46 protein-coding genes, 1 tRNA gene and 3 pseudogenes (1 of these 50 running past the window's edge) are annotated in these 57,671 nt (G+C 37.2%); 42 read left to right on the forward strand and 8 right to left on the reverse strand.

Annotation, left to right across the window (positions count from 1 at the left end; all coding sequences use genetic code 11):
• From M0P98_00005 to M0P98_00105, 21 genes and pseudogenes are all read left to right on the forward strand, one after another.
• The coding region (locus M0P98_00005) for a hypothetical protein (GenBank protein MCK9265267.1) at positions 1-310 on the forward strand (310 nt) is incomplete at its 5' end.
• Between the two features lie 95 nt (positions 311-405).
• Positions 406-687, forward strand: a complete 282-nt coding sequence (locus tag M0P98_00010) for a transposase (GenBank protein ID MCK9265268.1) — start codon at positions 406-408, stop codon at positions 685-687.
• A gap of 594 nt (positions 688-1,281) precedes the next feature.
• Positions 1,282-1,917 (forward strand): NYN domain-containing protein, encoded by a 636-nt coding sequence (locus M0P98_00015; protein MCK9265269.1) that lies wholly within the window; start codon positions 1,282-1,284, stop codon positions 1,915-1,917.
• Between the two features lie 322 nt (positions 1,918-2,239).
• On the forward strand, positions 2,240-2,632 hold the full coding sequence (locus tag M0P98_00020) for a GntR family transcriptional regulator (protein ID MCK9265270.1): 393 nt from the start codon (positions 2,240-2,242) through the stop codon (positions 2,630-2,632).
• Positions 2,629-3,021 carry an ABC transporter permease gene (locus tag M0P98_00025; GenBank protein ID MCK9265271.1) on the forward strand — a complete coding sequence of 131 codons (393 nt, stop codon included), beginning with the start codon at positions 2,629-2,631 and terminating at the stop codon, positions 3,019-3,021. The genes M0P98_00020 and M0P98_00025 overlap by 4 nt, the downstream gene beginning before the upstream one ends.
• Positions 3,022-3,023: 2 nt before the next feature.
• Positions 3,024-4,583, forward strand: a complete 1,560-nt coding sequence (locus M0P98_00030; GenBank protein MCK9265272.1) for a hypothetical protein — start codon at positions 3,024-3,026, stop codon at positions 4,581-4,583.
• 148 nt (positions 4,584-4,731) lie between these two features.
• Positions 4,732-5,628 (forward strand): ABC transporter ATP-binding protein, encoded by an 897-nt coding sequence (locus M0P98_00035; protein MCK9265273.1) that lies wholly within the window; start codon positions 4,732-4,734, stop codon positions 5,626-5,628.
• A 101-nt stretch (positions 5,629-5,729) separates the two neighbouring features.
• The gene (locus tag M0P98_00040) at positions 5,730-5,936 is read left to right on the forward strand and encodes a hypothetical protein (protein ID MCK9265274.1); all 207 of its coding nucleotides are present in this window, start codon (positions 5,730-5,732) and stop codon (positions 5,934-5,936) included.
• A 57-nt stretch (positions 5,937-5,993) separates the two neighbouring features.
• The gene (locus tag M0P98_00045; protein ID MCK9265275.1) at positions 5,994-6,176 is read left to right on the forward strand and encodes a hypothetical protein; all 183 of its coding nucleotides are present in this window, start codon (positions 5,994-5,996) and stop codon (positions 6,174-6,176) included.
• A 123-nt stretch (positions 6,177-6,299) separates the two neighbouring features.
• Entirely contained in the window at positions 6,300-9,785 is a 3,486-nt protein-coding gene (locus M0P98_00050; GenBank protein ID MCK9265276.1) for a PQQ-binding-like beta-propeller repeat protein, read from the forward strand.
• A 13-nt stretch (positions 9,786-9,798) separates the two neighbouring features.
• Positions 9,799-10,890 (forward strand): hypothetical protein, encoded by a 1,092-nt coding sequence (locus M0P98_00055; GenBank protein MCK9265277.1) that lies wholly within the window; start codon positions 9,799-9,801, stop codon positions 10,888-10,890.
• Between the two features lie 303 nt (positions 10,891-11,193).
• On the forward strand, positions 11,194-12,291 hold the full coding sequence (locus tag M0P98_00060) for a hypothetical protein (protein ID MCK9265278.1): 1,098 nt from the start codon (positions 11,194-11,196) through the stop codon (positions 12,289-12,291).
• Positions 12,282-13,511 carry a hypothetical protein gene (locus tag M0P98_00065; GenBank protein ID MCK9265279.1) on the forward strand — a complete coding sequence of 410 codons (1,230 nt, stop codon included), beginning with the start codon at positions 12,282-12,284 and terminating at the stop codon, positions 13,509-13,511. The genes M0P98_00060 and M0P98_00065 overlap by 10 nt, the downstream gene beginning before the upstream one ends.
• A gap of 12 nt (positions 13,512-13,523) precedes the next feature.
• Complete coding sequence (locus M0P98_00070) at positions 13,524-14,831, forward strand: FtsX-like permease family protein (protein MCK9265280.1); 1,308 nt, start codon at positions 13,524-13,526, stop codon at positions 14,829-14,831.
• A complete protein-coding gene (locus M0P98_00075; GenBank protein MCK9265281.1) occupies positions 14,832-15,491 on the forward strand; it encodes an ABC transporter ATP-binding protein in 660 nt (219 codons plus the stop codon).
• Between the two features lie 39 nt (positions 15,492-15,530).
• Positions 15,531-16,226, forward strand: a complete 696-nt coding sequence (locus M0P98_00080; GenBank protein ID MCK9265282.1) for a DUF1559 domain-containing protein — start codon at positions 15,531-15,533, stop codon at positions 16,224-16,226.
• 245 nt (positions 16,227-16,471) lie between these two features.
• Positions 16,472-17,299: a type II secretion system GspH family protein gene (locus M0P98_00085; protein MCK9265283.1), complete on the forward strand. Its 828-nt coding sequence runs from the start codon at positions 16,472-16,474 to the stop codon at positions 17,297-17,299.
• Positions 17,300-17,372: 73 nt separating this feature from the next.
• Positions 17,373-17,459, forward strand: a pseudogene (locus M0P98_00090) (prepilin-type N-terminal cleavage/methylation domain-containing protein).
• Positions 17,445-18,059 (forward strand): DUF1559 domain-containing protein, encoded by a 615-nt coding sequence (locus M0P98_00095; GenBank protein ID MCK9265284.1) that lies wholly within the window; start codon positions 17,445-17,447, stop codon positions 18,057-18,059. The pseudogene M0P98_00090 and the gene M0P98_00095 overlap by 15 nt, the downstream one beginning before the upstream one ends.
• 46 nt (positions 18,060-18,105) lie before the next feature.
• Complete coding sequence (locus M0P98_00100; GenBank protein MCK9265285.1) at positions 18,106-20,742, forward strand: heparinase II/III-family protein; 2,637 nt, start codon at positions 18,106-18,108, stop codon at positions 20,740-20,742.
• 61 nt (positions 20,743-20,803) lie between these two features.
• On the forward strand, positions 20,804-21,739 hold the full coding sequence (locus tag M0P98_00105; GenBank protein MCK9265286.1) for a carbon-nitrogen hydrolase family protein: 936 nt from the start codon (positions 20,804-20,806) through the stop codon (positions 21,737-21,739).
• 76 nt (positions 21,740-21,815) lie between these two features.
• Here M0P98_00105 and M0P98_00110 read toward each other — a convergent pair whose 3' ends face one another.
• Complete coding sequence (locus M0P98_00110; protein MCK9265287.1) at positions 21,816-22,310, reverse strand: OmpH family outer membrane protein; 495 nt, start codon at positions 22,308-22,310, stop codon at positions 21,816-21,818.
• Between the two features lie 219 nt (positions 22,311-22,529).
• Here M0P98_00110 and M0P98_00115 point away from each other — a divergent pair, with 219 nt between their 5' ends.
• From M0P98_00115 to M0P98_00135, 5 genes are all read left to right on the forward strand, one after another.
• On the forward strand, positions 22,530-25,190 hold the full coding sequence (locus M0P98_00115) for an FAD-dependent oxidoreductase (GenBank protein ID MCK9265288.1): 2,661 nt from the start codon (positions 22,530-22,532) through the stop codon (positions 25,188-25,190).
• Positions 25,191-25,209: 19 nt separating this feature from the next.
• Complete coding sequence (locus M0P98_00120; GenBank protein ID MCK9265289.1) at positions 25,210-26,274, forward strand: Gfo/Idh/MocA family oxidoreductase; 1,065 nt, start codon at positions 25,210-25,212, stop codon at positions 26,272-26,274.
• Positions 26,275-26,293: 19 nt separating this feature from the next.
• Entirely contained in the window at positions 26,294-27,139 is an 846-nt protein-coding gene (locus tag M0P98_00125; GenBank protein ID MCK9265290.1) for an SDR family NAD(P)-dependent oxidoreductase, read from the forward strand.
• A gap of 22 nt (positions 27,140-27,161) precedes the next feature.
• Positions 27,162-28,127 (forward strand): C-terminal binding protein, encoded by a 966-nt coding sequence (locus M0P98_00130; GenBank protein MCK9265291.1) that lies wholly within the window; start codon positions 27,162-27,164, stop codon positions 28,125-28,127.
• A 921-nt stretch (positions 28,128-29,048) separates the two neighbouring features.
• Positions 29,049-30,014, forward strand: a complete 966-nt coding sequence (locus M0P98_00135) for a bifunctional 4-hydroxy-2-oxoglutarate aldolase/2-dehydro-3-deoxy-phosphogluconate aldolase (protein MCK9265292.1) — start codon at positions 29,049-29,051, stop codon at positions 30,012-30,014.
• 236 nt (positions 30,015-30,250) lie between these two features.
• On the opposite strand, the gene M0P98_00140 is transcribed toward M0P98_00135, so the two are convergent.
• The 7 genes from M0P98_00140 to M0P98_00170 all read right to left on the reverse strand — a co-directional run bounded on the left by M0P98_00140 (position 30,251) and on the right by M0P98_00170 (position 37,328).
• Positions 30,251-31,108: a 6-phosphogluconolactonase gene (locus M0P98_00140; protein ID MCK9265293.1), complete on the reverse strand. Its 858-nt coding sequence runs from the start codon at positions 31,106-31,108 to the stop codon at positions 30,251-30,253.
• 134 nt (positions 31,109-31,242) lie between these two features.
• A complete protein-coding gene (locus M0P98_00145; GenBank protein MCK9265294.1) occupies positions 31,243-32,277 on the reverse strand; it encodes a sugar kinase in 1,035 nt (344 codons plus the stop codon).
• Positions 32,278-32,576: 299 nt separating this feature from the next.
• The gene (locus tag M0P98_00150; protein MCK9265295.1) at positions 32,577-33,569 is read right to left on the reverse strand and encodes a succinylglutamate desuccinylase/aspartoacylase family protein; all 993 of its coding nucleotides are present in this window, start codon (positions 33,567-33,569) and stop codon (positions 32,577-32,579) included.
• A gap of 107 nt (positions 33,570-33,676) precedes the next feature.
• Positions 33,677-34,666, reverse strand: coding sequence for a succinylglutamate desuccinylase/aspartoacylase family protein (locus M0P98_00155; protein ID MCK9265296.1), 990 nt, complete (start codon positions 34,664-34,666; stop codon positions 33,677-33,679).
• Between the two features lie 619 nt (positions 34,667-35,285).
• A complete protein-coding gene (locus M0P98_00160) occupies positions 35,286-36,083 on the reverse strand; it encodes a PIG-L family deacetylase (protein MCK9265297.1) in 798 nt (265 codons plus the stop codon).
• 1 nt (position 36,084) lies between these two features.
• A complete protein-coding gene (locus M0P98_00165; protein MCK9265298.1) occupies positions 36,085-37,041 on the reverse strand; it encodes a hypothetical protein in 957 nt (318 codons plus the stop codon).
• Positions 37,042-37,106: 65 nt separating this feature from the next.
• Positions 37,107-37,328, reverse strand: coding sequence for a hypothetical protein (locus M0P98_00170; protein MCK9265299.1), 222 nt, complete (start codon positions 37,326-37,328; stop codon positions 37,107-37,109).
• A gap of 134 nt (positions 37,329-37,462) precedes the next feature.
• Between M0P98_00170 and M0P98_00175 the strand changes: the two genes are divergently transcribed.
• From M0P98_00175 to M0P98_00250, 16 genes and pseudogenes are all read left to right on the forward strand, one after another.
• Positions 37,463-38,227, forward strand: coding sequence for a sugar phosphate isomerase/epimerase (locus M0P98_00175; protein MCK9265300.1), 765 nt, complete (start codon positions 37,463-37,465; stop codon positions 38,225-38,227).
• Between the two features lie 187 nt (positions 38,228-38,414).
• Positions 38,415-38,486: transfer RNA gene (locus M0P98_00180), tRNA-Phe, on the forward strand.
• Between the two features lie 301 nt (positions 38,487-38,787).
• A pseudogene (secA, locus tag M0P98_00185) lies at positions 38,788-42,183 on the forward strand (preprotein translocase subunit SecA).
• Between the two features lie 12 nt (positions 42,184-42,195).
• Positions 42,196-42,516: an SEC-C domain-containing protein gene (locus tag M0P98_00190; protein ID MCK9265301.1), complete on the forward strand. Its 321-nt coding sequence runs from the start codon at positions 42,196-42,198 to the stop codon at positions 42,514-42,516.
• Positions 42,517-42,530: 14 nt separating this feature from the next.
• On the forward strand, positions 42,531-43,841 hold the full coding sequence (gene dnaA / locus M0P98_00195; GenBank protein MCK9265302.1) for a chromosomal replication initiator protein DnaA: 1,311 nt from the start codon (positions 42,531-42,533) through the stop codon (positions 43,839-43,841).
• A 100-nt stretch (positions 43,842-43,941) separates the two neighbouring features.
• Positions 43,942-45,045, forward strand: a complete 1,104-nt coding sequence (gene dnaN, locus M0P98_00200) for a DNA polymerase III subunit beta (GenBank protein ID MCK9265303.1) — start codon at positions 43,942-43,944, stop codon at positions 45,043-45,045.
• Positions 45,042-45,383, forward strand: a complete 342-nt coding sequence (locus M0P98_00205; GenBank protein ID MCK9265304.1) for a DUF721 domain-containing protein — start codon at positions 45,042-45,044, stop codon at positions 45,381-45,383. Before dnaN ends, M0P98_00205 begins: the two co-directional genes overlap by 4 nt.
• 93 nt (positions 45,384-45,476) lie before the next feature.
• Positions 45,477-46,352, forward strand: a complete 876-nt coding sequence (gene dapA, locus M0P98_00210) for a 4-hydroxy-tetrahydrodipicolinate synthase (GenBank protein MCK9265305.1) — start codon at positions 45,477-45,479, stop codon at positions 46,350-46,352.
• Positions 46,349-47,191, forward strand: a complete 843-nt coding sequence (gene accD / locus M0P98_00215; protein ID MCK9265306.1) for an acetyl-CoA carboxylase, carboxyltransferase subunit beta — start codon at positions 46,349-46,351, stop codon at positions 47,189-47,191. Before dapA ends, accD begins: the two co-directional genes overlap by 4 nt.
• Positions 47,188-48,483, forward strand: a complete 1,296-nt coding sequence (locus M0P98_00220) for a bifunctional folylpolyglutamate synthase/dihydrofolate synthase (GenBank protein ID MCK9265307.1) — start codon at positions 47,188-47,190, stop codon at positions 48,481-48,483. The genes accD and M0P98_00220 overlap by 4 nt, the downstream gene beginning before the upstream one ends.
• A gap of 244 nt (positions 48,484-48,727) precedes the next feature.
• A pseudogene (locus M0P98_00225) lies at positions 48,728-48,814 on the forward strand (prepilin-type N-terminal cleavage/methylation domain-containing protein).
• Between the two features lie 39 nt (positions 48,815-48,853).
• A complete protein-coding gene (locus M0P98_00230; GenBank protein ID MCK9265308.1) occupies positions 48,854-49,486 on the forward strand; it encodes a hypothetical protein in 633 nt (210 codons plus the stop codon).
• Between the two features lie 38 nt (positions 49,487-49,524).
• On the forward strand, positions 49,525-50,322 hold the full coding sequence (locus M0P98_00235; protein ID MCK9265309.1) for a prepilin-type N-terminal cleavage/methylation domain-containing protein: 798 nt from the start codon (positions 49,525-49,527) through the stop codon (positions 50,320-50,322).
• 185 nt (positions 50,323-50,507) lie between these two features.
• Positions 50,508-54,515, forward strand: coding sequence for a LamG domain-containing protein (locus M0P98_00240; protein MCK9265310.1), 4,008 nt, complete (start codon positions 50,508-50,510; stop codon positions 54,513-54,515).
• A 97-nt stretch (positions 54,516-54,612) separates the two neighbouring features.
• A complete protein-coding gene (locus M0P98_00245; GenBank protein ID MCK9265311.1) occupies positions 54,613-55,887 on the forward strand; it encodes a dihydroorotase in 1,275 nt (424 codons plus the stop codon).
• Positions 55,888-56,892: 1,005 nt separating this feature from the next.
• Positions 56,893-57,671, forward strand: the 5' portion of a protein-coding gene (locus M0P98_00250) for a hypothetical protein (protein MCK9265312.1). Its footprint extends 187 nt past the window's final position; only the first 779 of its 966 coding nucleotides appear in the window; its start codon is at positions 56,893-56,895; its stop codon lies off the right edge, out of view.

The raw sequence follows: 57,671 nt of genomic DNA on the forward strand, positions 1-57,671 counted from the left end.
AACCGCATTTGTGCTGCGCAATGTCTTCGGACTACAGGCTTCCTATCAAACAGTACTCAATTACTCCGAGATGGCCGCTTATCACTGCCACAAGTTTAATATGGCCCATAAAGGAGAAGCCGATACTCTGCAAGTAGGCGACGAGGTCTATGCTAAAGTCGCTGGCCGCAATTGGTACGCATTCCTGTTTCTTTCGCCTTTGCGGCGCAAACTTACTTCTTATCACTGCTCTCCTGAACGTGATGAACGGGCCGCTACTACTGCTTTGAAAGAAGTATCAGAACCATCCCGAAAAACACCCAGGAAGTAACCGCGGTAACAGACGGCTTATCTTCCTATGTGCCTGCAGTTCAGTATATCAACCGCACAGAAAATATAAAACTCTTACATAAGCAAGTTATCGGATTGCAGAACCTTGATACGGAATCTGAAACCTACCGACCATTCAAACAAATGATTGAAAGGCTTAACCGTACTTTCAGGTTTCACACAAATCCTGCCTCAGGGTTTAAGGAAGCAAACGGACTGATTTCTATTACAACTCTTTTTGCTACACACTACAACTTCCTGCGTCCACACGAAGCTTTAAACTTTGAGGTACCATGTCCGTTAGACCAGTTGAAGAACATTACCACTTTGCAAGGCAAATGGGCTAAAATTCTGCATATAGCAGCGTCTTTAACCTAAAATCAATACCAGTGCATTCCGGTTGCTTATTTAACCCCTTAAAATCGTATGTTCTCAATCGCTTCCTCCGACCTTTCTCCTTCGTCTTTCCTGCCTCTTTAACTTTTCAATGAACATTGAATTCCGTTTTTCTGTAAGAAAAACCTGTCTTTATATTTTCATCTATTTTTCATCTGTTTTTTGACACAACCAAGTAACTCTGTTAAGGTTATAGTGAAAAGATTATAACCTTGTCCCATAGAACTACAAAATCATAAGGTATAAAAGACTGTAGTTGTAAAGATTTGATGTTGTTTAACAGTTATACTCCCATTCCTTTTCGCCTTCGGCGAGATTGCCACGTTACGAAACACTCGCAAAGACGGAATGGGAGCAAAGGCGTAAAGCCCCCCTCACCCTTAATCCCTCTCCCTCAAGGGTAGAGGGCAAAAAGGGTGGAAAAAAGAGGATTTCTTTCCGTATAGATTTTTAATGAGGCAATTCGTAAACTTGACAAAATAAAATAGAGTGGTATAATGTTTATAGACTAACAAATCATCCCCAGTGAGGCAACTCACTGGCCCCCCCCAGGTTACGATCTGGGGGTTTTTTTTTATGAGAAAAATTATTTATATAATCGACGGTTTTAATCTCTATCATTCTGTAAGAGACCTAAAAACATATACGGGTTCTTCTGCAAAATGGTTAGATATTTCCTCTCTATGCAAATCTTACATTTATCTATTTGGCAAGGATGTTCTATTAGAAAAGATATTTTACTTTTCAGCCATTCCCTATTATCTTAAAGATAAGAGTCCTGATAAAATTAAACGACAAAAAGATTATCAATTATGTCTTGAATCAACTGGAATTCAAATTGAGCTCGCTCGCTTTAAGAGTAAAAATGTTTACTGTGATAGATGCAATAGTACAATTTTAAAGCATGAAGAAAAAGAAACAGATGTGGCAATGGCTGTAAAAATTTTTGAACTCTTTTTCAACAATGCCTGTGATGATATTATTATTGTTTCTGGTGATACAGATTTAGCTCCCGCAGTTAGAACATGCAAAATGCTTTTTCCAAGCAAAAATATTATTTTTGCTTTTCCCTACCATAGAAAGAATAAAGAATTAGCAACATTGGCTCCTGGATCATTTTCTATAAATAAAAAGCAGTATTTACGCTATCAATTGCCTAATCCCGTACTTTTAAAAAATGGCGAAAAAATTTACAAACCTTCGAAGTGGTAAAACATAAATTGATAGTTTAATAATTACATATTAGGTTTAATTTTTTTAATCGTCAGGTACAAAAGAATGGTGTTTAACAGTTATACTCCCATTCCTTTTCGCCTTCGGCGAAATTGCCACGCCAAAAGACACCCTCCTACGCTAAAGCTTCGGCGGATAAAGTTCGCAAGACAAACTATAAAAGACGGAATGGGATAGAAAGCAAAAAAAAGGGGGGGATTTTTATTTAAATTTATTTTGTTTTGGTATTGACAGGGGGGAAATTTTCAGGTAATATGTATTAAAGAGTTAATACAATAAGGCGGAAAAGGCGAGGAAAACAATGAATATAAAAATAGATACTGAAAGCGGTCTGGCTCCATACCTGCAGATTATCAAACAGATAAAATATCTTGTTGCTTGTGGCGCTTTGAAACCGGGTGACCAACTGCCTGCAATAAGAGACCTTGCTATGACATTAAGAATAAATCCTAATACTGTTGCACGTGCGTATAGGGAGTTGGGCTACGAAAAAATTATTACAAGTAGTTGGGGTGCTGGAACTTTTATTTCGGAAGGGATAAAAGAGATTGCTGAATCTGAAAAAAAGAAGGTTGTTGCAGAAACCTTAAAGCAGGCAATACATCAGGCAGGCGGTTTGGGACTTGCTAAGGAAGAAATTGTTCAACTTTTTGATAATCTGTTAAATAACTACAAAGGAGATACAAAAAAATGAGACCTCTTATTCAGAAAGAATTGCGTGAACATCAACTATTTTTCTTCCTATCTCTTGCTTTTGTTTTGTTAAGTGTTACAATTTTGATAATATTTAAACATAAGATAAACAAGAATAATATTGAATGGATTCAAATGTTATTCTATATAGCAGTACCTTTTATTTTTGCAGTTTTGTTTGGAACTCTTCCGTTTACAAAAGAGTTTACTCAAAACACAAAACCATTTCTTTTAACTCATCCCGTCAGTTCAACTAAAATATTCTGGATAAAAATTTTTACTGCCCTGGCGTCTCTTTTGATTCTACTTGTTTCTTATATCTTGCGGGTGCGATTTTTTTTAAATATTTTTACGGTCTTAAAGATAATGTTAGTTTACCAAGAACTATAGATTTGTTCTATTTTTTTCTGTCGGCAATTCTTATCTACTCTGCATCTCTGCTTGGCTCATTACTATTTAAAAACTTTTTCCCATCAATACTTGGTGTTCCGTTTTTCCTTCTTTTAATTGGGCTGGTTTTTTCACCTTTTTTTGTATTCTTGTTTTTACTTGCGCCTTCTTTACATATATTCTTTATTCTTCTTTTTTCTTCTACAATAGGTCTATTTCTAACTTTAAGTTTTGTTATATGGCAAAAAGAATCAGTTTCTGATACAGGGGCTGTTAAGAAAAGTTTGAAGATTTTGGTTTCAATATTTGTTATCTCTCTATTTATGCACGGGATATGCAATCTTGTATCAGAGGTAGAACTGAGGAAATCGATAGAGCAAGCAAAATCGCTTGGTCTAAAGTTAAGAATTGAAGAGATAATCCCCCCTGCTGTCCCTGATGAAAAGAATGGTGCAGTAGTATATGAAGAAGCATTTACATTGGTTGACAGTTTACAGAAGAGATATAAAGAAGAGTGGGAATATGTTTTTCCAACATCAAAATATATTCCCATATCAAATGTTGGGCAACTTCTGGAGGAATCAACGTTAGAAGAAAAAAACAGGTTGAGTAGAATTGTGGAAGACCCTGAATTTATCCTATTATACAAATTGGTAGAAAAAGCAGTTAAAATGCCTGAGTGTCGTTTTGATGTGGAATATCAAGCAGGTGTAGATATGTCCCACACTCAAATTGTTAAAATGGGGGAGGCGGCAAAGATAGTTGCAGTAAAAACAGGGCTTCTTGTTAGTGAAGGTAGGTTTCAAGAATCTTTAGATTCTGCTATTCTATTGTGGAAAATGGGGGATTCTTTTGCTAATGAACCGTTACTTATCTCTCAAGCATCTCGTACGCAGATCAAGCAAGTATCTATATATAATATTAAAAAAATCTTTGAGACCACAACATTAGTAAAAATTCCTCAAGAACAGATGGATGAGTTAATAAAAATATCAAAAGATAAGGAGATGGAACTTTTTTTAAATGGGTTTATTAAAGGAGACACTACCGTATATTTATCTCTTTTTAGCTCGACAAAAGATAGGTTGGATGGCTACTACTTTGAAGATGTGTTACCATTTCCATTTTACGGTTCTTACTTGTTGCGTCCTATTTTTAAGAAAGACCAGAGTTGTTATCTGAAATTTTTTGTTAAACGTATGGAACTCTTTTCAGAGCCATATTTTGTATCCATAAACAAAAGCAAAAAGCTGGATGAACAATTTGCTGATTATAAGAGTTTCAAAACAAAAAAACTATTGTTCAGTAGCATGTTGTTAACTTCTAATAGGTTTTTTCTAAAAAGACAGGCAGAACATATTGTAAATCTTGATACCCTTAAACTTATTCTTGCTCTTAAAATTTATCACGATAAACACCATAATTACCCTAATTCTTTGGCTCTTCTTGCTCCAAATATAATTCCAGAGGTGCCTATAGACCCGTTTACAGGGAAAGATTATATCTATCGGTTAGAAGGAAAAGGATTTGTATTAGATAGTGCAGGTGCAAAAAAAGAATAAAAGGTAAAAAACCCCCTCACCTTTTATTCCTCTCCCCCAGGAGGAGAGAAAAATGGGGGGCTTGTCCCATAGTTTTTCTGAGGGATGGAGGGCGAAAGCAGAGAAAAGTGCCAAATTAGATAAAACGATACATAAGACGGGAGGAAAAATGTCTGATTTAGTTATATCAACTCAGAATTTAACAAAAAAGTATTCTCAGCATAAAACAGCGGTCAATTCTCTTGATTTAGAAGTACCAAAAGGGGCTGTATATGTGTTTCTGGGTAAAAACGGTGCAGGCAAGACCACAACTATACGTATGCTTATGGGGCTTTTGAAACAGACCTACGGTAGAACGGAAGTTTTAGGGTTCAACCCTATTTTCCAACCTATCTCTATAAAAGAACGGGTTGGTTATGTGGCTGATAATCAGAAGATGTATGACTGGATGAGTGTTGAAGAGACAATCAATTTTTGTAGTTCTTTTTATTCTACCTGGAACAAAACTTTCTCAGAACATCTTTTAAAACAGCTCGACCTACCTAAAGTTGCTAAAGTAAAAGACCTATCGAGAGGTATGAACGGAAAACTTGCTCTTCTGCTTGCACTCTCTCATCAGCCGGAACTTCTTATTCTTGATGACCCTACTTCTGGGCTTGACCTAATTGTTAGACGTGAATTTTTAAAAGGTATTATAGATATAATACATCAGGAAGGAAAAACTGTCTTCTTCTCTACTCACATCATAGCAGAAGCGGAACAGATAGCCGATTATGTAGGAGTACTGGAAGAGGGACGTCTTCTGCTTTCTCAACCTATAGAAGAACTTAAAAGTTCAGTTAAACGTCTACGTCTTATATTTGAGGACAGAGTGCCAGAAAATATATCTTTGCCAAATATTTTAAGCAGAGAAGTTTTGGGGCATACATTGTCGCTTGTAGTAAAAGATTACAACCCAACCACTCTTCACTCTTTATCTCCATATAACCCAAAAAATATTGAAGTTTTTGACCTTAATCTTGAGGAAATCTTTATTTCGCTTGTTGATAAAGAGGAAAAACCATAAAACTCTCAGGTATATAAAAGTTGCCAAAACCCTTTCTTTTATGTAAAATAAAGATAGTTTCTTATTAAAGAACAATCAATTCAAATCTTTAGGAATTTTTTATGAGCATTATTGTTAGGAAAGGTAAAGTTATTACAAGGGAAGAACTTTGTAAGGCGAAAGAAAAATGTCATAAAAATCAGGCCAAACTATCTTTTGAAGAAAAAATCTGTATTCTTGTTGAGTTGCAAAAAACATCAAAGAGTGCTCGCTTCCATAAAAAAAGGTTGTCTGAAAAATCTAACCAATTGACTTTTAGTAAGCCATAAATTATAATCGAATATACACTTAAAAGCATTTTAAAATCAATTAAGGGGAGAAAAGATATGAGTGCAAAAAAATATTCTGCTTTACTTCTTTTTGTTTTGACAATTCTTTTCTGCAATAGTGTTGTCTGTTTTGCTGACTGGCCTATGTGGGGTGCAGATTCACAAAGAAGTTTTTCTGTTGACGCTACTATTCCAGAAAACCTTCAACTTCGCTGGGTAAAAGAACTTGGTAAACCATAGTTTGCTTGGCCGTTTCAGTTTGAAGAATATTTTACTGCTGGCAACCCTGCAAGAATTGGGAAAACGGCTTTTGACCTTTCTTATGAACCGGTAGCCGCTGAAGGAAAACTCTTTGTACCTTCAATGAAAGCAGACAAAGTTACTGCCTACTTAGCAGATACAGGTGAGGAATTATGGCGTTATTATGCAAATGGTCCAGTAAGGCTTGCTCCTGCATATTCTAAAGGTAGGTTATACTTTGTTTCAGATGATGGTTATTTATATTGTTTAAATGCTAATTCAGGTACTCTGGTATGGAAGTTTAAAGGATTCTTTTCTGAAGGGAGAAACCTTATAGGAAATGAACGGTTGATAAGTATGTGGCCTGCCAGAGGCGGACCTGTGTTGGCAGACGGGATTGTCTATTTTGCCTCAGGAATTCTTCCTTTTGAAGGTGTCTTTATACATGCTGTTGATGCAGAGACAGGAAAATCGGTTTGGACAAACAGTACAAGCGGTTCAATGTGGAGTCATCACCAACATGGAGGCGCTTGGGCTTATGGGGGTATATCACCTCAGGGTTATCTTGTTGTTGCAGGCGATAGACTTATTGTTTCAGGTGGCAGAACAACCCCTGCTGTTTATGACAGAACAACAGGCGAGTTTCAATATTACAGGCAAGAAAACGCAATAATAGGTAAAGGCGCTGGCGGCTATATGGTTTCTGCTTGGGATGGGTGGTTTGCTAACCACGGGATGTTATATTCTCTTGAAAACGGTGCTCAATATGGGGCTGTACCTATTTCTGTTATAACCAAAAATGCTATTATAGGAGTTGACAATGGCACTTTAATTGCTCACAAATCACAATTAAAAAGAAAAGAAGTCAAAATTAAGGACAGACTTGGCAGAGGAGCTGTTAAAGCTGAATATTCTATTGAAAAATTATGGAATGATACCAATATTAAAAACATTAAAAGACTCCATTTTAGAGCAGGTCAATATTTGGCTGTAAATATTGATGGACAAAAAGCTGGACTGATTAAGCTTAGCAATGACGGCAAACCAGATAAACTTGTTTGGCAGTATGATATTAAAGACAACATTTGGGATATGCTTACAGCAGAAGGAAAATTATATATTATTACAGAAAGCGGTAAAATATATTGTTTTGGAGAAACAACAGGTAGCCAACCTCGTTCTTTTGTTGAAGGACAAACTGCTTATAAGCCCGCAGAAGAGTATATGACACAAGCCGACAATATCATTTCACAAACAGGAGTAACCGGTGGGTATGCTCTCTGCGTAGATGCTGGAAACGGAGATTTGATAAAAGCTTTAATTGATAAAACTTCTCTCCATATAATATCACTTGAAAAGAACGAAAAACAACTTGAGAGTTTGAGACGCCGTTTCGATGGCTCAGGAGATTACGGTAAACGGGTAACTTTTCTTAACAATGATATCCTGAACCTTCCTTTACCTCCCTATATGTCTGAGTTGATTATTTTAACAAACGACACTTGTTCAGAAGAGCATCTAAACAAAGCGTTCTATTCGTTAAGGCCTTATAACGGCAAGATTTATATTGATAATCCAAGCACAGATTTGCAAGTACTTTTCACAAAACTTAACCTTGAAAATGGAAAACTAACATCAGGTGAAGGTTTTGCAATCATCTCTCGTGAAGGTGCTCTAAAAGGAGCCGGTCAATGGACACACCAATACTCAGGTGCTTCTAACAGAGCATATTCGGATGATGAACTTGTAAAACCGCCTCTTGGAGTGTTATGGTTTGGAGGTACTTCCAACCTTAATGCTTTGCCACGACACCAAAATGGTCCTATCCCACAGGTAGCAGGTGGTAGATTGGTGATACTTGGAATTAATACAATAAGCGCAAGGTGCGTATATACAGGTAGAGAGTTGTGGGTTAAAGAAATCCCAGGTATAGGACATCCTTTTACTTCACTTGAACATGAAGAAATATTTTTTGATAGCAGAGAAGTGTATATGCCGAGTGCTCCCGGGGCAAACTTTATAGGAAGCCCTTATGTTACATTACCTGATACAATATATGTAATAGATAAAGAAAAAATACTGCTTCTTGACCCTGATACTGGTAAAACAAAAAAAGAGTTCCGTCTACCTTTTGTTGAGAGAATGAACAGGTACGAATGGGGACACATCCTTGTTTGGGAAGATTTACTTGTTGCAACAGTTGACCCTCAGTACTTTGATGATGCACTTGCAGGAGATATAGGCAACTGGAACGCTACTTCCAGCACTATGCTTCTTGTTATGAATAGATATAATGGGAAAGTATTATGGGCTAAAAAAGCTGATAAGATAGGGTTTAGGCATAACGCTATTATTGCTGGTAACGGTAAATTGTTTGTTGTTGATGGGTTGTCCAGCAGACTTGTTGACAATATTAGAAGAAGAGGGTTTGAAGGGCAGACAGAATCTATGCTTATCTCTTTTGATATAAGAACAGGTAAAGAAATCTGGAAGAACGAAAAAGATATATTTGGAACTTGGTTAAGTTATTATGATGATAGAGATATACTTATTCAAGGAGGTAGGCACGGTCAAAGAGGTGTTCCTGTTGACGAGCCAAGCAACAAAATGATAGCTTTTAAAGGAGAGACAGGAGAAGAGTTGTGGGAACAAAAATATAGATATTCAGGACCTGTTAGTTTACATGAAAAAATGATAGTCCCCGGCAGACCCGGAGAAAAAGTTGTAGATCCGGTAACTGGAGGTTTTTTCCAAGTTGACAACCCGTTTACGGGAGATAAGTACGACTGGAGTTATTTTAGAACTTATGGATGCGGAACTATGAACTCAAGCAAATATTTTGTTATGTTCCGTTCAGGAGCTGCAGGGTTTAACGATCTGTACAATTTTGGAGGTACAGGTAATTTCGGAGGGTTTAAAGCAAGTTGTACAAATAACCTTGTAGCAGCAGACGGAGTTTTCAATGCGCCTGATGTTACAAGAACCTGTACCTGTGCTTACCAGTTACAAACATCTTTAGCGATGGTTCATAACCCTGCAACAGAGATGTGGACACATAACCATAGGTTGACAGTTGGAACAGGATTTATTAAATCTCTCGGCATCAACTTTGGAGCTCCCGGCAATAGGAGAGAAAACGGTGTTCTTTGGGTTGAATACCCCAAAGTTTATCCGTCAGGTCCAGATGTAGGTGTTGAACTGCAAACAAACAATCCTGAGTGGTTCCGTAACCACGCTTCATGGATAAAGAACCCTCAAGATGGATATGCTTGGGTTGCGTCTTATGGAATTAAGGGTATAGAAAATGTTAATGTAAATCTTGCTCCTGGAGGAAAGACTACGTTGTATGATGTTGTGCTATACTTTGCTGAACCCGAAGAGATAGGGGTTGGTAAAAGGGTTTTTGATGTTTATGTTCAAGGAGAAAAGACGCTTAGAGATTTTGATGTAGTCAAACAAGCAGGAGGAGAACGAAGGGTTGTAACAGTTCAACTTAAAAATGTCATTGTAAAAGACGTCTTGGAAATATCTTTTAAAACGGTAAACAGTTCTTTGCCTCCTATAATATCTGGTATAGAAATTGTAGCAAGCGCTCAGCAAAATCAATAAAGAGAGGTTCAAAATGTTTAAAGTTACTGCAAATTGGTTCTGGAAAGTTTTGTTTTTACTTATATTGTGTATCTCTTTCAAACTCACAGCAGACCAAACTGAGGTAATACATATAGACCGTGCGATTATAGAGAAAAATCTTGGCAAAGGCTCAACGCCCACTCTTCCTTTTTATCCTGCTGGCATAACAGAAATAAAGATATGTAACGCAAACGAAGTAGAGACAATCGTTAAGAGTCTTCACACTGAAAGACACTTTCAAGGAATAGTAAAACTTTTGGTTGACGGCAAACATATCGAAGAAAAGAAGGTTGATTTACCTCCAGGAAGAACGGTGCCCGTAACATTTAAGTTGCCGTTTATTTTGGAATCAAAACACGAAATCAAGATACTCTTAAGTTATAATAAACCAGACGACCTGCTTGAATGGGAGAAATCTCTCAATTTTAATGAAAGAGAAGCGGTTAACCAGATTGATATAGGCGTGTACAACAAGATCTATTTTGTTCCCTCTTTGGTTAAGGTTGATGGAAATCTTTCCGAGTGGAAAGATACAAAACCTCTGATACTAAACAGCAAAGGAGATGTTTTTTTAGCCAAAGATAGAGACAAATGGAAAGGTCCTGATGATTTAAGCGCAAAGATATATCTTGGGTGGGATAATGAACACATTTATATTGCGGCTGAAGTAAAAGATGATAAACATTGCAACCTTCAACCTGCCAATACTCTTTGGGATGGGGATGCCATTCAGTTTGCTTTTGCACCTTTATCAATTGTAACTATAACTCCAATAAATTTAGGAGTAGCCTTATCAAAAGGGCAATCTATTTCTAAACGTTGGAGAGGTGGAGTAAGCGGACTATTTAACAGAAGTGAATATATAGTTAAACGAGATGAAGAGAAAAAAGTTACTTATTACGAAATAAAGATACCTTGTAGTTCTCTTAATATAGAAGGTAGGAAAGGTCAAATGTTTGGTTTTAACATTGTGGTTTTTGACGATGATGACGAAAAAGGACATAAATACTGGATGCAACTTGCACCTGGGCTTGCGCCCAGTTTAAGAGCAGGACAATTTAAAAATTATGTTTTATGGAAATAGATTTGTATAAGTTGAGGGATTTGGTTTTAAATAGGGTTAACATAATGGAATCATTCGTTGAAACATCATATCAGAATTAAGGTTGTGTCAAAAAATAGATGTAAAACAAATGCTCATAAAGATAAAGGCGGGGATAAAAGAAGAGATTGTCGCAGTCACATAAAACGTTTCAACCTACGCCAAGGTATACCTGCCGAAGTTTGTAGTTTAGCATAGGTTGGCTTCAGCAGATATGCCTTCGCAACTATTGCTTAAAGCATAGCCAAGTTTAGCAGAAGCAGAATTAACAAAGAGAGGTATAAAATGGTTAAAGTTACTGAGAATCTTTGCTGGAAGATTATATTTTTAGTTATAGTGTGTATCTCTTTTCAAGTTAAAGCAGACCAAACTGAGGTAATACATATAGACCGCAAGATTATAGAACAAAATATTGGCGAAACTTCACCTCCAACCCTTCCTTTTTATCCTGCAGGCGTAACAAACATAAAGATATGTAACGCAAACGAGGTAGATACACTAATTAGAAGCCTTCACACCGAAAGAGAGTTTAAAGTAAACGCATCACTGTTAATTGATGGTAAAAAGATTGGTGAAAAAAAGGTTACTTTACCTCCAGGAAGAACAGTACCGGTAACATTTAAACTACCGTTTATTTTAAACTCAAAACACGAAATAAAAGTGCTCCTAAACTACGAAAAACCAGATAACTTACTTGAATGGGAGAAGGCTCTCAACTTTAGTAAGAGAGAAGCAGTTACAAATATTGATATAGACACATACAACAAAATTGCTTTTGTTCCGTTTAAGGTTAAAATTGATGGAGATATCTCTGAGTGGAAAGGTATTGAACCTATTGTGTTTCATAATAAAAAAGATGTTTTTCCAGTAAAAGAGAGGGATAAATGGAAAGGACCTGATGATTTAAGCGCTAAAATATATCTTGGATGGGACGATAAAAATATGTATATTGCCGCTGAGGTAAAAGATGATAAACATTTTAACCTTCAATCAGCTAAAAACCTCTGGGATGGGGATGCTATTCAGTTTGCGTTTGTACCTTTTTCGGTTAAAGTAAGAGAATTGGTAACAAATGTGGGAGTATCTTTATCAAAAGGGCGCTCTCTTGCTTACAGATGGGGTTCAGGTGGAAGCAGTAGGTTAATTGCAAGAAGCGTATACGCAGTTAAACGGGACGAAGAGAAAAAAGTTACCTATTACGAAATACAAATGCCTACTACTTCTATTAGGTTTCCAGCTAAAAACGGTCAAATGTTTAGTTTTAATATTGTAGTGTTTGATGATGATAATGGCAAAGGACATAAATACTGGATGGAACTTACCCCTGGGCTTGCTAACAAAGTTAAAGCCGAACAATTTAAAAACTATATCTTATGGAAATAAAATTTAAAGTTTATATATTTTTTCTTATAATATTTTTAAACTGGTGTAGTTTTGCTTGTGAGGTACCTGTTTTCAAGTATGCGATGGAATTTTGGAGTTCCGATAAATATGATATATATATTTTTAATAGCGGTGAGTTAAAAAACCAAAAAGATAAAAATACCTTTAATATTATTAATGAAGCAAGTCTCGCTGACTATAAAAGTTCTCAAGCAAATGTTAACCTCCATTTTGTAGATTTAACCTCAAATAAAGTTACAGCTCAAGAGCGCAAGTTATGGGAAGAACAGAAAGCAGATAAACAACCCTGGATTGCTGTATATTATCCTTTCGTTCACGGTAAAGAGAGGAAGGTTTGGGCAGGATATTTTGGGGATGTGAACCCTAACTTTTTATTGACTTCTCCAAAACGGCAAGAGATAGTTAAACTACTCCTTGAAGGAGAATCTGCTGTATGGGTATTTCTTGAAAGCGGTAATAAAAATGCTGACAGTAGAGCCTTAAGACTATTAAACAGAGAATTGATGCGACTTGAAAGGACCTTAAAACTTCCTATCCCAGAAACTTGGGGTTGGGCAGGTTCAGCAGAAAGTATTGACATAAATATAGGTACTGAAGCGGCTGCAGATACTGAAATTAGTTTTTCTGTATTAACTCTTAGCCGAGATGACCCTGCTGAAGAAATATTGCTGAATACGCTACTGAAAAGTGAGAAAGATTTACATAAATATACAGGACAACCAATGGTATTTCCTATTTATGGTCGTGGGTTAATACTGTACGCTCTTATAGGTAACGGAATAAATGAGTGGACTCTAAATAAAGCAGGAGAATTTCTTACAGGCCCTTGCTCTTGCGAGGTAAAGGCAGGAAATCCTGGAATAGATATGCTTTTAAGGGTGAATTGGGATAGTCGTAAAACTTTTGCAATACCTCAAGAAGCCCCTCCTCTTACGGGTGTGTCTGAGTTTTTTTCGAGAGTAGAAAAGGAGAAAGAGATTGCAGAGCAATTGGAAGAACAAGAGGTCTTAACAATAGAAGAAACTGCTGAAAAAAACAACGACTTGACAACCATTACAAATTTAGATACAATACAAACTATAAACGGTAATAATGTTGCCAGTACAAAAACACCTATTAATTTGAAAATAGTTTTACCAATTGCGTTGGTTCTGGTGTTGGCTATAACAACATTTTTTATTACTAAAAACAAGTCTTAAAGGGAGTAAATAATGAAAATAAATCGCCTTGTTATAAAAGAACTTTCTTTTAGAAAAATCAATTTTCTTTTGTTACTTATTGCTGCGTCTGTTGCTGTTGCCGCTTTTGTTGGAACTCATTCGAGTATGAAAGTATTTGATGTAACAACCGAAGAAATTATTCTACAGAAAGAGGCAGAAACCAAAGAATCTATGTTAAAACTTGAAGACGATTATAGAGTAATTATGAAAAGGTTGGGTTATAATGCTTTGATAATTCATAAAAATGAAGATATATCAAACTTACGAACAAGAGGGTACCCAACTCTTTTTATGCCAGAAGAAGGTGCAGTAAAACTTGGTAAGAGTGGCACAAAACGTTTGAACCATCTTTTGCCTTTTATTCAAACATCAATTTATTGGCCTGAACAACAGAGAAATATTATTGTTTCTGGTATAAAACACCAAGTACCGGTGTCTGCAAAAAAATTTCATATTGATGAAGAAGGTGGCTATAAAGACCCTATAACACCTCCATTGCAAGCAGGAACAACAAATATAGGATACGAGATAGCCAATAAAATGAAACTTTCAGAAGGAAGCGCTATTAAAATAAAAGGAGAAGAGTTTGTTGTAAACACAGTTTACCCACAAAGGGGCAATGATGATGACCTTACTTTATGGTTACCTATTGACAGGGTACAACAGTGGCTTGGTAAACAAGGACAGATAAACGGAATTTTTGCTTTACAGTGCGTATGTCAAGGAACAGAAGACCTGCTTCTTACTATAAAAAAAGAGGTAGCGGCTGTTCTGCCTGACGCCCAAGTTATTGGGTTTGGCTCTATAGCGGCTGTTAGACAGGATGCCCGTAAGCGGGCTTCAGTAGCCCATAAAGCAGCAATGGAAGCAGAACTAAAGAATAGAGCAGAACTTCGTAAAGCAAGAGAACAACTCTTTTCTATTGCAGTTCCTTCAATTATTGCGATATCTGTTATTCTTATAACAGTGTTATCGTTCTTAAATGTTAGAGAAAGACATCTTGAAATAGCTACATTAAGGGCTTTAGGATTCCGCTCGAAACAAATCTTTTACATATTCTTGTCAAGAGCGTTTCTGGTTGGAATACTTGGAGGTTTTATCGGTTATCTTATAGGCGTTTTTATAGGGGTTTTAGCAGGAAGAGCTTCTCCTTTTGGAGTAGTTTTATCATCCATATTTAGTGTCAAACTTTTTGTTGGAGTTCTACTGTTAGCACCTTGTGTCACTATATTTACAAGTTGGGTACCTGCTCTTAATGCTTCAATGAAAGACCCAGCAACCATACTGAGGGAAGATTAAATGAATATTTTAACAATTGAAAAAGTAAGTAAAATTTATCATCGTAAACAAGAGAAAGTGGTAGCAATCAAAGACATCTCTTTGACTTTAAAGAAAGGAGATTTTATTTCAGTAAGAGGTCCAAGTGGTTGTGGAAAAACTACCCTATTACTAACAGCTGGAGGGCTCTTATCTCCCAGCGAGGGAAAAGTGATTTTTAATGGAAACGACCTGTATAAACTATCACCAGAAGAACGGTCTCATTTTAGGGCAGAAAATATAGGGTTTATTTTTCAACAGTTTCATCTAATTCCTTTTTTAACGGTTGAAGAAAACGTGCTTTTACCTTCTTTAGCGGCTTATAAAGAAAAATCTGGGGGTGATGTAAAAAAAATACTTGAAAACTTGAATCTTGCAGAACGTATAAGCCATTTTCCATCAGAATTGAGTACAGGGGAACGGCAGAGAGTTGCTTTAGCAAGGGCGCTGATGAACCGTCCTAAAATTTTGCTTGCAGATGAACCTACAGGTAATCTTGATGAAGAGAATGGAAAAATAGTTTTAGGGTATTTAAGTGAATTTGCTCGTAACGGTGGCGCAGTTCTTGTGGTTACACACGACAGGAATGTTGCTGAAAACACAGATAAAAGACTAAATATGGAGAAAGGTGTGTTGTTATAACAACAATAACTAAAACACACCTATTAAGGAGTTTTTAAAATGCAAAAAAAACAAGTTACATACAAAAAAGGTTTCACACTCATTGAACTGCTTGTTGTAATAGCTATTATAGCCATTTTAGCAGGTATGCTTCTACCTGCTCTGGGGAGAGCAAGAGAGAAAGCAAAAGAATCGGTATGCGTAAACAATCTTAAACAGTTAGGGCTTGCTCTTATGATGTATGCACAGGATTTTGATGAGTTTTTACCAGTAGAGCAAACTATGGGAAACCCTCATCTTCCTTTAACAACAAAACTTAAGCCCTACATTAGTGATAGGAATGTTTTTTACTGCCCGTCAGCCCCTTCAATAGAACCATCTGCAAATAGTGTTCCACCAAGCAAACCAGAACAATGGGATTCTATTATAAATACAGATGAGAACTGGGAAAATGGAAGGATAAGTTATAAATACTATTCATTTATGGAACAAGATGAGGCAAGAAACCCGAATTTTGCTAAAGAAGATGACCCACCACCCCATATTTTATCATTACAAAACAGACCTGAAAGATGGCTTATGAGCGACTGGTTCCGTTCAGGCGCTGACAGGTGGCCACACAAACGTGGTATGGGACCAAAAGCGGGGATGATACTGGTATTACATCTGGGTGGACATGTAGATATTAATTTTGGTAGACCTCAAGACGGTTATAGAAGTGCTTATCAATTAGAAAAACCAAAACAGGTAGATTGATATACTATTTGTTGTTACACATAGCAACTCGTACTCACTCTTATCCCTTTCAGGTATACTTTGTATTATAAAAGACTTTTACTTGACAAAACAAAGAGCAAGGGAGTAAAATAATATAAGAATTGAATCAAACAATTTATGTAAGATAATTATCTTATATTAACTGTACAATGACCCCGTATAACAAGTATACTCCTTTGAAAAGCTCCCAAAAAACAAAATGGGGTAAAAAGGGGGTGAGAGAAATGAGGAACAATGAAGGGTTTACTCTTATAGAATTACTTGTAGTTATAGCCATTATTGCAATTCTTGCTTCTATGCTTCTGCCAGCTTTGGCAAGAGCAAGAGAAGAAGCAAGAAGGAAGGTTTGCCTTGCTAACCTCAAACAACTTGGTGTAGTTTTACACATCTACGCTCAAGATTGGGGAGGCTGGTTTCCTATCCTTGAACCAAGGCAAGGACATAGTGAAAGAACAATGGTAAACAGGTCTCTTTCTCTATTGACAGGGCAGACCGACCCTGATAACCCTGGTCTTGAAAGCCCGCCTTATGTTACTGACTATAAATTGTTTATCTGTCCAAGTTCAAGTGTTGATGAACCTTCTCTTGATGGAAAACTTGTCCGCACTGCTTCAACCGCCTACTCAACAGCCGATAGTACTTGTTCCTATGCTTATGCGTTTGGGCTTAATATTCAAACCCATCCAGATACTTGTATTATGGCAGACCAGAAATCAGGAGAGTATGCTTGGGATAGAGTTCCTGCTTCTTCCCAAAAATATAGACCTTTAAGTTTTGGAAAACCTAACAGTAACGATGCTCGAGCCCACAACCACTACGATGCTGGCGTTAATGTTTTATATGTTGGAGGGCACGCTAAATGGCTTGCAAGGCATAGCATACAAGCTTCTACAGTATCGTGCCACAAGATATTCCTAACTGGGCAAATTTTCTTGGGAATAACTCATCAGCCTATGGAACATTTGGTGGTGGAGATGTTGGTTCCCTACGTGAACTCTATTCTTCTTATTGATTGGGCAACTATGCTCAAAAAACAACAGCATAAAAATTAAGGAACTATAACAATAAATTAAGACTCCTTTTAACGACAAAAAGGTCAGTTTGGAGTCAAGAGAGGTGAGAATAATGAAAAAGAGGGAAGGGTTTACTCTTATAGAACTTCTTGTAGTAATAGCCATAATAGCCATACTGGCGGGTATGCTTCTGCCTGCTTTGAGTAAAGCAAGAGCAAGAGCAAAGAGTGCTGTCTGTATAAATAATCTTAAACAGATTGGGTTAGGATTACATATGTATATGAACGACTGGAACGGACATCTCTGGTTAGCACAATGGGCAGGTACTCCGTTCAGCAAGTATTTATCTGACCAAACATTTGCGTGTCCAGCATACCCTCCTTATGAGTATTCTGCCAGCACTGCAAACCAGAGATACGGATACAGAGCAGCGGGATATACCAACTCAACATTGTTTAGAAACACTGGAGGATATTACGGAATTTTAAGCAAAAGAATAGAATATCCTGAAAAGTTTTTTCTTATAGCAGATACTGTGCAGGCAAACCCTAACGCTTCTGCTTCTACAAAATGGAAACAGATCCGTTATTGCCGTTCTTCTGCCCTCGCTGATACTGATCCACATAGTGATGGGGCTATACATTTTAGGCATAACAACCTTGCCAATCTACTATTTCTTGATGGACATGTTGAATCGTTAACTCCCAATACTTTCAACACATATGAAAAATTATGGACAGTATCAACTGGGAAATGGATTGTTGTTATGCAGAACGGTTCAGTGAATGATTTACAGTAAAGAATTATAAGAGTTATTCTTCCTTCCCCGTAAGAGCAAGAGTTAGATGAAAAAAATTATAGGTTTCTATTTTTTATTATCTCTTTTTGTTATAAACAGTTGGGCAGAAACTCCTTTATTAGAGAAAATTTCTACATATAAGGACGTTTTTGAAAAAGCTCGCAGGGTCTATCTGCGAGACAAGACTGTTGACACGTCTTTTGCTCACCGCAGAGAGATTATATATTCCCAAGCGCAAACATATTTTCGCCAAGCCCTTGAGTTGGCAAAAAACGATAAAGAAAAAATTGAAGCTATCCTTGCTATTGGAGAGATGCAGTTATATGATAGGAACGAAACAGACTTTTCTGGTATAAGAAAAGAATTTGAACGGTTGTTGACATTTTCTACTCTCACCTCTAAACAAAAAGGAGAAGCGTATCTTGTAATAGGGGAGACTTATGTTGGAGAAGCAAACTGGGAAGAAGCAAGAACATACTTCAAAAAAGCCAAAGAGATAGGTCTTGTTGCGCCCGCAAGATTGGCAACCGCTATATCTTATATCAAAGAAAGGAATTATCCCGCAGGGCGCAGAGAACTTATTCTGCTTATTGAAGAAAAACCTTCCAACACTCAGATAAACTTTATAGCAAAATCTTACCTATACTCAATAGACATTCTTCCTTCTATAAGTATGGAACGCCCCCGTCTTTTTCTTAATAGAACGCTTTGGTCTACTATAAAAAAGAGAGCTATAGAAGAAGAGAAAGATTATTTTAACCGTTTAAAAAAACAGGTTGAAGTTCTTGAAATGTGGCAGATAAAGCAAGGAGATTTTGGAGTAAATCTTTTAACTGCGGCTTTTATTTACAAAGTAACAGAAGACCCTCTTATCCTTGAGAAAATAAAGGCGATGTTTCGGGTAACACTCGATTATTATTTAAGCCGTAAATCTGATGGTATACGCGCTTACTCAAGAATAGCTACTTCAACTACTTTAGATTGGATGTGGGAATATTTAACCCCTCAAGAAAGGCAATCTTTTGCTTCAGATTTATTAAGGTATGCTTATGGAATGTATCTTGAAGATAAAATACAACTGCGGATAGACCTCCAACCGTGGTATTATACTCAGAATATGTTCTGGTATACAGGACTTGCTCTTATAGATAAAGAGTTAAGCGAACCTGACTATTTTCGTGCTTTGACATTATTAGGTCAAGGGTACCATTGTAATGTTAACATTTTTAAGCATATCTTAGATATGTCTGGCGACGATGGAGCTTGGCATCTTAAACCTGATTACGCTTTTGCGCATATCTCAACATTTTTATGGACTTTTGCTCATACGTGGCATTCTGCAATGGATAGAGAGGTGCCTGCAGAATGGGTACATATACTTAACCCTGATTATGCGTTAAGAAATTTTCTTGGGTTTGAAGGCAATATGATACGCCATTTTGGGTACGCACGTTCGTGGGGAACAAAAACAAATAGTCCTACTTTATATTATGATCTAATGAACCATTCTATACATTTTTTTTATAAATCAAACCCTGATTACGCTTCTATAGCTGGACATTTAAAAAAACGGATAGAAAAACAGTGTGAAGCACATATAAAATATGACCCTGAAATATATACAGGCATATTCCCTATTAACAAATTCCTTTTAACAGGTATTGATTCCGCACCGGCTCCTGCTATTCCTAAAGGAATGCCTATAGCACGCCATTTTGAAGATGGTGGTCTTGTTCTTATGTCCTCAGGGTTTGGCGAAGAAGATACCTACGTTCTTTTTTCTGCAGGAGGTGGAAAAATTAGTTCAGACGATTATGACACAACACATTTTAGTATATATAAACAGGGAGATTTAGCTCTCGACAGTGGTTCTGGCAACCTTGGGGAGCATACAGCAAAATATGCTCGCCAAACAGTAGCTCATAATGGGGTGCTTATACATTTACCAGGTGAAAACAATTATGGTGGTCAGGATCGGATAACACAGTTTGCAAAAGTACTTGCCTTTGAAACAAGTCCTTATTTTAGTTATGTAGCAACAGATGCTACCGGTACATACAATCCCAACAAATGTAAAGAGATGGTCAGACAGTTTATATACCTGAACCCTAACCATTTTATTGTGTTTGATAGGGTTGTTTCTTCTAAAGCTGAATATAAAAAAGAATGGCTTTTACATACATCAAACCAACCAGAAATTATAGGGAACGAATTTAAAGCAGAACAAGGTGAAGGTCGTATATTCTGCCGTACTTTATATCCTTTAGATGCAGTTGTAGAGAAAATTGGTGGAGAAGGGAAAGAGTTTTGGGTAGACGGAAAAAATTGGGCGCCTACCGCATATCTAACAAGGCTGAATATGAAAGGAAGTAGTGCTACTGATACATTAGGGAGATGGAGAGTGGAAGTAAGCCCTAAGGTAGCAAAAGAAGAAGACTCTTTCCTACATTTTATACAGGTATCTGATAAAACAATTGAAAATATGTCAGAAAGCAGAGTATCTGAGAAACAAGGTGTTTTTACAGTCTTGTTTACCTATGGGGATTTCAATTATGAGATAACAGTAAATAAGACAGGAGACATAGGTGGTCACATAAAAATTAAAGAAAAGAACAGAATAGTTGTTGACCGCCCATTAGCCGATAATATAATGGCTCAAAAAGAGCTTGCTTTACAACAATAAAACCCTTAACTTCTCATAGAAAAAAATTGGTAATTCAACTTTGAAATCAGGAGAAACTTAAATGTCACAAAAAGTTACAATAAGTAATATTAGTATGGCTCCTCCAAGAACAGATACTACCAGAACAATTCAAGAGATAGTGGAAGGGATGATCTCTCATATTGGTTATAAATTAGAGAATGTACTTCCCAACAGACCCGACCTTATAGTATTACCTGAACATTGTGATACTCCTGCGAACCTTAATGAGAAGATGTCTAAAGAATATGATGAAGTGAAAGGAGAACAGTTTCTCAATTTTTTTAAAGATATATCTAAAAAATATAACACATATATTGCTTATTCTGCAGGCAGGAAAGATAAGAACGGGGATTGGAGAAATTCTACCGTTATAATAGATAGAACTGGAGGTATTGCAGGAGAATATAATAAAAACCATTTAGTTATTACTGAAAACACAAGAGATAAAACTCTTTACGGGACTGAAGCGCCTATTATTCAATGCGATTTTGGAACTGTTGCGTGTGTTATATGTTTTGACCTAAATTTTACCGACCTGTTATATAAATATGCCAAATTAAGACCTGATATACTGATATTCTCTTCTGCTTACCACGGAGGATTGATGCAGGCATATTGGGCTTATGCTTGTCGTGCCTATTTTGTTGGAGCGCTGAAAGGAGGGTTGGGAACAATTCTTTCTCCTGTAGGGAATATCGTTGCTTCAACTACCAACTACTATGATTTTGTAACCGCAACAGTGAACCTTGATTGTTGCCTTGTACATATCTCAGGACATTCAAGCAAATTTAGGGCAATGAAAAAGAAGTATGGTGAAGGTGTAACAGTTTATGACCCTGGACATTTAGGTTGTGTGTTGATTGCAAACAATATAGAAGGGATAACTATTAAAGATATTATTCAAGAATTTGATATAGAGTTGTTAGACCAATATTTTGCAAGGTCACTGAAACATCGTAACGAAAATACCAAATAAAAGAAAAAAGGTTCAGCTAATTATGAAAACAATATGTAACCTTCACCTATTAACTATAATGTCACCCTCTATTACATTATTTGACTGGAATCATTGGTAACAGAGAGGTTTCTGTGTCTGGTTTCTCTGCCTCTTTCATTTCGCTTAATATCTCACCAGTAATATCTCTACCTCCAACAAGAAGGCTTTTTTTATCAAGTACGTAGTTGTATCCTTTACTTTTAGCTATTCTCTGCACATCTTCCAAGACTTTTGACATAGCTTCTTCTTGTAGTTGTCCTGCAAGTTGTTGAAGTTGCATATACAACTTTTGTTGTTCTTCCACCTTTGATTCTCCGCCCAGTTTAGCAAATTCTTTTTGAACAGCTTCTGATTCACGCTGAAATTTTACCATTGCTTGTTTAAATGCAGGGTGTTCACCCATAATACGTTCAAAATCAGCTGATGCAATTGACACAGATTTACCAACAATTTTGTTGCCGGCTGTGAGTAGAAATATTATTCCCAGAACAAATATTAACGCAATCAGCAACAAATTAGCAGTCTTTTTTTCCTTCAATACGTTTGACATCACTTTCTCCTTTATGGTAGTTAAAATACCTTTTGATGTGTTAAATAGTATCATAAAGATTAAAAAAAATCCAATTATTACAAAGAAGGTTTTATATTCTCTCTCCCCTATATAAAAATTGACAATAAACCATAAATATGTTAAAATCGTAAGAGATTTAGTGTGTTATCACACAAGTTCACCCCTATATAAACAAACTTTAAATAAACTGGAGGGAAAATGGCTCGTTACACTGATTTTGAACTTCCTATAGTGGTTTCTGGAGTTAGATTTCGCAACCCTTTTTATGTTTCCTCTGGACCTACCACAATGACTATTGAACAACTAGAAAAAATAAGAGATTGCGGTTGGGGAGCTGCAAGCCTTAAACTTACTGTCTACCCTCTTCCATATATAAATAGAGCCCCCAGATATGGGTACTACCCCAATAGTGGTATCTTTTCTTTTACAGCAGAAAAGAGGCTTCTTCTTGATGAGTTATTAAAATTGATAGAAGAAGGTAAGAAAAAAACACCTGAATTAGTTCTTTTTGCAAATATTACTTACGCAGGCGACAAAGGTCCGGAAGGATGGGCTGAGATGGCTAAAAAATGTGAGTCTGCTGGAGTTGATATTATAGAGTTAAATATGTGTTGCCCCAATATGTCTTTTAATGTTGAGGTATCCGGAGAAGATAAAGGTGGACCTAAGACAGGGGCAAGTATGGGAAAAGAGCAAGGTGTAGCAACTCAAATTGTTAGTTCTGTTAAATCTGCAATAAAAATTCCTCTATTTTTAAAACTGACTCCTGAAGGAGGTCAGATAGGCAAAATTGCTAAAGCAGCGTTTGAAGCAGGCGCTGATGTTGTTGGAGGTACGGCTAACCGTCTTGGAGTGCCCCCTATTAATCTGGACGACCCTACACGCTCTATGTACTACCTTCAGAAAGAGATAGGAATGGCTTGTTTAGCTGGAAAATGGTTAAAACCGCTTGCACTTAGAGATGTGTATGAGATGCGAAAAAACTGTGGCCCAGATAAGGTTCTTACTGGGGTTGGAGGTGTCTCTGATTGGCAAGACGCTGTTGAAATGGTTATGTGTGGTGCTGATTTAATAGGTATTTGTGCTGAAACTCTTGTCAGAGGGTTTGGGTTTTTCCCTGAACTTCTTTATGGATTTAAAAAATATATGACAGATAAAGGGTACCAAACAACAAGAGATATGAGAGATATCCTTGTACCTGCTATAACTTCTGCGCCAGAACTTACCCTTTACCCTGGCAACGCAAGAATCAAAGACCCTCGCCCTGTAGCTCCTTGTATTTTCAATTGTCCAAATTCTGTACCTGCCCAAGGGTATATCCGAAGGGTAGCAGAAGGACGGTACGAAGAAGCATACCAATTGATAATGTCTAAATCTCCGTTACAATCAATTTGTGGCAAGATTTGCGACTACCCTTGTGAATCTGCATGTACAAGAGGGCTGAAAGATGAACCGATAATGATAAGAGAGATAAAACGGTTTGTTCTGAATATGGCAGAAGAGAAAGGCTGGAAACCAAATATTTTGAATAAAAAAGGGACACCGAAGCAAGACAAAGTTGCGGTGGTGGGTTCTGGTCCTGCTGGGATTGCTACTGCATTTGACCTTGCACGAGCTGGGTATAAGGTAACTATTTTTGAAGCTGCTCCAAAGGCAGGCGGGATGTTACGTTACGGGATTCCTGCGTTTAGGTTAAACGATGAAGAACTGGATAAAGAAATTGATACGTTGTTAAACTTGGGTGTAGAGATAAAAACAGAGATGGTTATGGAGAAAGATTTTACTGTGCAATCCCTTAAAGATAAAGGTTACAAATCTGTGTTTATAGGTATAGGAGCTCAAAAAGGCACAAAACTTAATGTCCCCGGCGAAACAAACTCTAAAGGATGTATGGATGCAGTATCTTTTTTGAAAGACCCTCATTCAAAGAAAGAGAATGTTGAAGGTAAACGGGTGGCAGTGATAGGTGGCGGGTTTACGGCTGTTGATGCAGCCAGAACAGCGTTAAGATTAGGTGCTGCAGAAGTTTTTATTTTATACAGACGAACCCGGGATGAGATGCCCGCAACAGAGCAAGAAGTTTGGGAAGCAGAAGAAGAAGGCGTAAAGATTATGTACCTTGCAGCACCTGTCGAAATAGTCTCAGAAGAAGGTTGTTTGAAAGGTATCAGACTTGTTAATTATATCCTTGAAGAAAAAGTTGATATAAGCGGTCGCAGAAGACCTATTGAGGTATGTGGGACTGAATTTATTCTTAGGGCTGAATGTTTGATAACTGCTCTTGGGCAATGGGTAGAAGCAGGTACTCTACCTGTAGACGAAAAGGGTTACATAAAGGCTGACCCTTTAACCTGTGCGGTTGACATTGAAGGAGTCTACGCTGGCGGTGATTGTGTGTCTGGTCCTGCTGATGTTATTCAAGCTATTGCTATGGGTAAAAGGGCTGCTGTCTCTATAGATAAGTTTCTTTCTGGTGAAGAAAAAGCGTTTTTAGAGTATGCACCTGTTGACATAGAAGCTGATAAAGAGAGGGTTCTTCTTTTACACGGTAAAGAACCGAGAGCTTGGAGACCTAAAATAGAGAATCGACCTGCTTTAGAAAGGGCAAAAGATTTTGATGGTTATGCTCCTGTTTTAACAGAAGAACAGGCGGTCAAAGAAGCGTCTCGTTGTCTTGCTTGTGGTTGTGGTGCAGGGTGCGAAATATGCGTTGAGTTGTGTAAGATGTTTGCTAACAAACTTGATGATAACGGCAGGATATATGTTGATGAAGAAAAATGTGTAGCTTGCGGTATGTGTATACAGAGGTGCCCCAACAAAACCCTTGAGATGATACAGACTGACGATAAACCGATTTAATTTATAAGGAGATAAAACTATGAATAAAAAAATAAAAGTGGGTATTGTGGGCTCAAAGTTTGCGGCAGATTTTCATGCAGATAGTTACAAACGAAACAATATGGTAGAAATAACATCTGTAGCAGCTATAGATAACCTTGAAGAGTTTTCTGCTAAATGGAATATTCCAAGAGTCTATACCGATTATAAAGAAATGTTTGCAAAAGAAGAACTCGATTTAATCTCTGTTTGTGTACCAAATTTTCTTCATCATCCTGTGGTAATGGCTGCCGCCGAAGCAGGTAAAAACGTTTTATGTGAAAAACCTCTTGCAACAAACACAAAAGATGCTCGTGAGATGGTTGAAACCTGTAAAAAGAAAGGTGTTAAACTCTTTTATGCTGAAGACTGGACTTTTGCTCCAGCGTTACGTAGAGCAGAAGAGATAGTTAAAGAAGGAGGTATTGGAACCTCTCTATATGTTAAAGCTAAAGAATGTCATAACGGTACCCACAGCCCTTTTGCTAAGAATAAGGAGACCTGTGGTGGTGGTAGCCTTATACATTTAGGGATACATCCTGTAGGGTGGGTGCTTCAATTTCTTGGAGATGGCGGAAAAAATAAAGTGGTAGAGGTTTTCGCTATGTGTACAAGTGGTAGCGAAAATAATTTTGTACACAAAGATAATAGTGGCGAAGATTTTGGTATGGGTATGATGACTTTTGAGCAAGGGCAACGCGCTTTTGTTGAAGGTAACTATATAACAGTTGGCGGTATGAATGATATTGTTGAAATATACGGGACAACTGGAAACATTAAAGTTGAGTTGACTTTTGGGTCTCCTCTAAAAGTATATAGCCAGAACGGTTATTCTTATGTAATGGAAAAGGCAGACACAACCCAAGGTTGGACAGCTCCAGCTGTTGACGAGTTTTATAATCTTGGATATGTGGAAGAACTTGCTTATGCGGTAGATTGTATCGCTAACAATAAAGAGATTATATATGGTTGTAGCCCTGAACTTGGGTTGGCATGTATTGAAATTATTGAGGCTATGTATGAGTCTAACGAAAAAGGGACTGTTATAAAAGGTCGGTGGGGATAAACTATAAGGAGAAAGAAAAATGATGAAAGCAGAAGAAAAACTTAAAGGTATGTTTTCTCTTGAAGGGAAAACTGCTGTAATTACAGGAGCAGGTGGAGTTATATTTGGAACTGTTGCAAGAGGGCTTGCGGAATTAGGAGTGAAGGTATCAGTGTTGGACCTTCGTCTTGAAGAAGCAGAAAAAACTGCTTCAGATATTAACGCAAAAGGTGGAGAGGCTTTTGCTGTAGCAGTAGACGTTCTCAACCAAGAAAGCGTTACAAAAGCTTACCAGTCTGTTGTTGAAAAGTTTGGTAGGGTAGATATTCTTATCAACGGTGCAGGTGGAAACCACCCCAAAGCTATCACCAATAAAGAGTCAGGTGTTTTTTTCCATAACCTTTCCCCTGAAGGTATCAAGTTTGTGTTTGACCTAAACATACTTGGAACAGTACTTCCTTCTTTGGTTTTTGTGCAGAAGATGATAGAACAGAAAGAAGGTGTTATTATAAACACTTCTTCAATGAGCGCTGACACTCCTCTCTCAAGAACCTTAGCATACTCTGCAGCAAAAGCTGCTGTTAGTAATTTTACACGGTGGTTGGCAGCTGATTTAGCAATGAACCATTCTCCGTTAATTAGAGTTAATGAAATTAGACCAGGGTTTTTCCCTACTCTTCAGAACGCAGATTTAATTAGTAAAACTCCGGGCGTTCTTAAAGAGAGCAGAGGTGCAGATATTTTAGGCGGAACTCCAATGGGTAGATACGGTAAACCAGAAGAAATTCTTGGCGGTATAGTATATTTATGCTCACCATCAGCTTCTTTTACCACTGGTAGTAGTCTGGCTATAGATGGAGGGTATGGCTCTTTCAGTGGGGTTTAATAAGTTAACATTAGGAGGTAGTATGAAATTTAAGATAGTTATTGCTGATGATCGGTATTATCCTGACTATGAAGCTGAACAAAAGGTTTTAGCGCCTCTAAACGCTGAGGTTGTTACTGTCCAAAGCAATACGGCATCAGATATACTTAATGCAAGTAGAGATGCGGACGGTTTGATAGTAAATCTACCACCGATAACATCAGAGATAATAAACGGGTTAGAAAAATGTCGTATTATTTCTCGATACGGAGTAGGTTATGATAATGTAGATGTTTCTACAGCAACAGAAAAAGGTATATGGGTTGCGAATGTCCCTGACTATTGCGGTGACGATGTATCTGACCAGGCAATGGGGTTGTTTCTTTCTTGCGTAAGAAAGGTGGCTCAAAGAGATAGGAATATAAGAGCGGGTATATGGGATGTAAAATCAACATCTCCTGAGTATAGAATTAAAGATAAAACCTTCGTTTTTTTTGGTTATGGAATGATTGCACGGGTTGTTCATCGTAAATTGAAAGGATTTGAATTAGGCAGAGTACTTGTTTATGACCCTTATGTTGAAGATTCTATTATATCTGATGCAGGAGGAGAAAAAGTTGATTTGGAAACAGCGCTAAGAGAAGGAGACTATTTCTCGGTACATATGCCTGTTACAGAAAAGACACAAAAAATGTTTAACGAGGTTATATTTAGTAAAATGAAACCGACTGCAATTTTTATCAACACCTCAAGAGGTGCTGTTGTTGATGAGAAAGCTCTTTATAGGGCATTAAAAGAAGGTTGGATAGATAGTGCTGGGTTAGATGTTTTTGAACAAGAACCGATTAGTAGAGATAATCCATTGTTATCTTTAGACAATATTACTCTTTCAGACCATGTAGGGTTTTATACAGAAGAATCTATGCTTGAGTTAAAAACTAAAGCTGCTCAAAATGTGAAAGAGGTACTACTCGGCGGAAAACCCACGTACCCTATTAATAAGGTATAAAAGGGGGAAAAAAGTATGTAGTGTCTACTCACTCTGGGACTACGGCGCATACACCTTCTACGCCACAATCGGGCACTCTGAGAACTCACCCTTCTGCACAAAGAGCGTCTCCGAAGGGCTTAACAGGCTCAGAGTAGGGGAACAAAAGGCTTAAACCTTTTGTTAACAGCCCGATTCTTGCTTGAGTTGTAGTAGCACCTCGTAATTCGTTCGTAGACACATACTTTTTTAACGAAGAAAAGGCAAAGGCACGGATAAAAGCATAAAAGAAAGGCGTATGGGGTGTCTACTCTCTCTGGTACTACGGCGCATACACCTTCTACGCCACAATCGGGCACTCTGAGAACTCACCCTTCTGCACAAAGAGCGTCTCCGAAGGGCTTAACAGGCTCAGAGTAGGGGAACAAAAGGCTTGAACCTTTTGTTAACAGCTCGATTCTTGCTTGAGTTGTAGTAGCACCTCGTAATTCGTTCCTAAACACATACTTTTTTAACGAAATAAGAACAATAATAAAGACGAGGGTTGCCACGTCATTAGAAGGCATTCCTCTCAATGCCACAAAACTGCGACAAGGCAAGGATAAAAGCATAAAAGAAAAGCGTATGGAGTATCTACTCACTCCTCTTTGCCCTCTACCCTTGGGGGAGAGGGATTAAGGGAGAGGGGGTCTTTATGTCTTCGCCCCATTCCGTCTTTGCGAGCCGTTTTTTAGCGTGGCAATCTCGCCGTAGGCGGAAAAGGAATGGGAATAAACAATAGTGTATAGGATAAAAACGAGGATTGCCACGTCATTAAAAGGCATTCCTCGCAATGTCACAAAACGGCGACAAGGCAAGGTTGCTGAAACAAGTTCGGGATGACAAAATTGAACGGGAGAGAAAACTACATTTAGCAGAATAACATATTATACAAGGAGGAATATAATGGAAATTTCTAAAAAAATAGAAGAGTTTGGGATAGTGCCAGTTATAAAAATTGATAGAGCAGAAGATGCTGTACCTCTTGCACGTGCATTGGCAAAAGGTGGGCTACCTCTTATTGAGATAACTTTTCGTACAGATGCAGCTGAGGAATCTATTCAACGTATTTCAAAAGAGGTTCCTGAAATGTTGCTCGGTGCTGGTACAGTTTTAACTACTGAACAGGTTGATAGAGCTGTAGAATCTGGAGCTTCATTTATAGTATCTCCCGGTATCAACCCATCGGTAGTAAAACATTGTCTTTCAAGAAAAATCCCTATTTTCCCAGGCATAGCAACGCCTTCAGAAATAGAGACAGCTCTTGAACTGGGCTTAAAAGTATTAAAGTTTTTCCCGGCAGAAGCTTTAGGTGGGCTTAATATATTAAAAGCATTAAGTGGACCATACGGACAGGTAAAATTTATGCCTTTAGGAGGAGTTAATCCTAACAATATGAACCAATACCTTGCCTTTAAAAAAGTTGCTGCAGTTGGTGGTACCTGGTTAGCTAAAGACGATGTAATAAAAGCAGGTGATTTTGATAAAATAACAGCACTTGCAGAAGAAGCGGTCAACACTATGCTCGGTTTTGAGTTTGCTCACATTGGAATCAATGCTTCTGATGCAGAAGCCTCTCTTAAGGCTACAAAACTTTTTTCATCAATCTTTAACTTCCCTCTCAAAGAAGGTAACAGTTCTAACTTTGCCGGCTCAGGAATAGAGGTAAATAAGAGTAAAGGACTTGGCACTAACGGGCATATAGCCATATCTACCAACTCTATTTTTAGAGCAATCGCTAATTTTGAAAGGAAAGGAATATTGGTTGACCACTCTACAACAAAAAAAGATTCTAAAGGAGAAGTAGTCGCAGTTTATCTAAAAGAAGAGATTGCAGGGTTTGCTGTTCATCTTCTTCAAAAGAAGTAATGTAACTCCTGAGTAAACACAACTATTTTGTAATAAATGTGAAATCCCCTCTCCTTTTGGGAGATTGGATGTTAGACCATCTTCACGAAGTAATAATACTAACAAGAAATTGTTAGTTAAAAAAGATATAGGGTACCTCTTTAAGTTTAATCTTATAAAGAAGTACCCCTAAAATATTTTATTACCTAAAAAAGATTTTTTCCTTTATTGCTTTCACAGCAAACTGTTGCCGTTAATTATTTTTCAACAGCAGGTGCTGGATTTAGTTTTGATGCTGCATCTTTATCCACATACAGAACTGTAGAGTGGTGTTGTCTTAAAAGAGAAGCAGGCATCAACGGAGTAATAGGTCCTTCTACTGCTTTCTGTATAGCATCGGCCTTCTGTTCTCCAGGCACAATAGTTAAAATATAATCTGCTTCAAGGATAGCAGCACAACTCATAGTAATAGCTTTTCTTGGTACATCTGCCAATGTTGCGTATCTTGATGCAGGGTCTGGGTGGTTCTTATAATCGTCATACTGCTGTTGAACAGAAACATCGTCTATCTCAATTGGGAGCACCCATTTTGAAGAATATATATCTGTACCCGGCTCATTAAAAGCTATATGTCCGTTAACTCCAATACCTATAAACGCTATATAAACTCCTCCGTCATCTCTTATTTTTTTGATAGTTTCTGAAAGTTTTTTCTCATAATTAGCAACTATCTCTTCAGCAGACCCAGTATGTTCTTTAATATAATTAATATTTGATTCAGGAATCCCTATCTTTTCAAAAATATGTTTACGCAGGTATACCTCAAATGTGTTAGGATGGTTGCGTGGGAGGTCAAGATACTCATCAAGATGAAACGCAGTAACTTTTGTCCAGTCAATACCTTCATTTTTAAATAGATTTGCTAAAAAAGTGTTCTGAGAAGGTGCCGCTGCAAAAACGCATACAACCTGTTTCTTCTTATCAACAGTATATTTTTTAAGAATTTTTGCAGCTTTTGTAGCCGCTGTTGCACCCATCAACTCAACGTTATCACAGATTTTAACTTTTAATCCAAACTCTATAGGTTCTTGTCCGCAGTCGTTTTTTTTATCCATCTTTCTCCTTTACCCTGCTTCTTCTCGAGCAGGGATTACATCGCTTCTTCTCGGGCGATGGTATGGTGTTAGGAATGCCAAGAAGTTTTTATCGTTACCAATTACATCAATTTTTAAATAAAGGTTCTACTTCATTACCTCTGAACTCTACCAGAAACATCTCCACCCATTATGCCTTCAACTTCTTTAACGGTAACCCTGTTAAAATCTCCGTTAATAGAGTGTTTCAAACAACTTGCTGCTACAGCAAAGTTTAAAGCATATTCAGGTTCCATATTGTTGATCAGCCCGTAAACAAGACCGCTTGCAAACGAATCTCCTCCTCCTACCCTATCAACAATATCTGTGATTTCATATTTTTTACTTAAATAAAAATTGTTTCTGTTATACAAACAGGCAGACCAACCGTTATAGTCAGCACTTTTACTTTCTCTCAATGTTATGGCTATCGCTTTCATCTGAGGGAATTTTTCTAACACTTTTTTAGCCAGTTGTTCGTATCTGGATATATCTAACTTCCCTTTTTCAACAGCAATATCAGCCGCAATACCAAGCGATTTTTGGCAGTCTTCCTCATTAGCTACACCATAATCAACATATTTCACCAGTTCGTTCATTACCTCTGGAGCTGTTTTCCCATATTTCCAAAGTTTTGAACGGAAATTAAAATCACATGAAACTGTTAAACCCGCATCTTTTGCAGCCTTCACAGCAGAAATAGATAGGTCTGCAGCAGATTGGCTTATTGCTGGGGTTATACCAGTAATATGGAACCAGTCTGCCCCTTTAAACGTTTTGTTCCAATCGATAGAATTAATCCCTGCAATAGAGATAGCTGACCCAGAACGGTCATAAACAACTTTTGAACCTCTTTGGTTAGCACCTGTTTCAAGAAAATATATACCCATTCTACCTTCGCCCCACTCTATCAAGGAAGTGTCAACCCCAAAACTTCTTAGGTTTGATATACATGCCTTTGAGATATCGTTGTTTGGTAGAACAGAAACAAAGGCTGCGTCCATACCATAGTTGGCAAGAGAAACAGCTACATTTGCTTCCCCGCCCCCAAAGGTTGCTTCCAACACAGGCGATTGGAAAAGTCTATCTGCGCCTGGGGACTTTAGTCTTAACATTATTTCTCCAAAAGTAACAATTCTTTTTACGCTCATATCTCCTCCTTGTAATGATTGTTTTTTTAAAGGTATGTTACCTTTATATTAACACAAAAGGCAATTTCTTGTCAATTTTGAGAACTTTCTCTACCTATTCTATTACCTGCAAAGAGTACTGTTTGTACTGTTTAATGGAAGTTTTTCGCAAAATTTATAAAAACCCACAAATGTTGAAAAACATCTGTTTTTTAAACACTATACAGAAAGAAGACCATCTTCTAAATAACTATGATTACTCCTTGTAAAAATTGTGGTTTCTCTTCTTCTGTACCCTATATTGAACAAGAAATCATTGATTATGAGTTGTTCACTTCCCGTATATTGGCAAGAATGTCTCCTTTATCTGCGTAAGGGTGCCTTGATGCAAGGTCAACATCAGAATGTCTCCTGCTACATCCATACTTGGTTAAAAGTCCGCTTATAGGCGCCCTAATCTCTTCTATTTCCAGATTTGCATCGCTAAATAGAGTGCCCAGCATATCGCCTTTCTTTATATAATCGCCCGGTTTCCAGCCATTTTCAATAAATAACCCGTTGAAAGGAGCAACAACTGGAACAGGTGCAGGTACACCATCTCGTGCTACAAGGGATTTTTCAGTACCTTCTGGTTCTCCTTCAAACATACCTAAATGTTTTGAACAGTTTTCAAGCGCTCTTATACCAATTTTGACCTGTTCTTCCAGTACCACATATTGGCCTGAAAACTCCGTAGAGAATGAGGGTTTGCCTCCTCTGTTAAATATTTTTCTTAAAGAAGTGGGTTGATCGTCAAATACTTGTTTTTCTATTATTACCATAGGGAATGCGGAAGCCATAGCCAGAGAAACGCTATCTGTATCATCGTTGGTGCGTACATAAGCAATATTAAAAAAACTATGGCAGTGCATATCTATGTTATGGGTTGCTTCTTTAACAAGTATTTCGTATATCAGGTATACTATTTGCTCAATCTCGTGACCTTCAGGATTACCTGGCCAACCTCTGTTCATATCGTCTTGCCTTCGGCCTTTAGGTAAACCTGGTTCAGAATAGACGTGGTGTCTTCTGTTCCACAAAGCAGGCGGGTTTGAGAAAGGAAGGAGGTAGAATTTTCCTTTAAGAATCTTTTCTGCAGCCACAGGGCAAAACCTCCTTATCACCTCGCATCCAATAACCTCTATTCCATGCTGTTCAGCGTTTATAAGGAAGCAGGGACCGGGTTTGCCTGAATCTATCTCCCAGTATGGAAGTTTGAACGGTCTAATATTTTTAACATTGACATCTATAAACTTTTTCTTTATTTCAGCCATTTAAAACCTCTTGTTGTAAATATTCATTGGGATATTTTCCCCTGTCTTAAGTATTCTGTTCCCTTTACCTTCTTTTATTCAATTTGTTTAAGCGAATACTTACGAACTTACTTTTCCACTTCCCTAATATTAGCAAGCAGGTCGCCTTTATCTGCGTAAGGGTGCATAGATGCAAGGTCAACATCAGATAGTCTTCTGTGGCAACCGTAGGTCGTTAGAAGCCCACTTATGGGAGCTATTACCTCTTCTATTTCCAGATTTGAATCGCTAAATAGAGTGCCCAGTATATCGCCTTTTTTCACATAATCGCCCGGTTCCCAACCGTTTTCAATAAAGAGTCCGTTGCAAGGAGCAACAACTGGAACAGGTGCGGGTACACCATCTCGTGCTACAAGGGATTTTTCAGTACCTTCTGGTTCTCCATCAAACATCCCTATATGTTTTGAACAGTTTTCCAGCATTCTCAACCCAAGTTTAATCTGTTTTTCTGATAACATATATTGGCCTGAAAACTCTGTATAAAAAGAAGGTCTACCTGTTCTATCAAATATTTTGTTTATACCACCAGGTAGGTTATCGTGTTCTCTTTTATTTATTACAATTAAAGGTAGCGCAGAAGCAATAGTAAAAGATGCCGTCTCTTCATTATCGCAGGCGCCAGCAAAAGCAATACCAAAAAAACTATAACAGTGCATATCTATATTATGGGTTGCTTCTTTGGCAAGTGTTTCATATATTATATAAACTATCTGTTCAATTTCATGCCCTTCAGGGTTACCTGGCCACCCTCTATTCATATTATCTTGTCCCCTTCCTTTGGGAAGTCCGGGTTCAGAGTAAACGTGGTGTCTTCTGTTCCACAAAGCAGGCGGGTTAGAAAAAGGTAGGAGATAAAACTTGCCTTTAACAATTTTTTCTGCAGCAACAGGACAAAACCTTCTAATAATTTCGCAACCCATAACTTCTATCCCATGCTGTTCAGCATTAATGAAAAAACAAGGACCTGGTCTTCCTGAGTCTATTTCCCAATAATGCAATTTGAACGGTTTTATGTTTTTAACATTTATATCCATAAACTTTTTTTGTATCTCAGCCATTTTTCCCCTCCCTTCATTATTAATGTTCTGCCAAATTTGGCTATGCTGTAAGCGGTAGTTGCAAAGGAACGTCTGCCGAAGCCAACCTACGCTAAACTACAAACTTTGGCGGGTATACCTTGGCGTAGGTTGAAACGCCTTGTGAGCACCAAACTCTGTCATCCTGAACTTGTTTCAGGATCTCTAATGTAATCCACGCTGGTAATAGGCACAACGTAAAAACGAGATTCCGGATCAAGTCCGGAATGACATACAGGGGGAGTTCCCATCTTTTATCCTTACTATCGTTACGTCTTCCGTTTTTGGTTAAGTTGCTAACTCCCCCTCCACCTACGCTACAATACAAGCTTCGGCGGACAAGCCTCATCCTATTAACCTCTCTGCAAACTCTTGGGGACTTACTACCCCAAACATCCTCAAGGGGAGAAGGCAAAAAGAGGTGCATTCCTTTTCCGCCTTCGGCGAGATTGCCACGCCAAAAGACGGCTCGCAAAGACGGAATGGGGGGAAGACATAAAGACCCCCTCACCCTTAATCCCTCTCCCCCAAGGGTAGAGGGCAAAAATGGGGAGTGAGTAGACACCACATACTTTTTTTTAACACAACATTATTAACGTATTTAATCCCAAAATGCAAGAATCTGGTCTTGATTATATATATCTGGTTCTGCAGGTGATACTTTTAAAAAGGCCTCTCCGTGTGAAACCCCAAGTTCTCTCCCCCACCGTTCTGCTCTCTGGTTAACAATTCTTTTTAACCGTTCCCCAACCTGGCTTGTATGAACATAAAAAGCTTTTAGTTTGGTTTGAAAATACTGGCTGATATCAACCAACATATCTGGTTTTATATATTTTATTACACCTGCAGACGTTGGACCCCAGTTATATAGAGAACCAAGTTCAACTTCTTTCTCTGCTAACTTAAACGCTTTAAAGACAAGACTGGAGACATTTCTATGTTCAGGGTCTAAATCGAGTTGATGAGTAAGCACTATTTCTGGTTCTTCTTCTTTGATAATGTCTGTTAGAAGTTGTACACAATCCTTCTTTTCTGGCGCTGCAAGAATACATTCTCTGCTCTCTGGTATAGCCATTCTAATATATTCTTCAGAACCAAAGTAGTAATAATTTCCTTCCCTATCACAAAAAAATCTCTGCTTAAAGTTGAGAAATATTGGTTCAAGCCCAAAAAGAGCCGCCGCTTTTTTTGCCTCCTCGTGCCTTTCGTCCCTACTTTCTCTTGGTAGAAGGAACCGTTTATATTCTCCGTTTTCATCAAGATTGATACCAGCAGAATCGTCTGTTGCAAGGATATAAACGCCTTTATATCCTTTGTCAAGATATTTTGCCAAAGTACCGCCAGCTTGAAACTCAACATCGTCAGCATGTGCACCTATTACCATTATAGTTTTTTTCATTTTACTCCTCTTTTATGTTTATGCGACTGAAAATTGTTGTTATAAAGACCTTTGAGTTGGTATGTTTTACCCATTTTTTAGCAGTACCCCCTGCCGCTTCTATCTCCATAAACCCGTTTGTATCATTATAAACGCTATATCTTACTTCTGTTTTTTGCGGTTTTTCTGTGGGAGGTCTATCTGATATATCAAAATAGTTAAAACCCTCATCAATAGGTTTAGCAAACCTTCTTACCTGAAGATTTTCTTTAGGGTTAATATACTCAATCCACTCAACTTTAGGGGATATACCTACCTGAAATCTCTGGTTACCCTCTGTACGAATTTGATAAATTCCGTTTGACAAACTTCTCAATTTATTACTCGGCTCATAAAGGTCCCACACATCTTCCCTATTTTGTGAAGGCATTACAACTTCACACCCTTGGGTGCAATCAAATTGGCATAAACTCCAAGGACCCAATAAACATTGGTTCTGTTTTAATTCTTTCGCACCAATATACTCTATTGATTCCAGAGTTGTTACAATTAATGAACCCTTTTTTTGAGATACCTTTACATCTCTGGTAAAAATCGTTGGAATACCTATCCCTAAATTATTGATAAGGTCTACTTCAGCAGATATTATTGCCTGATTTTTAGTGTGTGCATCTACTTTATAATGTGCTTCTGTTAACCCCGGTGGAACTCTCCATTGTCCCGTTGGATACTCGTACCCAAGACAAGAACCTTCAGGAGCTGGCCATAAGACATCACCCCCTGGATTAACATAATTATCTATTGAACTACGCATTTTGAAGACTTCTGGGTTAACCCTGCTTACAACTTTGCCATCTATAACCGTAAACAACCTTCCTTCGAGAGATAAACCTATAATAATGCCTGTTTTTTCATTACCAATAAGATGAAACGTATGTTTACTGTTATCAAACATTTTTAAGAATTGTTTACTTGTCATTTTCACCTCACTTACTTGTTATAAGTTTTATAATATTTCTTTATACAACTTACTACTTAAACGATTTACCAAAATTCTTGGCTTAAAAATATACCTGTTTCTGCTTTAATGGTTGATATTTCTATATTTATGTTATTAAAACTGTGAGCAATTTCTGATGACAATAGTTGTCGTAATTTTGTATATTGTGCATAATGAAGGTTTGGAAAATCACTTATTACAAGGTGCTTAATTAAAACATTATAACAGGCTCTTGTCAAAAAAAAACTGGTTTTTTTCTTTATCATATCAGCACTTTTCAGCAAGGGCATAATAGAGAAATTAAACTTGACAATTGAAGAAAAAACTGGTAAAGTTCAACTAAAATTTAATGGAAAACAATTGTGAATACTATTTCAACTGTAAACAAAAGGAGGGTTAAATGGAGAGTATGATTGCGGTAGCGCAGATGTATACAGTTAGAGACCAGTGCCAGACGGTTGCAGATACAGCTAAAACCTGTAAAAAATTGAAAGAAATTGGGTTTAATTATGTACAAGCGTCGGGTATAAAAGAACCTAAAGATGTTAAAACATTGAAACAAATTTTTGATGATAATGGACTTATTGCTTGCACAACCCACAGACCTAATTATGCAGAAGTAATCGAAGATACAGATAGAGTTATTGATGAGCATAAATATTTGGGTAGTGTCTCTGTTATTTGTGGGTTACCAATACAATATTTCAACAGGGATGGTTTTTACAAAGCATCTGAAGAACTCGGCAATGTGATAGATAAAGTAAACTCAGCTGGGATGATATTGGGAATACATAACCACTCAGGTGAATTTGAAAGGTTTGACGGTCAAACTGGGTTACAAATATTACTTGATAACTGTAAAGGGCTTGAATCTGAACTAGATGTTTATTGGGCTCAAAACGGTGGTGCTGACCCTGCATGGTGGATAGAATATTTTGCTGGAAGGTGTAGCCAAATACATTTCAAAGATATGGGTATACAGGAACATAAACAAGTAATGCCACCTATCGGAGAAGGTAACCTTAACTGGGAACGGATACTTTCTGCGTGTAAAAAAGCAGGTTCCAAATATGCTATTATCGAAATGGATAGACCAACCATCGACGGGTTTGAAGCATTTAAGATAAGTCTTGAAAATATGCAGAAGTGGGGGATAAAACCTTAAAACCCTTTTGTAACTATATATTGCTAAGACTTATTCCAATATTTCGCATAAGGATTTGGCAAGGCGGTCGTATCTCTTTTAAAAAACAATTTAATTGTAATAAAAAAATCTTCTACAATTTTTTTATACATTCTTGTTGACAATAGATTAAATATCTGGTATTATTTAGTTTCATAGTAGGTCAAGTGCCGGGGTAGCTCACTGGTAGAGCGCAGCCCTGAAAAGGCTGGCGTCGACAGTTCGATTCTGTCCCCCGGCACCTTAAGCAGAAAAGATTGCACACTTAACAACGCAATTTTTAAAGCATACTCCTTTCTCTGAAAAGCCCTCTACTCCACACCTCTTTCACTAAACATAATAGACAGGTATTTTCAGAAAAAGAAAGAGTTATCGTTTCTAAACAACAAAATATAAAGCAACACTCAAATGTTTTTTTAATGAGTAAAAGGGGATTCTTAGATATGTCTTACTACAACAAATTGCTTTCTTCTATAAAAACCTTAAACCCTGGCACCAAATATTTTATCAACCAAATTTTTAATAAAAAACAGTGTGCTTTTATGGAAGAAACTGTAGAACTTCTCCAAAAAATTAACGAGAAAGAAGAGGCAACAAAACTTCTTACCAAAGAAGATATGCAACAAAAAATAGAAGAGATAAGAGAAGCGCTTATGCAAGAAGATATTGATGAGAATCCGCTTCTTGTTGAAAGTTTCGCTCTTGTGCGTGAGGCTGCTCGTAGAACTCTCGATATGCGCCATTTTGATGTCCAGATTATAGGTGGTATTGTACTCCAGAAAGGTAATATGGCTGAGATGACAACAGGAGAAGGTAAAACACTTGTTGCAACTCTACCTCTTGTGTTTAACTCTTTACGTAAAAAAGGGTGCCACCTTGTTACTGTTAACGATTATCTTGCTAAAAGAGATACCCAATGGATGGGTCCTATATTTCACTACCTTGGTTTAAGCGTTGGTAGTATCATCTCTCATAAAGAGGTTAAAGGCCCTTTTGCAACAACAGCGTTTATGTTTGACCCAACGTATCTTCCAGCCGACTCAAGATTTTTAAATTTACGTCCTGTCTCCAGACAAGAAGCGTACCAATGTGATATCACTTACGGTGTCGGTAGTGAGTTTGGTTTTGACTACCTAAGAGATAATATGGCTATCAACAAAGAGTCTCAGGTGCAGAGAGACCTATACTTTGCTATCATAGACGAGGTAGATTCTATACTTATTGATGAAGCAAGAACACCGTTAATTATATCTGGTCCTTCAGAAGAAGCGCCTCAACTTTATTATGAGATAGACCGTCTGGTAAGAAAACTCGATAAAGATATGGACTTTACCGTTGACGAAGAAGGACAGACAGCGTCACTAACAGACCAGGGTATTCAAAAATGTGAAAGATTAATGTCTATCCAAAACCTTTATGATGGAGCTCATACTGAACGGGTCCACCATATAAACCAAGCTCTTAGAGCACACACTTTCTTTAAAAGAGATAAAGAGTATATTGTAAAAGATGGTCAGGTAATCATTGTGGACGAGTTTACAGGAAGAATTATGCCAGGCCGAAGATGGAGTGATGGTTTACACCAGGCAATAGAAGCTAAAGAAGGAGTGAAAATTGAAAGTGAAAATCAGACCCTTGCTACCATCTCTTTTCAGAACTATTTTAAACTTTACGATAGAATCGCTGGAATGACAGGCACAGCTCTGACTGAATCTGTTGAATTTAAAGAAATTTATAAAGTCGATGTTATTGCTATCCCTACCAATAAGGAACCTCTCAGAACCCAATTTGATGATGAAATTTATCAGACAGAAAGAGATAAATTTAATGCTATTGTCAACTCTATAGAAGAATTACATAGCCAACAAAGGCCTGTGCTTGTTGGAACTATTTCAATAGAAAAAGCTGAACTTTTAAGTAGGTTCTTAAAAAGAAAAAATATTCCCCACCAGGTTTTGCATGGAAAAAACCATGAAGCCGAAGCAGCAATTATAGCACAGGCAGGAAGACCTAAAGCTGTTACTATTGCAACACAGATGGCAGGAAGAGGAGTAGATATTATATTGGGCGGAAACCCTGAAATACTTGCAAGAGAGGAGACTATCAGAACCATTTGGCATAAAAAACAAACAACTGATGCTTCCACTACAGGTACCGGGAAAGCCTTTGCTTCTGTTTTAATTGAAATTGAAGATAGGTATAAAACAGCGTTAACAGAGATAGAGAAACAGTTTGAAGAAGTGCTATCAAAGTTAAAGACCTCACTTGATGAAACAGGGGTAAGATTTGAAAACCTTGATAAAACAGCTCAAGAAAGGTTTGAAGAGACCATATTTACACATTATGGTGGTTCTACCTATGACAGATACAAGAAACGTTTGTACCAGTTGAAAGATAAACACGATAAAGCGTCGGACTCTTTATTTGTTGCCCAGCAAGAATTTAAAGACGACTCAAAATTAAAAGATTTTAAAGAGAACGCAGGCAGAACCTACCGAGAATATAGAACATATAGAGCCAATTTAAAAGCACGGTTTAATATTGTAACATACGATGATATCGAAGAACTAAGGAATAAATTTACAGAAGTCTTAAACAGTTCTCAGGAAGAAGAAGAACATAAAAAAAGTTTATTGAATGCAATTGCTCTATTTCATCAACAACTTGAAAACTATACACAGACCCTAAACACTTCGTTTGCAGATATTTTAGAGAAGGTTGACTCTTCGACCTGGAATAAAAACTTTGCAGCTTATATGGATTTTCTGGAAAATTTTCGCCAACAACTTGAATCAGGTAGCAAAAAATTTAAAGATGTATTAGATAATTTTCTCAAGCAAGAGAGCCCTATATATTACACTTTTTTAGATACAAAAGAATCAAAAGAAAGAGCATTAAAAGCAACTCTATTAGAAGAAAATTACGAACAGGCGATTAAAGAGCATCAAGAAGCCAAAGACCAGCATGATAAACAACTTGCCCTTTATAATCAAGCGCTTGCTGATGCACGTGAAATATATGAGAAAGAACGTAGTGAATACGAAGAAGAGTGGCAGAAAGCAAGAGAAGAACTTGAAAAAACACCTAAAGAATTTGCAGGAATCTATGAACAATTGCTTGAAAAATATAAAGAACCTTGGTTAGAAAGCCACAAACAAGTTGTTTCTGCAGGAGGTTTACATGTTATTGGGAGCGAAAGATATGAAGCTCGCAGAATAGATAACCAATTAAAAGGGCGTGCAGGCAGACAGGGCGACCCAGGTTCTTCTCACTTTTTTTTATCAATAGAAGACGACCTTTTACGGATATTTGGTTCTGAAAGAATGACAGGTATAATGGGAAAACTGCCTGAAGGTGAAACAATAAAACATCCACTAATAAATAAGATGATAAATAATGCGCAAAAAAAAGTGGAGGCACGTAATTTTGAAATAAGAAAACAATTGTTAGAATTTGACGATGTGTTAAACGAACAGAGATTGATTATATACTCTCTACGTCAAGATGTCTTAGACAATAAAAATATAGACGGATATATATCAGATTTTATACAAGAAACTATTTATAATATAATAGAAGAATCTATGAGTTTACAAGTTAAGCCTTTATTATGGAATACTGAAAATGTTAAAATATCTCTATTAAATATTTTTGGGCTTCAAATTGAAGGTATTGTAACAGATCAGATAACCAATCCAGTACTCTGGAGAGATGAGTTTAAAGAACAACTTGTAGGTCAAGTTACTGAACTATATAAGGCGAAAAGAGAAACATTGGGTACACCATTTGAAGAGATACAAAAACTAATCATTTTACAGGTTATTGATAACAGATGGAAGGCACACCTAAAACTTATAGACGAACTTAGAGAAGGTATCAATTTAAGGGCTTACGCACAGAGAGACCCCCTAATAGCATACAAACATGAGGGGTATCAAGAGTTCCAAGAGATGCTTGCTTCAATAAGGAAAGAGATACTCTCTTACTTATTAAAAATACAAATCTCAGCTGATGCAAAAGTGCCTATAAAGCGAGGTTCTACACCTCCACAGGTAGCTTATGACCATAAAACATTTGGTCAATTTGATGTTTTAAGTAGCAAAAAAGAAGAAACTCAAACTGCCACTTTAAATACTAAAGAGGCACAACCAGAACTCCAAACAGTCGAAAATACAACTTACGTAAGGACTCAAGATAAGGTTGGTAGAAATCAACCTTGTCCCTGCGGAAGTGGAAAAAAGTATAAACGTTGTTGTGGAAAAGATGTGTAAAACAAGTGGAAAATATGTTTAAAAAATCTAAAGAAGAGATGCAAAAGTTGTGGAATAGTGTTCTAATAAATGTAGAAAAAAAATTAAACAATCCAAGAGCTTTTGAGATTTGGATAAAACCAGTTTTGTTAAGAGAAATTGAAGATAAAACTCTAAAACTTGAACTTCCAGCCGTAACATTTGAAAAAGGGTTTATACCTTTTCTTGGTATGATAAAAGAAGAGTTTTATATACTCGAACAATGGTATCCAGAGGTAGAACTTGTTTATAGAGAAGAGCAGAGTACTCCTAAAAAAGTAGAGTCAGAATTAAAGTTAAACCCTGCTTATACATTTGAACAATTTATAGTAGGTCAAAGCAACAGGTTTGCTCACTCTGCTGCGCTTGCTGTTGCCCAGTCTCCAGGTATAGCCTACAACCCACTTTTCTTACATGGTGGGTTTGGTCTTGGTAAAACCCATCTTATGCAAGCAATAGGACAATTTGCCATTTCAGTATCGCAAACAAATGTTCTATATATACCAGCAGAAATATATGTTAATGAGTTTATACAAAATATTAAGAACAGAACAATGCAATCCTTTAAAAACAAATTTAGGAATCTTGAATTCTTATTAATTGATGATATACACTTTATAGCTGGCAAAGAAGGTTCTCAGGAAGAGTTCTTTCACACCTTTAACTACCTATATGACCAGAGAAAACAGATTATTCTTTCAAGTGATAGGCCACCTAAAGAGATTGCTTTCCTTGAAAAAAGGCTTCTTTCAAGATTTGAATGGGGTCTTGTTGCAGATATACAGCCACCTGACTTTGAAACCAGAGTTGCTATCTTGAAAAAAAAATGTGAAAATAAAAATATCCATTTTAAAGACGAAATAATCTTTTATATTGCAGACAATATTAAAGATAATGTACGTATCCTTGAAGGAGTTTTAAACCGTATCTTTGCTTACTCCTCTCTATTAAACAAAGAAATCAATATAGAAACTTTGGACGAAATTATTAAAGGTAGTTATAAAGAAAGAAGTAAAATAGTCAATATTGATCTGATATTGGAAAAAGTGTGTGAATATTTTAGGATATCAGAAGAAGAGATTAAGAGTAAAAGGAGAGTTAAAAATATTTTGGTTCCACGGCAGATAGCAATGTTTTTAAGTAAAGAACTTACAAACAATTCTTTAAATTCCATAGCAGCTAAGTTTGGAGCAAAAGACCATACAACTGTGATGCATTCCTGTAAAAAAATTAGAATCTTATACAACTCAGACGATTACACTAAGAGAGTTGTTGAAGATATTAAAAGTAGTTTATTAGACACTTGAGTTTTACACATTTTTTCACACTTGCAACTTATTGATACTCAAGTAGTTATACAACTTATACGCAAAAACATAGTTTCCTATTAACACTACGGAGGATATAATGGAAATAATAGTAAATAGTACAAAAATTAAAAAAACACTCGACAAAATAAATAATATTTTACCTACAAAACCTGCTTTAATGATAACAAGTGGAATTTTAATTGAAGCAAAGGAAGAAGGAGTATCCTGTGTTTCTACCGACCTTGAAAATACTATTAGAGTTAATATGGAATGTCAGGTAGTAAAAACTGGTAGTGTAGTTATATCTGGTAAAAAACTTGTATCTCTTATAAGACAACTTCCAGATGGAGAAGTAAAGATAAGCGAAAAAGATAATATTGTAGAAATAAAGTGTCAAGGCTCAAAATATTCTTTTATAGTTATGGATTATAATGAATTTCCTAAATTTCCTCAGTTTTTAGGTGAAGTTGCTTTCAAAGTAGATGGCAGCAAACTGAAAAAAGCTATAGGAAAAACAAAGTTTTGTATAGATGCAGATGAACCAAGAGCACATTTCAGAGGTGGACTACTTGATATAAAAGAAGATTCTTTAAATTTGATAGCAACAGATACCAAACGGTTATCAATTTTTAAGATATTATCAGAAACAGAGTACCCTGAACCTTGTAAATGTCTTTTACCGTTTAAATTAATTAATGTTCTCCCTTCTCTAATAGGTGAGGAAATTGTAGATATTAATATAGGTAAAAACCAAATTTCGTTCAAATATGAAGATACATACCTTGTTGCTCAATTATTATCTGGAAGTGAAGATTTTCCTGATTATGAGAAAGTTATCCCTGATGAAACTAAACAAAAAGTAGCCTTGATACAAAAAGATAATTTTATTGGAACATTAAAAAGAATATCTCTTTTTACAAGTGAAAGGTATAATAAGGTTAAAATAAGCTTTGGTAAAAACGTTGCTATATTTTCCGTTGTTAGCCCAGATGTGGGTGAAGCTCAGGAAAAATTAGATATAGAATATAATGAACAAGAACAAGTTCTTGCTTTTCCTCCTTCACACTTATTGGAGTTTGTGCAATTATTAGATGGGGAGAAGGTGCGTGTAGGGTTTGTTAGTGAAAAAGCCCCTGTGTTAATGAGAGATGGAGAAGAAGATAATTATTTATATGTAGCTATGCCTTTAAAATTAGAATGAAGACTGAAAAACTAAATTCAATAGTAAATAGATTGTTGCCTGATATGTTGAAGCAAACATCTAAAGAAAGTTCTGATGTTGAAAATAAGGAAACATCGGTTGTTGTGAATCAGGTTCCGGAGATAAGGCATAACGATATTGAAAGCGCTTGGTTTCAACTGATTGAAGATAATTTTAAAGCACATAGTTATGTATACAATGTATATAAAGATACTCTTGTTGTTAAAATAGACAGTAGTTGTTACTTATCTATGTTTAATATGAAAAAAAGAGAGTTGTTAAAGAAGGTTCAAGAAGCAGGATTTTTCTATATCAAAAAAATAGAGTTTAAGATATAATATTATTTAAGTTCTTGAATGGTGTGTTAAATCTAATATTTTCGTCTTTAAACTGGTGATAATAATTTTAAAAAACAAAACATGGAGGACACAATGTTAAAAGGTTCTATTGTTGCTCTTGTAACACCAATGAAAAATAATCAAGTAGATAAAGATGCCTACAGAAACCTTATTGAATTTCAAATACAAAACGGTACATCAGGTATTCTCACCTGTGGTTGTACTGGTGAACCAGCGACATTGTCTCATCAAGAACATCGCGACCTGATAGATTACACAGTTGAAGTTGTTGATAAGAGGGTTCATGTTATGGCTGGCACTGGTTCAAATAATACAAAAGAAGCTATTGAACTTTCTCAATATGCGGAAAAAGCAGGAGCCGATTCTGTTCTATTGATAACACCCTACTATAATAAACCTACTCAGAAAGGTTTATATTTACATTATAAAGAGATTGCTTGTAATATTTCTATCCCTATAGTTTTATATAATGTCCCTTCAAGGACAGGCGTTTCAATATCCCCTGAAACAGTTTATGAACTTTCTCTTATAAAAAATATTGTAGGTATAAAAGAAGCAAGTGGTAGTCTTGACCAGGTAAGCCAAATTTCTTCTCTATGTAGCAATGATTTTTTAATATTTTCAGGAGACGATTCACTTACTTTACCTATTATGTCTGTAGGAGGCGTTGGTGTGATTTCTGTTGCAGCCAATATTGTCCCTGCAAATGTATCTAAAATGGTGGGGTTAGCCCTCGAAAACAATTGGGCAGAAGCAAGAAAGTTACATTTAACATTAATGCCAATATTTAAGATGCTTTTTATTGAAACAAACCCTATTCCTGTTAAGGCAGCCCTCTCTATTATGAATATGTTAGAGATGGAATGGAGGTTACCTTTAACTGCTCCTTCAGCTGAAAATCTTATCAAAATAGAAAAAACCCTTAGACAAAGTAAGGTGGTTTTATGATATTTAGAAAAAGGCAATATGTTCGTCTGCAACCTAAAGAAAAACCTGAAATCAAAAAAGATTTGTGGTTAAAATGCGAGCAATGCGGGAAATTAGTCTATAAAAAACAATTATTAGAAAATCTTAAAGTTTGCCCACATTGTCAATTTTACGGAAGGATGAACGCCTACGAAAGAATAGAATCTCTTGCTGATACTAACTCTTTTAAAGAGATAAATCCAAATATGGTATCAGGGGACCCTTTAAATTTTAAAGGTGTAAAATCTTATATTGATAAATTGAAGGAAGAAACATCTAAAACTGGTATGAAAGAGGGGCTGATAACAGGGGAAGCTAAAATCAAAGGTATTGTATGTATGCTCAGTGTTCTTGATGCAAATTTTATAATGGGTAGTATGGGTTCTGTTGTGGGAGAAAAATTTGTTAGGGCTGCAGAGTATTCTATAGAGAAAAAACTACCTCTTATTTCTGTTTCTGGTGGTGGAGGTGGCGCTCGGATGTATGAAGGAATGATTTCTCTTATGCAGATGGCTAAAACATCAGCAGTGATTGGGAAGATGAGAAACGCAGGGCTTTTATACCTTTCTGTCTTAACTGACCCTACAATGGGTGGAGTTGCAGCAAGTTTTGCTTTTTTAGGCGATATTATTATTGGAGAACCTAAAGCTTTGGTTGGTTTTGCAGGGCCAAGGGTTATAGAACAGACAATAAGACAAAAATTACCTCCAAACTTTCAAAGAACAGAATTTTTATATGAACGCGGTATGTTGGATATTGTTGTAGACAGGCATGAGTTAAAGCAGACAATTGGCAACATTCTTCAAATTTTTCATACATGAACAGTCAACCTGAAATAGAATTTCTTTTACGCCTTACAGATTTTGGTATTAAGCTTGGGCTTGAAAAGACATTTCATTTGCTAGACAAATTTGGTAACCCTCACACTAAATATCAATCTATCCTGATAGCCGGAACTAATGGTAAAGGTTCTGTATCTAAAAGTCTTGCGACTATTCTTAATGAGGCAGGTTATAAGACAGGTTTGTATACCAGCCCTCACCTTGTTGATATTAAAGAAAGAATATCTATTGGTGGTGAAAATATTCAAGAAGAGGTTTTTATAAACAAAATTAGAGAATTACAAGGTATTTTGAAGAACGAACCTGAGCATCTTACCCCGACTTTTTTTGAGGCGATGACTGTTGTAGCATTCTCTCTTTTTTCTGATTTTAAAATAGATATTCTTGTTTGTGAGGTTGGGCTTGGGGGTAGGTTTGATGCAACAAATGTGTTACCATCGTTTTTGGAGATTATCACCAAAATAGGGTTTGACCATATTAAGTTTCTTGGAAAAACATATCCAGAAATTGCTAATGAAAAATCTGGTATTATCAAAGAAGGTAGTATAGTTGTAACTTCTTCTCAGCATAAAGAGGTTTTGGATGTTATAACAGATAAAGCAAGAGAAAAAAAATCAAAATTGTATGTCCACCTCAAGGATTTTAAATCAATCAAAAAAAGTGTTACTCAAGACGGACAGAGTTTTAATTTTTATGGTAGCAAAAAATATACCAACATTTTTACACCTTTACTGGGCAAACATCAGATAGAAAATATGTCTCTTGTTCTTCAAGCAGTCAGTCTTATGCAGAACAAAGGGTTCCCTATGTCTAATGAATCTATATATGGGGGGCTACGTAAAGTAAAATGGCCATGTAGGGTGCAAGTGCTCAAAAAAGAGCCGTTATTGATTTTAGATGGAGCCCATAACCTTGATGGTATGAAAACACTATTAAATAGTTTAAAAAATATCTTCCCAAAAGAAAAATGGTCGTTTTTAATAGGAATTCTTAAAGATAAAGAGTGGCAGAAGATGTTGCAGGCACTACAAAGGTTCAAAAATATTGAGACAATTGTTTTTACCAAAACAGAAACCGATAGGGCAGCCGAACCGCAGATGCTTGCTTCTTACATCAAAAGAGAAGATATAAGAATAATTGTTATGCCCGATTATCAAAAAGCATATAGGTATACAGAAAAACATACTGGCAATTGGTGTATTTGTGGTTCTTTATATCTTTGTGGCAATATATTACCTTTAACCGAAAAAAAACCTCTATACACCAAATAGAAATTTATATTATAACTTCAGTTTTATTATTCGTTTATACAAATCAGTATAATAGAAGTAGTGATGATAAATACTTGACAAATTTTAGAGGTGTATAGTAGAATTAGAATGTGAATAAAGTGTGCAAATTTATGGTAAGATGATTGTTTTATCGTGACTGTTTCAAATGTAAGTATACAATGACCAAGTAAACAGTATGCTCCCTTGGAAGACACTACAAAACGAGGTAAGGGAGGTGATAAAAATGAAAAAGCATCAAGGTTTCACTCTCATTGAATTGTTGGTTGTTATAGCCATTATCGCAATTCTCGCTGCAATGCTTCTGCCCGCATTAGCGAGGGCAAGAGAACAAGCAAGAAGGGGAGTTTGTATGACCAATCTCAAGCAAGTGGGGTTGGCCCTTCACATTTATGCTAACGACTGGGGAGGTTATTTTCCTGTTTGTGACGCAAATGCAGATCGGAGTAGTTATTCAAAGACCAATAGATCGCTTGCGCTTTTGACCGGACAACTTATTCCTACTGTTTTGGTTAACGGTGACGAGCAACCGCATCCAGAATTGGAAACTCCACCATACGTAACAGACTCACAACTTTTTGTATGCCCGAGCACCTTTGATAAGGCTTCGACTGACATCCCCGGATATCTCATTGCCCGCACAGATGGTACGTACCAGACCCAAACAGGCACCTGTTCTTATGCTTATGGTCTTAACCTGCAAACCCACCCCGATACTGCAATAATGGCTGATACGAAGGTTGGTTATTCGTCTGGGTATAAATGGTATCATGCCACCAATACCCAATTAAGGCTTCGAGATTATTTTAACCATTCGTGGGACGGGGTCAATGTGCTATATGTAGGAGGTCACGTTAAATGGGCACCTGCTTTTAATAGAGACCCTAATGCGAGCGTCGCATACCGTGTTCTTAGTCAGGAAGATGTGCCTAACTGCACTTCTGGTTCTACCACAACATTGAGAGATCTTTACACGGAATACTGATATTTTAATGGTCAAATCATAAGAGAGGTGAGAAAAAAATGAGAAGAGAGAAAATTTCTATCCACCAAGCAAGCGGTCGGAGAGATGGGTTTACCCTAATAGAACTTCTGGTTGTTATAGCCATTATTGCTATCCTTGCTGCCATGCTGTTGCCGGCATTGAGTAAGGCAAGGGCTCGAGCGAAGTCGTCGGTATGTATGAACAACCTTAAACAGATAGGTCTTGGGATGAAACTTTATGCAGAAGATTGGGACGGGTGGGCGAATAGGCGTATAGCGTCAGCACATAGTTCTTTTCGTGCAACTTATGGTATGTACGGAAACTATACAGGTTATATTTCAACTAAAGTAATAGTCTGTCCTTCAGCATTACCCTATGAATGGAGTTGGAGTACCTCTAAAAGAGAGCAGTCCTATGGGTTTAGGTACGGTGGTCTAACCAGTGATGCTCAAGGCGCTTGTCCTGCTTCAAGTTCTGGTTGGATTAATCTGTCAAAAATTGTTAAAGGTGCTGAATCTTTCTGGCTTTTTGCAGATAGTATTACCCATCCGGCAGCTACTACTGCCGCAGAGATACAGAAAGGAGGCGCCTATTTTATGACACAACGGTGGTATGCATACCAAACCTCGAGTGCTTCAGGTCACGTACATTTTCGGCATGCAGGAAAAGCCAACCTGCTATTTGCAGATGGGCACGTAGAATCTGTAACACCTAACAGGTTTATGGAGGTGACCAGAGTACATACCCAACCAACAGGAAGCAACACAACAACTTCATGGCGTATTGTTGATAAAGATTACACTTTAGATACTTTGCGATGGGGCGCTGGGTTGTAACTAATAGGTGAAGATGGAGTCTTGTTTTTGTTCTACTTTTGAACTATCAGATTTCCTCAATGGAGATGGTCTGTTGGAACATCGCTACTGTTTTTTTAGGTTAGGTTTATAGTATCTACAAAATGTGTAAGCCAACATATTACATATTTTCGGGATTCGCATTATCAATTTAGGGAGATGGTACAGTGAACAGAATATTTTTGTATAGATTAATCTCAATTATATATATTTGCTTTTCTTTCTTAGCCAAAGCAGGAGAGTTTGAATTAAAGATAAATACATTGACTGAACTAAACAATCCTTGGCCATTGATAGCAAGTGTTCCTTTTGCTAAGGGAGAAGTTAACGACCCTTCTGCTATACGTATAATGAGTCAAGGTAAAGAAGTTCCTTCCCAGATTGATATTGCTGCACAATGGCAGGACGGGAGTATCCGCTGGGCGTTGGCAGGATTTACAGCATCCCCTCAAGGTAAATATAGTGTTGAATATGGACAGGGCATTACAAGAGGTGCTTACCCTAACCCTTTGAAAGTAGTTAGGCAGGATAACGGTAGTTTTAATGTAGATACAGGGGCAGCGGTTTATCAGTTTGATGCAGATAAACTTCTTCCTGAAACGGCTTGGCTTACATCTGGTGGCTCAAAAATTCCTATATTAAATGGTTCTGGTGCGGGAGTGTATCTTGTTGATAATCAAGGTAGAACAGCAAGGGTAGCAGGTCCAACGGCAAATATAGAGAATAAATTTATAAAAGAGGGCCCTGGTCGGTTGGTACTCAAACGTTCTGGGTGGTACGTTACAGCCAGCGGTGAAAGATTAGCGAAAGCTGATATATGGATATATTTTTCTGCTAATGTCCCGTATATAAGGGTCACCCATTCAATTATCTTTACTGAAAACACAAATAAGGTCTGGTTTAAAGATTATGGGCTTGAATTTAAAACCTCTTCAACCCCAACCGATGTATACTGTTCTTTGAACCAACAAGGCAAAGAAGTTGTTAGGAAGGTTGCTACAAACAGTAACGAGATATATCTTTTACAGGATACATACGTTCATTTTGCTGAGAAGGAATGTAGAGGGACGATAGGAAGGTTTGCTGAAGGGAAACTTGCGCCTGTTGAAAACATATCTGTTGCTGGCGACTGGGCATACGGAGATTATGGTAATTATGGTATAACCATTGTAATGCCTTGGCTTGCAGAGAGATTTCCTAAGGAAATTGCTTTCGGTCCACAAGGGGCTCGTTCGGTGTTCTGGTCAGGACGGTGCGGTAGGGAACTCGATTTTAGAGCAAAAACTATAGTAAAGGAGTATCTACAAAGTTGGGCTGAATTAGCTTTGAAGAGTCCCAAAGATAAAGATCTTGACGCTGTTAAAAGTAATGCCCAAGGTGCAGCACGGACTCACGATATGTGGTTCCTACCGAGTTTAGGTGGCTATAACGAGAGTCTTGTTAAAGCAACCGCTTCTGCCGCGTCAAAACCACCTCTTGTCTTAACAGATACTGCGCAACTATGTAAAACAGAGGCAATGGGTTTCCCTATGCACCATAAAGATGTAAAACAGTTTCCTGAAGAAGAGGCTCTTCTGTCTGACTTATGGGATAGGTTTATTATACCTCTTTACGCTTTCCCTATGAACGGATATATAGCATGGGGATGCTTCCCTGATAGAAATTATGGTTCATATAACGATAGGGCTATGTCAATATTTCATGTTATATCAAGTTTAAGAGAATACGGGGTCAGGCGCGAACCCTGGCGTTTATATGCCCGTAGCGGTGAACGTAGATACTATAATTGGGGACATAAGTTTAGCAGGTTTACAGGAGATTGGTTCCTGGTGCATTCAGACGCTCCAGGAAAAGAAAAAGGTACTTTTATTCCAACACAAGCAGGGCGAGGACTTCAAGGTAAATTACCCCTATTCTGGGGGCATGGAAATTCATGGCCTTTTGTGATTGACGCTGGAGATATAGGTCATTGGTTTTTAGAGTACTGTTTGACAGGTGATGAATATTCTTGCGATTTATTGTATATGATAAGAGATTCTTTTAAACAACGTGGATGGCGCCCCAGAGGTACTCCTCAACAATTTCATGCAACAGGTATTAGGACTCTTGTGACTTTGATGATGTTAGATTGGGATCCTGGCGCTATGAGAGCGGCTAAATCAATAGTAAAGGAGACGGTTGACCTTAGAGTTCAGAACGCTCTTCGGTTGTTTGAAGACGGTTATGGTCCTCAATACAAAGATATGAGAGCAAGCCATAATATTCTTGAATATTATCTTGAAACAGGAGATGAAGTTGCAAAAGAGGGTTTTCTCAAACTTATTGACCAGAGATACCGTTTTGATAGAAGATACAGGGCTATTGCTTACAAAAACTATGATGCTTTTACTGGTTCAATAGGTTATTGGATAAGCGGAGATGAAAGACACAGAACAGTTGCAGAACAGGCTTTGAAGGATATGCTCTATTATGGCAATAAAAATCCCTTAGCAGAGCATATTCAACAGAAGCCAAAAAATGTATTGGATTGGCCTAACCTGTACGTAACATCTAAATTTGGTGGACCAAGGTCTATTTTGTTTCTCGGACATTACGAATACCATAACCCTTTTATAGGTATCCCTACAGTATTAAAACTGATATCCGACAACGGTTGGAGCGGTAAAACAACCCCTCTAATAGTTAAGCCCATAGAGGCTCCTGAAGGAAAGATTCTTTTTACCCATAAGAAAGGAGAAGAGACACGTTTAAATCTATTTGTTAAAACAGGCCAACCCGATAGAACGCCGGAGGTCCGTTTATATACCAGTGGTAAGATTATTGAGAATATAAAGGTAGAAAAAGAAGCCCAACAATCATCCGGACCATTTTTTCAAAAACGTCCAGCACTATACCCTCCGACCGGACTAAAAAACCTTTCTGTTTCTGTTATTGTGCCGGCTTCAGTTGAAAGCGGGTTTTATCTTCTTTCTCTTGCTGATGAAGATACTTTTACCTTACTGGATTCCACTTCTGCTAAAACTGCTCTATACTGTCCAGAAGGATTTTGGTCTGTATCTGTTGGGCAGCATACAGGGTCAAAACCTTACGGACGCTCAGGGGAAGGGATGCCTGTTTTCTTTTATGTTCCCGAAGGGTTGAAAGAACTGGAGGTTTTTATAGGAAGACCTTTTAGTATAAAAACCCCTGATGGGACAATCGCTTTAGAGGCATCAAACAATACTATAGGTAAGGTTACTATTCCAGTGAATAATAGGCACGGTATATGGAGTATTGAGTATCACATAAACTCGTTTACTGGTATGTCAACCCCTGTTTTTGCTAAACTTCTTAATGTTGAACCAATAGTATCGTTTGGTTCTCCTGATATCTTGCCACAAAGAACAGGTAAATCTTTTAAGAAACTATATATGCCAACTGTGTCTAACAAACCTCAAGAGTTTGTTCCCGGGGTAACCGGTCAAGCTCTAAGACTTTCAGCAGGCAACATTCTACTCTTTGACAGAGGGGATAGGGTTGTTGATGGAGGGGACACATATTTTCCTGGTACAACAGGTACCGTAGAATTCTGGTTTAAAGCAGATAGAAGTACCTACGATATGCCTATGAGAATGGGGCAAACTATAAATAATAATTTTGTCAAAGGTCCATTTATATCTCTATTACACACTTATTCTGGGACAGCTAATGCTGTTAGTATACTGAGTTTCCTCTCAAGTAGGCTATTTTCCAACACATCTAAAAATGTTGTTGCTGGTTTTGAAGCAACCCATTTTCTTAGAGCTAACCAATGGACTCATATCGCTTACACGTGGGATATAAAGGAGGGTTCCTCTAAGATGGAAGGTGAGTTGAATACTTTTGTTAATGGTAAAAAACTTGGGCTTGCAAGCGGAAAACTTTCTTACTATCCCCTACAACCTGTGGCAGGTGTGAAAAAATTTAAACTTGCTGATGAATCTAAAGTAATTGAGGTAGGACCGTTTGAAGGTGCAATAGATTCATTACATATATCAGATATTGTTAGGTATCAAGAAGATTTTACGCCATCACAGACTATACCTATAATTGACGATAATACAAGGGCTCTATTCTCTTTTGATGGCAACTTAGAAGGCGTTTCTGCTTTTTCTAAAGGACCTCTGAAGGGAGTGATAACTAGTTCCGATAAATAATAAACAACCCTTCTCGTGTGTTCATCACCTACATTTTGAAGGTTAGACCTTCATCTTAGTTTGACGTGTATAACAAATTTGTTTTATAATATATAGTATGGATACTTTAATAAAAAACGGTTACGTTGTAGACCCCCAAAGTGGCTGGGAAGGTGTATCAGATATCCTTATACGTGGCAATAAAATAGAAAAGAGGGGCAAAAACATACCAACTTCTGCTTCTTGTAAAGTTATAGATGCTACTGGGTTATATGTTATCCCTGGATTGATAGATATACATTGCCATTTAAGAGAACCGGGCAGAGAAGATAAAGAGACAATAGTTAACGGTAGCCTCTCTGCTGTTAAAGGCGGGTTTACTACTATCTGTTGTATGCCTAACACTTCACCCCCTCTTGATAGCAAGGTATCTATAGGTTTTATTAAAAACAGGGCATTAAAGGCGTATTGCGATGTTCTACCTATAGGAACTATCACTGTAAATAGAGAAGGGAAAGAACTTGCCCCTTATGGAGAAATGGCGTTAGAAGGAGCTTGCGCTTTTTCTGATGACGGTGATTGTGTTATGGATAGCCTTGTGATGAGGAGAGCTCTAGAATATTCAAAACTGTACAAGAAACGGGTTATATCTCACTCAGAGGATAAACACCTAACCAAAAATGGAGTGATGCACGAAGGTGCTCTATCTGTAAAAATGGGGCTAAAAGGTATTCCTCGTCAAGCAGAAGAAATAATGGTCAATAGAGATGTTGCTTTGGCTGTTTTAACAGAAGGGTTGCTACATATAGCACATCTTTCAACAGCAGAAGCTGTGGATATATTAAGGAGAACTAAAAAGAGACATTCTAATATTACCTGTGAAGTTACCGTTCACCATCTCGTTTTAACAGAAGAAACTGTGGCTGGGTATAATGCAAACGCTAAAATTTCGCCCCCGTTAAGAACATCAAAAGATTTACAAGCGCTAATAGGTGGGGTTAAAGATAATACAATAGATTGCATTGTTACAGACCACGCTCCTCATACTGAAGAAGAAAAAGAGTCGGGTTTTGAAAATGCTCCTTTTGGTATTATAGGTTTTGAAACAGCGTTACCCCTTACCTTAGAGTTGATTGATAAAGGGGTTGAGTTGAAACAGATAATATCTAAATGGACAAATCACCCTGCAAAAGTGTTAGGTTTGGAAGATAGAGGCGAACTTGCCGAAGGTAAAAGAGCAGACATAACTATTTTTGATATTAAAAAGAAGTGGGTTTACACAAAAAAGGATATCCAATCAAAAAGTTTTAATACTCCTTTTTTGGGAAAACAATTGAAAGGCAAAGTAGTTACCACTATATGTGCTGGCAAGGTAGTTTTTGAAGAAAAGTAATATATTATACATATCCTGGGGAGTTTTTCATATAACTCCCCTTTTTTTATATAACAAAACTGGTTATATAACCTGTTGACACAACCTCAAAGAGGGGTATAACAAAAGTAAGTAGAAAATCAAGCACCTCTGTTCAAAACGACATTCCTGTAAATAATTCCATATCAACAATATACATACTTTCGGATAAACAGAACGAGTTAAAAGAGGTCCGAAAAATGAAAATTAGGAGAAAAAGAGACATTATAGAATTGATGATAGCAGTTATATTGATAATTGCAGTAATAATAATTAATCAAGTAATTGACCGTACTCCAAAACCCCAAGTTCCTTTCTTTATCAATACAATTTGGGCATTAATTTATTTTGGGTGCCCTTTATGGATACTTTACATCCTTTACCGAAATCTTCGCTGAATACGAAGGTCGGACCTTCGGAAAGCTCACTCTGCAAAGGATACCGAGTTTCCATTTCCATTAGCGAAAAGAAAAACAAAGGCAAGGGTGAGGGGTTTATACCGACAGTTTTTCTGAGGGAGGCTAAAGAAGTTAATGGGATGAGGTTTCCCCTTGTATGTCATTCCGAACTTGATCCGGAATCTCGTTTTTTACGTTATGCCTATTACCAGCGTGGGTTAGGTTAGAGATCCTGAATTAAATTCAGGCGACAAAATTGGGCGGGAGAGAAATTTCTCTCTAATTGCCTCTCCTCTTGGGGGAGAGGGATCAAGGGTGAGGGGGGTCTTTTGCTTTATGCTTGTCATTGCGAGCGGTTATTAGCGTGGCAATCTCGCCGAAGGCGAAAAAGGAATGGGAATAAATAATAATGTATAGGATAAACCTCTTGCGATGACAAATAATAGTATTCCAAGTATAATTTTTTAGGGATGATAATACAACAATAATGTTACGAGGGGAAATGAAAAAAATCTTAAAATGTTGGTGTATCGTTGTAATATCGTTGTTTTGTTTATGCTCGCGCGGAAATGCCAAGACAGAACAAGAAATGATACAGGAATATAACAAATGGATGGAAATACTCGGACCAGAATTAGGCGGTATTGAGCGTAAGCCAGTGAAAATATTTAAATATCAAGAAAGTTGGTCAAAGAGAAGGATTATAGATATTTGTGGTACTGTTGAATTAATCTTTGATAGTGCAACAGGTGAATTAATGAAGATTATAAACACTTCATTAGGTAACATGCGGGCAGCAGAATCAAGTCAAGGCAAAACAGTGCCGTTTACACTTACCAGGGAAGATTGTCAGGCAATTGCTGCGAAATACTTCAAGTTGATAACCGGAGAACAATTGCCTGATGTGGGAGGTCTGCTTGAAAATACCTGGCCGCGCTCAAAAAGCGGATTCGTACGACCTTCACACTACATTCTATTTGAATACCCGCGTTTCTATAAAGGCTATAAGTTTCGCGATGAAACCATTAGTCTTGGATTATTCGCTATGGACGGGAAGTTTGAAACATATAATAAATTTTACAGAAGCAATTCCCCTTCAACAGTAGAAGTAAAGATAACGGTAGAACAAGCAAAGCAGAAAGCGATTGAAATAACAGGAAAAGAAATCAAAAACTGGGTGAGTTTTCTTGATTCCTTTAATAAGAAAAAAGAGTTACAACAACTAAGTGATAGGGAATTGAAAAGGAAATACGGATACAGCAGAGAAACGCTGAAAGAACTAAAAGAGAAAACGGCATCTCTTATAGGTCTTACTTCAAAGGAAGAAAAACCGCCTTACCTTGAAATAGTGAACCTCCAGAGGGATGC

This window comes from bacterium (assembly GCA_023230585.1).
Taxonomy (GTDB): Bacteria; Ratteibacteria; UBA8468; order B48-G9; family JAFGKM01; genus JALNXB01.

What these genes read in the sequence shown, in the direction of transcription:
- M0P98_00015 (MCK9265269.1), top strand. Translation starts at nt 1,282, where the DNA reads ATGAGAAAAATTATTTATATAATCGACGGTTTTAATCTCTATCATTCT.
- M0P98_00020 (MCK9265270.1), top strand. Translation starts at nt 2,240, where the DNA reads ATGAATATAAAAATAGATACTGAAAGCGGTCTGGCTCCATACCTGCAG.
- M0P98_00025 (MCK9265271.1), top strand. Translation starts at nt 2,629, where the DNA reads ATGAGACCTCTTATTCAGAAAGAATTGCGTGAACATCAACTATTTTTC.
- M0P98_00035 (MCK9265273.1), top strand. Translation starts at nt 4,732, where the DNA reads ATGTCTGATTTAGTTATATCAACTCAGAATTTAACAAAAAAGTATTCT.
- M0P98_00040 (MCK9265274.1), top strand. Translation starts at nt 5,730, where the DNA reads ATGAGCATTATTGTTAGGAAAGGTAAAGTTATTACAAGGGAAGAACTT.
- M0P98_00045 (MCK9265275.1), top strand. Translation starts at nt 5,994, where the DNA reads ATGAGTGCAAAAAAATATTCTGCTTTACTTCTTTTTGTTTTGACAATT.
- M0P98_00050 (MCK9265276.1), top strand. Translation starts at nt 6,300, where the DNA reads ATGAAAGCAGACAAAGTTACTGCCTACTTAGCAGATACAGGTGAGGAA.
- M0P98_00055 (MCK9265277.1), top strand. Translation starts at nt 9,799, where the DNA reads ATGTTTAAAGTTACTGCAAATTGGTTCTGGAAAGTTTTGTTTTTACTT.
- M0P98_00060 (MCK9265278.1), top strand. Translation starts at nt 11,194, where the DNA reads ATGGTTAAAGTTACTGAGAATCTTTGCTGGAAGATTATATTTTTAGTT.
- M0P98_00065 (MCK9265279.1), top strand. Translation starts at nt 12,282, where the DNA reads ATGGAAATAAAATTTAAAGTTTATATATTTTTTCTTATAATATTTTTA.
- M0P98_00070 (MCK9265280.1), top strand. Translation starts at nt 13,524, where the DNA reads ATGAAAATAAATCGCCTTGTTATAAAAGAACTTTCTTTTAGAAAAATC.
- M0P98_00075 (MCK9265281.1), top strand. Translation starts at nt 14,832, where the DNA reads ATGAATATTTTAACAATTGAAAAAGTAAGTAAAATTTATCATCGTAAA.
- M0P98_00080 (MCK9265282.1), top strand. Translation starts at nt 15,531, where the DNA reads ATGCAAAAAAAACAAGTTACATACAAAAAAGGTTTCACACTCATTGAA.
- M0P98_00085 (MCK9265283.1), top strand. Translation starts at nt 16,472, where the DNA reads ATGAGGAACAATGAAGGGTTTACTCTTATAGAATTACTTGTAGTTATA.
- M0P98_00095 (MCK9265284.1), top strand. Translation starts at nt 17,445, where the DNA reads ATGCTTCTGCCTGCTTTGAGTAAAGCAAGAGCAAGAGCAAAGAGTGCT.
- M0P98_00100 (MCK9265285.1), top strand. Translation starts at nt 18,106, where the DNA reads ATGAAAAAAATTATAGGTTTCTATTTTTTATTATCTCTTTTTGTTATA.
- M0P98_00105 (MCK9265286.1), top strand. Translation starts at nt 20,804, where the DNA reads ATGTCACAAAAAGTTACAATAAGTAATATTAGTATGGCTCCTCCAAGA.
- M0P98_00110 (MCK9265287.1), bottom strand. Translation starts at nt 22,310, where the DNA reads ATGTCAAACGTATTGAAGGAAAAAAAGACTGCTAATTTGTTGCTGATT.
- M0P98_00115 (MCK9265288.1), top strand. Translation starts at nt 22,530, where the DNA reads ATGGCTCGTTACACTGATTTTGAACTTCCTATAGTGGTTTCTGGAGTT.
- M0P98_00120 (MCK9265289.1), top strand. Translation starts at nt 25,210, where the DNA reads ATGAATAAAAAAATAAAAGTGGGTATTGTGGGCTCAAAGTTTGCGGCA.
- M0P98_00125 (MCK9265290.1), top strand. Translation starts at nt 26,294, where the DNA reads ATGATGAAAGCAGAAGAAAAACTTAAAGGTATGTTTTCTCTTGAAGGG.
- M0P98_00130 (MCK9265291.1), top strand. Translation starts at nt 27,162, where the DNA reads ATGAAATTTAAGATAGTTATTGCTGATGATCGGTATTATCCTGACTAT.
- M0P98_00140 (MCK9265293.1), bottom strand. Translation starts at nt 31,108, where the DNA reads ATGGATAAAAAAAACGACTGCGGACAAGAACCTATAGAGTTTGGATTA.
- M0P98_00145 (MCK9265294.1), bottom strand. Translation starts at nt 32,277, where the DNA reads ATGAGCGTAAAAAGAATTGTTACTTTTGGAGAAATAATGTTAAGACTA.
- M0P98_00150 (MCK9265295.1), bottom strand. Translation starts at nt 33,569, where the DNA reads ATGGCTGAAATAAAGAAAAAGTTTATAGATGTCAATGTTAAAAATATT.
- M0P98_00155 (MCK9265296.1), bottom strand. Translation starts at nt 34,666, where the DNA reads ATGGCTGAGATACAAAAAAAGTTTATGGATATAAATGTTAAAAACATA.
- M0P98_00160 (MCK9265297.1), bottom strand. Translation starts at nt 36,083, where the DNA reads ATGAAAAAAACTATAATGGTAATAGGTGCACATGCTGACGATGTTGAG.
- M0P98_00165 (MCK9265298.1), bottom strand. Translation starts at nt 37,041, where the DNA reads ATGACAAGTAAACAATTCTTAAAAATGTTTGATAACAGTAAACATACG.
- M0P98_00170 (MCK9265299.1), bottom strand. Translation starts at nt 37,328, where the DNA reads ATGATAAAGAAAAAAACCAGTTTTTTTTTGACAAGAGCCTGTTATAAT.
- M0P98_00175 (MCK9265300.1), top strand. Translation starts at nt 37,463, where the DNA reads ATGGAGAGTATGATTGCGGTAGCGCAGATGTATACAGTTAGAGACCAG.
- M0P98_00190 (MCK9265301.1), top strand. Translation starts at nt 42,196, where the DNA reads ATGCTTGCTTCAATAAGGAAAGAGATACTCTCTTACTTATTAAAAATA.
- dnaA (MCK9265302.1), top strand. Translation starts at nt 42,531, where the DNA reads ATGTTTAAAAAATCTAAAGAAGAGATGCAAAAGTTGTGGAATAGTGTT.
- dnaN (MCK9265303.1), top strand. Translation starts at nt 43,942, where the DNA reads ATGGAAATAATAGTAAATAGTACAAAAATTAAAAAAACACTCGACAAA.
- M0P98_00205 (MCK9265304.1), top strand. Translation starts at nt 45,042, where the DNA reads ATGAAGACTGAAAAACTAAATTCAATAGTAAATAGATTGTTGCCTGAT.
- dapA (MCK9265305.1), top strand. Translation starts at nt 45,477, where the DNA reads ATGTTAAAAGGTTCTATTGTTGCTCTTGTAACACCAATGAAAAATAAT.
- accD (MCK9265306.1), top strand. Translation starts at nt 46,349, where the DNA reads ATGATATTTAGAAAAAGGCAATATGTTCGTCTGCAACCTAAAGAAAAA.
- M0P98_00220 (MCK9265307.1), top strand. Translation starts at nt 47,188, where the DNA reads ATGAACAGTCAACCTGAAATAGAATTTCTTTTACGCCTTACAGATTTT.
- M0P98_00230 (MCK9265308.1), top strand. Translation starts at nt 48,854, where the DNA reads ATGACCAATCTCAAGCAAGTGGGGTTGGCCCTTCACATTTATGCTAAC.
- M0P98_00235 (MCK9265309.1), top strand. Translation starts at nt 49,525, where the DNA reads ATGAGAAGAGAGAAAATTTCTATCCACCAAGCAAGCGGTCGGAGAGAT.
- M0P98_00245 (MCK9265311.1), top strand. Translation starts at nt 54,613, where the DNA reads ATGGATACTTTAATAAAAAACGGTTACGTTGTAGACCCCCAAAGTGGC.